The organism is Paraburkholderia sp. SIMBA_053, assembly GCF_046534895.1.
In the GTDB taxonomy this organism is placed as follows: domain Bacteria; phylum Pseudomonadota; class Gammaproteobacteria; order Burkholderiales; family Burkholderiaceae; genus Paraburkholderia; species Paraburkholderia caledonica.
On the sequence record NZ_JAWRXU010000013.1, the window covers coordinates 112,066 to 155,835 of the forward strand.

The window sequence follows — 43,770 nt, forward strand, 5'->3', positions numbered from 1 at the left end:
CACCGCGCACACCAGCACCAGTTTGTCGTAGTAATTCATGAACGGGTAATAGCGCGACAACGCGAATCCGGCGCCCGCGACCATGGCGAGAGCGAATAGCCAGTCGACGATGCCAAGCCGTTTCAGGAACGGCCGCTCGTCATATTGGGCAGCGTTGAACGCTTCGTCCGCAGACGCCTTGGGGGGCCGGGCGGATGAAGGGGAAGATGAGGAAACCTGAGTCAAGTCCATGGTATTACCGGGTCGAATCTTGTGAGCTTGCGGACGGCGTGCCGGCGTTGCCGGACGATGCATCGGTGAGCTTCGCGCCCAACGCGGCGCCAACCGCGTCGCGCGTCTGAACAAATTCTTTCTCGAAGTCGAGCGTTTTGCGCGCGCTCGACATGGCCATCACGACATTGGTACCCTGCTCAGTATCTTTGAGCCAGAACCACAGGCGCCGTTCGCGGACGTAGAACATCGAGAAGATGCCCAACACGAGAAGCAGGCTGCCAAGATACACGACTTTTTTGCCGGGTGCGCGCGTCAGCTGAAATACCGAGGCTTGCACCTGCTTGAACGAGTCGAGCTGCAAGTAGACCGGCGATCCATACAGGAAGCTGTCGGATATCGCATTGATCGAGCTTTGCACGAAGCGGCTCGAATCCGCGTTGGCCTGCGCCTCTGGCTCGCCGACTTGCTGGCGCGACAGTTGCCAAAGGTCCCACATCGAGCCTTCGAGCATGCGCAGCAACAGCCCTGCCGCCTTTTCCTGCTCGCCCTTCGGCACCGAATGGTCGATAAATCCGGCGATCGCCTGGAAGCCGCCGACCGGCTGACCGTTCGGCATTTTGACGGTGTTGTCCGCGCCCGCAAAAAGGGTCAGCACGCGCAGCGCGCTTTCTTCCAGATGCTGCTGCAATTCCGTGTTCGCTTCGGGCACCGAGCGCTGGGCGAAGCGGTGAGCGGCTTGCGCGCGCATTCCAGGGTTCTCGAGCGTTGCGCGCAGGTTCATCCAATCCTTGACGGTTCCGCCGCTGTCGGCGGGAATGCGCAGATAGCGGAACGGGTCGTCGGGATTCAGGCGCATGCCGGCAAGGAAGAATCGTTCCCCGGCAACCGCGACCGGCAGCATGTAGTTGTTGTACTCGCGTGCCTGGCCGTCCTTGTCGCGTACCTTGTACTGCACCGACGGGCCGACGTTATGGAGGTCGAGCGGCTTGGACGTCTTCGCGCCCGAGCCGAGCCGCTCGTCGAATGCTTCCTTCAGCGAGCGGTGGGCGGCGACGCCGCGGGCGTCCGTCTGGCCGCTGCCATTGGAAATGTTCTCTACGTTGATCGCGCGGAAGTCGGTGAACTCGACGGTCTGTCCGTCGGCAAGCGACGTGGCCGAACTCAACGGCGCATTGCCTCCGATCGTGCCGCCGAAAGGCGCGGTTTTGGCGCTTGGGCCTGTCATCGGATAGGCCGTCATCTGCATTTGCGAGCCGCCGTCCTGGAAGCTCGATTGATAGATCGACACGCCGTCGTATTCGAACGGCTTATTCACCTCGATACGAGCCGGCACGCGCGCGCCGGTCTTGTGATCTACCACGACGATGTCGCTAGCGAACAGCTTCGGCATGCCCGTCGAATAATAATCGACGATGAATTTCTGTAACTCGATCGAAAACGGCAGGTCCTGGATCAGCGAGCCGTCCGGCTGGTTGAGGATCGCGGTGGACACGTGCTGCCCTTCCGGCACCCATGCGTATCCGCGGAACGTCGGATTTGATTGCGACAGGCGATGCTCCGGCGGGATGTCGTTGATTACGGTGTTCGCGCGAATCGGCGATTTGTCGAACAGCCACATTTGCAGTTTGATCGGCAGATTGCTGTCCAGCAGCCCGCCAAGGCAGATCACCACGATCGCAATGTGCGCGGAAATGTAGCCGAGCTTGGTCAAGGCGCCGCGCTTGGCCGCGATCAGCGTGGCGCCGTCCGACTCGCGCGTGACGAACTTGTAGCCGAGCTTGGCGGACAGTCTGGCGAGCACTGCCGACGTCTGGGCACGCGTGCCGTGCACCGCGAATTCGCCCTTGTGATGGAACGCGCGGAGGCTGGCTTCGCGGACCTTGTCTTTCCAGCTCTTCGTGTCGGCAATCATTTTCGGCGCGTTGCGGATCACGCACAGCGACACCGACACCATCAGAAAGCCGAGAATCAGCATGAACCACCACGAGCTATAAACCGTGTAAAGGCTTAGCGCGCGGAAGATATCCGCCCAGAACGGGCCGAACTGGTTGACGTAATTGGGATAGGGATCGTCCTGCGTAAGGACGGTGCCGATAATGCTGGCGATCGACAGGATCACGAGCAGCGCAATGGCAAAACGCATCGAACTCAATACTTCGACAACGTTGCGCACGATGCGATTGCTCGACTTCGACTGCAAACCCGACGTGGTGACGCTCATTCATACTCCGACTGAACAGCAAAAAAGGGTGAAGGGCGACCGTTGACACGACGCCCCCACCCTTTTCTTGTTTTTTACCGGCCTCGGCGGGCCGGTTGCAATTGCGCGCGGGCCTCTTAGTGCAAGCCCGCGATGTAATCGGCCACAGCTTTGATCTCGCTGTCCGACAGACGCGATGCGACAGCATGCATCGCCTCGTTGTTATTGCGCGCTCCGGGGCCCTGCGTGAACGCGTTCAACTGCGCCACCGTGTATTCAGCCCATTGGCCGGACAAGCGCGGATATTGCGACGGAATACCCTGACCCGTGGGCCCGTGACAACTGGCACAGGCCGGCACGCCCTTGTCCGCGATGCCGCCTCGATAAATCTTCTGCCCGAGCGGCACCGTGTCCTTGTTGTGCGCATAACCGGGCTTTGGAGCCTGCGCCGCGAAGTAGGCTGCGACGTTGACCATATCCTGGTCGGACAGCGCGGCCGCCATAGCCGTCATGATCGCATTGTTACGCGCGGGCTGCTTGGCGCCGGGCTGCGGCTTGAAATCCTTGAGTTGCTTGACGAGATAGTCGGGATGCTGGCCCGCCAGTTTCGGGTATGCGCCGCCGGCACTGTTGCCGTCTGCGCCGTGACATGACGCGCAAACCTGCACTGCGATTGCCTGCCCCCGATTGACGTCCGGCTTTGCCGGATCTGCTGCTCGTGCCTGAATTGCCAAACTTGAAAGACCTGCTGCTACATGAAAAACCATCAGAGCCTTGCACAGTCGATTCATTCGCACACCCTGTCTCGTCTTGTGGATTTTAGAGGTTTTGCACAATACGACGGCGACCCGAGTGACCGCCAGGAGCCGCCGAGGCACGCGGGCTGGCCCCCTCAGGTTTTCAGTAAACCATCGTATTGTACAATAACTCGCTAATCGCTAAGACGCCAGTCGGGCTTGACCCGTCCCCACTCCGGGTTCCCCGGCGTCTCGAAATCTGGCCTGATCATGTCCTTCCTGCTCCACCAATCCCGCTTTTTCACGACCGTCAATCACCTTCGTGATCTGCCGGCCACCGCTCAGCCCGAGATTGCTTTTGCCGGGCGCTCGAATGCAGGCAAGTCGACGGCCATCAATATCCTGTGCAACCAGAAGCGGCTCGCATTCGCAAGTAAGACACCGGGACGCACCCAGCACATCAATTACTTCTCCGTCGGCAAGGCGGACGAACCCACGGCCCATCTTGTCGATCTGCCCGGCTACGGCTATGCGGAAGTGCCCGGCGCAGCCAAGGCTCATTGGGAGGCGCTGCTTTCCACGTACCTGCAATCGCGGTCGCAATTGCGCGGCATGATCCTCATGATGGACTCGCGTCGGCCGCTGACCGATCTCGATCGGCGAATGATCGAATGGTTCGCTCCGACCGGAAAGCCAATCCACGCGCTGCTCACCAAATGCGACAAATTGACGCGTCAGGAAAGCGTGAATGCGTTGCGCGCGACACAGAAGGGTTTTGACGAATATCGTGCCGCAGGCTATCAAGGCGAGCTGACGGCGCAACTCTTTTCCGCGCTCAAGCGGGTCGGCATCGACGAAGCTCACGAACTGATTGAAAGCTGGCTGATCCCCGAAACGAAGGGCGCAACCGACGCCGCACAGTAACCTCGCGGCGTGTTTGCTGAAAGCCTGAACGCGCTCTTTCCGCCGCCCATAAAAAAACCCGCCGCTTTAACGGCGGGTCAAACAGCCTAATCGAAAAACGACAGGCACCCGCTCAGGGAGGAGAAGCGGGGAGGTCAGCGCCAAGCGCCTTGCTCGATCGGTATGATATACCATTGTCTTGAAAAGTTTCCGTGAGCGGCCGCCGGCTCCCGAGCACCTCTCTGGGCACTGTCCTACGTCAAGACATCCACGATCTTCAATTCCATGAGCTTCTACCCGCACTATCGTCCTCGCCGCATGCGCCGCGACGACTTCTCGCGCCGCCTGATGCGCGAGAACATCCTCACCACCAACGATCTGATTTACCCCGTTTTTGTAGTCGAAGGCACTAACGTGCGGCAAGCCGTGCCGTCGATGCCTGGCGTCGAGCGGGTTTCGGTCGACTTGCTGATGAAAGTCGCCGAGCAATGCGTCGAGCTCGGCGTACCGGTGCTGTCGCTGTTTCCGGCGATCGAACCGTCGCTCAAGACACCCGATGGCCGCGAAGCGACCAACGCCGCTGGTCTGATCCCGCGGGCGGTTCGCGAGCTGAAGAAGCACTTCCCGGATCTGGGCGTTCTCACCGACGTCGCGCTGGATCCGTACACGAGCCACGGCCAGGACGGCGTGCTCGACGAAAACGGCTACGTGATTAACGATGAGACCGTCGACATCCTGATCGAACAGGCACGCGCGCAAGCTGAAGCCGGCGTAGATATCGTCGCGCCTTCGGACATGATGGACGGCCGAATCGGCGCCATCCGCGAAATGCTGGAAAGCGAGGACCATGTCCACACGCGGATCATGGCTTATGCGGCCAAATTCGCGTCCGCGTTCTACGGCCCGTTCCGCGACGCCGTGGGCTCCGCGACGAACCTCGGCAAAAGCAACAAGATGACGTACCAGATGGACCCCGCCAACTCCAACGAGGCGTTGCGCGAGGTGCAAGCGGACATCAACGAAGGCGCCGACATGGTCATGGTCAAGCCGGGCATGCCATACCTGGATATCGTGCGCCGGGTGAAGGACGAGTTCCAGTTCCCGACCTACGTCTATCAGGTCAGCGGCGAATACGCGATGCTGAAGGCAGCGGCTCAGAACGGCTGGCTGGACCACGACAAGGCGATGATGGAATCACTGCTCGCCTTCAAGCGCGCGGGCGCGGACGGCATTCTCACGTATTTCGCGCTGGATGCAGCGCGGATTCTTCGCTCGCAGAAGTAGTTGCGCCGCGCCTGGCGGCAGCTATCTCGTCTGGCTGGGACTGAGTCGATTCATGTGCGAGTTCAGCAGGGGCCAGAACGCAAAACGGAGGCGGACTTTTGGTCACGCCTCCGTTTTTTTATCCACTCGCGGTTGCCGCTCGTTCATGCGGTCAATGCGATCACGCCTGAGGTCGGCTCGCCCGTTCGAGCGTGCGCAGGAATTTGTCGGCCGACTCGTAACCGACGACGCGCAGCACCTCCTTGCCGCCGCGGTCGAAGAAGATAATTCCCGGCGGCCCGAAAAGGCCAAAGCGCTTGAGCAGTGCCTGATCGTCGGTATTGTTGGCAGTGACGTCGGCGCGCAACAGGTTCATTTCCTTCAATTTCGCCTGGACGCGCGGGTCGCTGAAAGTGAATTTCTCCATCTCCTTGCAACTGACGCACCAGTCGGCGTAGAAATCGAGCATTGCTGGCTGCGCGGCTGCTTTGACGGCCTCGTCCAGTCCGACCGATGATCGCACCGGTTGAAACGCCAGATCGGCCTGCGACGCATTCTGGGGCGAGCCAGCCACACGATCCGGCACCGGCGCGCCGCCGCGCGTCGCCAGCACGGCCAACGGACGCAGCGGATCTGACGAGCCAGCCGCCAGTCCAACGAGCAGCACCGCCGCCCAAACGGCAAAGGCAGCGCCGATACCTCGGCCAAGCCGGCGCCAGATCGACGCTTGCGCCAAAGGTGCCGAAAAGAGACCCAGTGACGCCGCGGCGATCAAGAGCCAGAGCGCACTCAGGAGCATGGCAGCCGTTACTCCGAGCACCGGCCAGACGATCCAGAGCGCCGCGGCGAGCAGCACGACACCGAACAGCACTTTGACGCTGTCCATCCACGCGCCGGCGCGCGGCAGCAAGGTTCCGGCGCCAAATCCGATGATGAGCAGCGGCACGCCAAGCCCGAGTCCCATGGAGAACAGCGCGGTGCCACCGAGCACCGCATTCCCCGTGTGCGCAATGAAGGCGAGCACCGCGAAAAGCGGCGCAGTCATGCAGGCACCCACGACCAACGCGGACAGCGCGCCCATTCCGGCAACGGCTGCAAACTTGCCGCCAGAGCGCCGCGCCGACACGTGCGAAACGCCTTCCTGCCAACGCTGCGGCAGTGCGATATCGAAACCCGCAATCAACGTGAGCGCAAAAACGGTCAGTAGTACGCCGAACGCGCCCAACACCCACGGATTTTGCAGCCACGCGCCCAGACTTTGCCCAACGAGCGCGGCGGCAATTCCGAGGGCGGTGTAGACGAGCGCCATTCCGACTACATAGGCGAGCGATAGCGCCAAGCCCCGAGCGCGCGTGACCCGTGCGCCCTCGCCGATGATGATTGCCGAGAGAATGGGAATCATCGGGTATGAGCACGGCAGCAGGCTCAGCACCATGCCCGCGACGAAGTAAAGTCCGATGATCGTGAGGAAACCGCCGCCCTGCAGCAGCGATTGCGCGTAATCGGCGTTGGTGGCCCGCTCGTACCACGGGGTATCGCTTGACTCAGATTGCAGCGCGCCCGCGCTGCCCGCCGGTTGCAGAGCAGCACCGCTTACATGGTAGACGCGCTCCATCGGCGGATAGCAGATACCGGCGTCCGCACACCCTTGGGATGTCACGGCCACATCGAACCCTCCGGCGGCCTGCTTGACCGGGATGCGGATCGTCAGTTCGTTGCGATACGTCTCGACGTTCTTGTTAAATGTCTGATCGAACTTGATATGGCCCGCCGGCAACTGCGGCTCACCGATTGTCGCGTTTCCACTGCGAGTCGCGAATGCGAAACGCTCCCGATACATGTAGTAGCCGTCAGCAATTTTGTACGTAACGTCGACTTCGCCCGGCTTTTCAGCCGCACTGAACTTAAACGCTACCGCGGGATCGAGGAAGTCGTCTGCCGCACGGGCGAGCGTGCAGAACTGCGCCAGGATCAGGCCGGCAAAGAGGAGGAATGCGGCACGAAGCGCATGGCGCGCGCGCCCGTCGAGACAGTTAAACATGTAGGGGGCGTTGGGTTTCTGCAAGGATCCACTGACCGTAAGTGGCCGAGGCCATGGCTTGCCACGACAGAATTTCCGGCGTGTCGTATGGATGGTGCGTCTGTATGTATTGCTCAAGCTCAAGAGCACGTACGGCGCTCGTCTTGAACAACAACTGTATTTCTTGTGCCGTTTCGACCTGCCCTTGCCAGTGGTAGCGCGATTGCACGGCGCCGAGTTGCGTTACGCAGGCGCATAGCCGGGCAGCGAGCGCGTCTGCGGCGAGCTTGTCAGCAACGGTCGCGTCGGGCACCGTCGTCAGGATCAAGGTAACACTCACGCTCACTGAAAGCTCCGGCAACGCACGATTCGGGTGGCAATATCGTATCACCTGGCAGTCAAGTGCCGCAGGCAGCGCGGGCTCGCGTGTGCGGCATTTGGCCACTGCGGATTGACTGGCTGCGCGCTCGAACTTGGATTCCGAAAGCGCTGCAGCCGTGGTGAGTGGCTTTCAGGCATGCATGCTGCAGCGATGCGACCGGTTGGTCATGCGCGCGTTGACCTCCTGTCGTGGCGCTTTTCGATCGGCTTTCCTACCCAACCCTGCGACTTACGGAGACATTTGCCTTGCCCGAAAAACAAAACCCCACGCTCCGAGAAGCGTGGGGTTCGTCTGCATTCTGTAGCCAAGCGTGACGCCTAGCTCTTTAGTGCCTTGAAGCTTACTCGGCTTCTTGCACTTCAACTTCTTCAACTTCCGGACGATCGAGCAATTCGACCAGAGCCATCGGTGCATTGTCGCCAACGCGGAAGCCGAACTTCAGCACGCGCAGGTAGCCGCCCGGACGGGTAGCGTAGCGCGGGCCGAGGACTTCAAACAGCTTCGTGACCGAGTCACGGTCGCGCAGGCGGTTGAATGCCAGACGGCGATTTGCCAGCGACGGCTTCTTGCCCAGCGTGATCAGCGGCTCGACAACTTTACGGAGTTCTTTCGCCTTCGGCAGCGTGGTCTTGATGACTTCGTGCTCGATCAGCGAGTTGGACATATTACGGAGCATTGCCAGACGGTGGCTGCTCGTGCGGTTCAGTTTCCGCAGACCATGACGGTGACGCATGTTGATTCCTTCGATTCAGAGTTTTGGTCCAGCTCTTCTATCGCGCTCGATCTACTGCAAATTCGAGTGCACGGGCCGGTAGTTGAAAAAGGCAAGACGCGGATTTTAAAGGAAAATCCGCGTCTTCGCCAGTGCAGCGACGGGTTCTGCCCCGAGACGAAGCGCCGACTTATTTGTCCAGCCCAGCGGGCGGCCAATTTTCGAGCTTCATGCCGAGCGTCAAACCACGCGACGCCAGTACTTCCTTGATTTCGTTCAACGACTTGCGGCCCAGATTCGGCGTTTTGAGCAACTCGTTTTCCGTGCGCTGGATCAGATCGCCGATGTAGTAGATGTTCTCGGCCTTCAGACAGTTCGCTGACCGAACCGTCAATTCGAGATCATCGACCGGACGCAGCAGGATCGGATCGATCTGCGGCGCGCGCGACGGCGCTTCAGCCGTTGCTTCGGTGCCTTCCAGAGCAGCGAACACAGACAGTTGATCAACCAGAATGCGAGCCGATTGACGAATCGCTTCTTCCGGCGAGATCACACCGTTCGTTTCGATGTTCATCACGAGCTTGTCGAGGTCGGTACGCTGTTCGACGCGAGCGCTTTCAACGGCGTAGCTCACGCGGCGAACCGGCGAGAACGACGCGTCCAGCACGATACGGCCGATGATCTTGGCCGACTCTTCGCCGTAACGACGCACATTGCCCGGCACGTAACCGCGGCCCTTCTCCACCTTGATCTGGACGTCGAGCTTGCCGCCCTTCGACAGATGCGCAATCACGTGATCAGGGTTGATGACTTCGCAATCATGCGCGAGTTCGATGTCGCCAGCAGTGACAACGCCTTCGCCTTCCTTGCGCAGCGTAACCGTCACTTCGTCACGGTTATGCAACTTGAACACTACGCCCTTCAGGTTCAACAACAGGTTGACCACGTCCTCTTGCACACCGTCGAGCGTCGAATACTCATGTACGACGCCTGCGATCGTCACTTCGGTCGGCGCGTAGCCAATCATCGACGACAACAGCACGCGCCGGAGCGCGTTACCCAAGGTGTGGCCGTAACCGCGTTCAAACGGTTCCATGACCACTTTCGCGTGGCTTTCGCCCAGCGATTCAACTGCGATGATCTTGGGCTTCAACAAACTGGTTTGCATAGGTTTTCCTTTTCAATACCCTCGGCTCGTTACACCGATAAGGCTGACCGGTAACAACCTGAAAATAAACAGCCGAGACTCCCCCTTGCGCAACGCAATCGGGGTGCCCCGGCCATTAATCCGATTACCGCGAATACAATTCGACGATCAGGCTTTCGTTGATATCGCCAGCGATGTCGCTGCGTTCCGGCTTGGACTTGAACGTGCCTTCGAACTTCTTCGAATCGACAGCGACCCAGCTGGGCATGCCGCCTTGTTCAGCCAGCGACAGCGCTTCGAGGATACGCGCTTGCTTCTTCGATTGTTCGCGCACTGCGACGACGTCGCCTGCCTTCACTTGCATCGACGGGATGTTCGACACAACGCCGTTCACCGTGATCGCCTTGTGGCTCACGAGCTGACGCGCTTCAGCACGCGTCGAGCCGAAGCCCATGCGATACACGACGTTATCCAGACGCGACTCGAGCAATTGCAGCAGGTTCTCACCCGTGTTGCCCTTCAGACGGTCGGCTTCAGCGAAGTAACGGCGGAATTGGCGCTCGAGGACACCGTAGATGCGCTTCACTTTTTGCTTTTCGCGCAACTGCGTGCCGTAGTCGGACGTACGTGCACCCGACGTGCGGCCATGCTGGCCAGGCTTGCTGTCAAGCTTGCACTTGTCAGCGAGCGAACGACGGGCGCTCTTCAGGAACAGGTCAGTGCCTTCACGGCGGGACAGCTTGGCCTTAGGGCCGATATAACGTGCCACGTTGATTCCTTCGTTGATTGATCACGCGAATGCAGACACTCGCGCTAGTCCGAACCCTTTGGGTCGAACAGTGGGCTTAGTCAATTCAATAGCGCAAGCAGCCTGTTTCGCCGGTTACTAAATCCGGCGGCAACAGGCGCTAGCGAAAACAGCGTCTTAGATACGACGACGCTTCGGCGGACGGCAGCCGTTGTGCGGGACCGGAGTGACGTCGGAGATCGCCGTGATCTTGATGCCAAGACCATGCAACGCGCGCACAGCCGACTCACGGCCAGGACCGGGGCCCTTGATCCGCACTTCGAGGTTCTTCACGCCGTATTCCATCGCCACGCGGCCAGCCGATTCGGCTGCCACCTGGGCTGCAAACGGGGTCGATTTACGCGAGCCCTTGAAGCCCTGACCACCCGACGTTGCCCAAGCAAGTGCATTGCCTTGACGATCGGTGATCGTGATGATGGTGTTGTTGAACGACGCGTGAACGTGAACCACGCCCTCGGCGACGTTCTTCTTGACCTTCTTGCGAACGCGTTGCGCCGCGGAGTTGTTCGAAGCCTTAGCCATTACGTTTTCCTGTAACTGTCAGTTCCGCTTACTTCTTCAGCGATTGCGCTGCACGACGCGGACCCTTGCGCGTACGGGCATTCGTACGCGTACGCTGGCCGCGCAGGGGCAAGCCCTTACGATGCCGAACGCCACGGTAGCAGCCGAGATCCATCAGGCGCTTAATGTTCATCGTCGTTTCACGGCGCAGATCGCCTTCAACGATGAACTTGCCGACTTCTTCACGCAGCTTTTCGAGGTCTGCGTCGTTCAGGTCTTTGACCTTCTTCGAAAATGCCACACCAGCAGCGACGCAAATGTCGCGCGAGCGCGTGCGGCCGATACCGTAAATAGCCGTCAGGCCGATTTCAGTATGCTGGTGATTCGGGATGTTAACCCCTGCGATACGAGCCATTGTTTTTCCTCAAACAAAAAGCGCAAGCAAAAGCGCGGCGTTCAGCCTTGACGCTGTTTGTGGCGCGGATCAGAGCTGCAAATCACGCGCACAACGCCTTTGCGCTTGATGATCTTGCAATTGCGGCAAATGCGCTTAACCGATGCCATCACTTTCATGATATTACCCTTTTTTCAAATCACTTCGCCCGGAACACGATCCGCGCACGCGACAGATCGTAAGGCGTCAATTCAACCGTCACCTTGTCGCCCGGCAAGATTCGGATGTAGTGCATCCGCATCTTCCCGGATATATGTCCCAATACGACATGGCCGTTTTCCAGCTTCACCCTGAAGGTAGCGTTAGGCAGGTTTTCGATGACTTCACCCTGCATCTGGATAACATCGTCTTTGGCCATAAGTCCTTTCAACGCATCGGGACGCCGCCGCCTTTGAAATTAGCTTTCTTCAGCAGCGATTCATACTGTTGCGACATAACGTACGACTGCACCTGCGCCATGAAATCCATTGTGACGACGACAATGATCAGCAGCGACGTTCCACCAAAATAAAACGGCACGTTCCAGCGCAGCACCAAGAACTCGGGCAGCAGACAAACAAACACGATGTAGATCGCACCGGCCAGCGTCAGACGCGTCAGGATGCGGTCGATATATCGCGCCGTTTGATCGCCCGGGCGGATGCCAGGAACGAATGCGCCACTCTTCTTCAGGTTGTCGGCCGTCTCCCTGCTGTTGAACACCAGAGCGGTGTAGAAAAAGCAGAAGAATACGATCGCCAACGCGTACAGCAACACGTACACGGGTTGGCCGGGCTTGAGGGCTTCGGCCACATTATGCAGCGTGTCTGCGAACCAGCCGGTACGCGACCCCGAACTAAACCAGTTCAGGATGGTTGCCGGGAAGAGAATGATCGACGATGCAAAGATCGGCGGAATCACGCCCGACATGTTCAACTTCAGCGGCAAATGCGAGGATTGACCGCCGTAAATCTTGTTACCGACTTGCCGCTTCGCGTAGTTCACAAGGATCTTGCGCTGGCCGCGTTCGATGAACACCACCAGATACGTCACAGCAGCAATCAACGCAACGACAATAATCGCCGAGATGATACTCATCGAGCCGGTTCGGACCAGTTCAAAGAGACCACCGATTGCATTCGGGAAACCCGCTGCAATACCGCCGAAAATAATGATCGAGATACCGTTGCCGAGTCCGCGCTCCGTAATCTGCTCACCGAGCCACATCAGGAACATCGTGCCCGTTACCAGCGTCACGACCGTCGTCAGCCGAAACACCATTCCCGGATCGATCACGAGAGCCGGCTGATTTTCCAATGCCACGGCGATGCCGAATGCCTGGAACGTCGCCAGCAAGACCGTGAAGATCCGCGTGTACTGCGTGATCTTCCGCTGCCCCGCCTGCCCTTCCTTTTTCAGCGCTTCCAGCTGCGGCGAGACAATCGCCAGCAACTGCATGATGATCGACGCCGAGATGTACGGCATGATCCCAAGCGCGAAAATCGTGAACCGCGAAAGTGCGCCACCCGAAAACATGTTGAACATGCCAAGGATGCCGCCCGACTGGCTCTGGAACAACTTTGCCAGCTGGTCCGGGTCGATACCCGGCACCGGAATGTGCGCGCCGATACGGTAGACGATCAGCGCCAGCAGCAGAAACACTGCCCGCCGACGCAGATCGCCAAACTTCGCCGCGCTGCGACCGGGTTTTGCGAGACTCGGGCTGTTAGCCAAGTACCTTCTCCGATGCAAATGCTAGTGACGGCAAATAACTTGCGCGTTACTCGGCAAAGGAGCCGCCGGCTGCTTCAATAGCAGCGCGCGCACCCTTCGTCGCACCCAGACCCTTCACAACGATCTTGCGCTTGAGCTCGCCCGTCGCGATGATCTTGGCGCTCTTGATCAGCTCGCCAACCAAACCGGCTTGCTTCAGAGCCAACAGGTCGATTTCGTCGACCGGCAGCTTTTCCAGATCGGAGAGACGCACTTCACCAACGAATTCCTTCGTCAGCGAGGTGAAGCCACGCTTCGGCAGGCGACGTTGCAGCGGCATTTGACCGCCTTCGAAGCCAACCTTGTGAAAGCCGCCCGAACGCGACTTCTGACCTTTGTGACCACGGCCGGCGGTCTTGCCCAGGCCAGAGCCGATGCCGCGACCAACGCGACGCTTTGCGTGCTTCGCGCCTTCAGCCGGCTTCAGGTTATTCAATTCCATTATCAACTCCTTGAGTCCCGGTCAGCCGCTTAGCTGATGACCTTAACGAGGTACGAAACCTTGTTGATCATGCCGCGCACGGCCGGCGTGTCCTGCAATTCGCTAACCGAGTTGAGTCGGCGCAGACCGAGGCCACGCACCGTTGCACGGTGCGTTTCGCGGGTGCCGATCAGGCTCTTGACGAGCTGGACCTTGACAGTTTTATCAGACATGGTGTCCACCTTAGCCCAGAATATCTTCGACGGACTTGCCGCGCTTCGCCGCGATGTCGCCCGGCGTGGACTGCTTGCGCAGACCGTCGAGCGTTGCACGAACGAGGTTATACGGGTTCGTCGAACCGTGGCTCTTGGCCACAACGTTCTGCACGCCCATCACGTCGAACACTGCGCGCATCGGACCGCCAGCGATCACACCGGTACCGTCCTTCGCCGGAGCGAGGAGGACCATCGATGCGCCGTGCTTGCCGTGCACTTCGTGTTGCAGGGTACCGTTCTTCAGCGGCACCTTGAACATGTTGCGGCGGGCTTGTTCCATCGCCTTCTGGACAGCGACAGGCACTTCCTTCGCCTTGCCCTTGCCCATACCGACGCGGCCATCACCGTCGCCGACCACAGTCAGTGCGGCGAAACCGAGAATACGGCCACCCTTCACGACCTTGGTCACGCGGTTGACCGAAATCATCTTTTCACGCAGGCCGTCGTCGCGTTCGTCAGCCTGAACTTTCGCTTGCATCTTTGCCATGACGAATTCTTCCCTTAGAACTTGAGTCCGGCTTCGCGCGCCGCATCAGCCAGCGCTTTCACGCGGCCGTGGTAACGGAAACCCGAACGGTCGAAGGCGACGGATTCGATGCCGGCAGCCTTAGCCTTTTCTGCGATGCGCTTGCCGATCAGCGTGGCAGCAGCGACGTTGCCGCCCTTGCCCGTTTGATCAGCCAGTTGCGCACGCACTTCGGCCTCGAGCGTCGACGCGCTGGCGAGCACCTTGGTGCCGCACGGCGAGAACACTTGCGCATAGATGTGCGTATTCGTGCGATGCACGGCGAGACGCGCGACCTGCAGCTCAGCGATCTTGATACGCGTCTGACGAGCGCGGCGCAGGCGAGATTGAGTCTTATCCATGATTGCGCACCCTTACTTCTTCTTCGTTTCTTTGAGGATCACGACCTCGTTGGCGTAGCGCACACCCTTGCCCTTATAGGGCTCCGGCGGACGATAGCCGCGCACTTCTGCCGCGACTTGGCCAACTTTCTGCTTGTCGATCCCCTTGATCACGATTTCGGTTTGCGACGGGGTTTCAGCCTTGACGCCTTCCGGCATCTGGTGCACCACGGGGTGCGAGAAACCCAGCGACAGGTTCAGCTTGTCGCCTTGCGCTTGTGCGCGGTAACCGACGCCAACCAGCGTCAGCTTGCGCTCGAAACCCTTCGTCACGCCGTTCACCATGTTCGCCACCAGTGCGCGCATCGTGCCCGACATCGCATTCGCTTCGCGGCTTTCGTCCACCGGCTCGATCTTCAGAATGCCGTTGTCGTTCACCACTTTCACGAGGCGGTTAGCCGCCTGCGTAATCGTACCCAGCGGGCCCTTGACGGTAATGCGATCGTCGCTCAGGGCCACTTCTGCGCCTTGTAGCGCGATCGGGCTTTTACCTACTCGAGACATGTTTCTCTCCTTTCGGCCTTAAGCGACGTAGCAGATGACTTCGCCGCCAACGCCCGTTGCGCGCGCCTTGCGGTCCGTCATCACGCCCTTCGGCGTCGACACGATTGCCACGCCGAGGCCATTCATGACCACGGGGATGTCGTTACGGCCGCGGTACACACGCAGACCAGGCTTCGAGACGCGCTCAATGCGCTCGATCACCGGACGGCCAGCGTAGTACTTCAACACGATGTTCAATTCAGACTTCGCACCTTCGGACTTCACTGCGAAATCATCGATATAGCCTTCGTCCTTCAGGACCTGCGCAATCGCAACCTTGACTTTCGACGAGGGCATAGTCACCGAGACTTTCTCAACCATCTGCGCGTTGCGGATGCGAGTCAGCATATCGGCGATAGGATCACTCATGCTCATTTACGTTTCTCCTATTACCAGCTCGCCTTGGTCAGGCCAGGGATCTCGCCGCGGAACGCGATTTCGCGAATCTTGTTACGCGCCAGCCCGAATTTACGGAACGTACCGCGCGGACGACCGGTAATTGCGCAACGATTGCGCTTACGGGTCGGGTTAGAGTTGCGCGGCAGTTGTTGCAGTTCCAGACGTGCTGCGTAATGCTCTTCGTCCGACTTGCTCATATCGCCAATGATCGCCTTCAACTCTGCACGCTTGGGCGCGTACTTAGCGGCGAGGCGAGCACGCTTCTTTTCACGTTCGATCAGTGCCAGTTTAGCCACGGTAACCTCAGTTTCTGAACGGGAACTTGAAGCTGGCGAGCAGAGCCTTTGCTTCGTCGTCGGTCTTCGCAGTCGTCGTGATGCTGATGTTCAGCCCACGCAGTGCGTCGATCTTGTCGTAGTCGATTTCGGGGAAAATGATCTGCTCTTTCACACCGATGTTGTAGTTGCCGCGACCGTCGAACGCACGACCGGACACGCCACGGAAGTCACGCACACGGGGGAGCGCAACCGTCACGAAACGGTCCAGAAATTCGTACATTGCCTGACCACGCAACGTGACCATTGCACCGATCGGGTATCCCTGACGGATCTTGAAGCCAGCGATTGCCTTGCGCGCCTTCGTGATCACCGGCTTTTGGCCTGCGATCTTCGTCAGGTCGCCAACGGCGTTTTCGATGATCTTCTTGTCAGCAACCGCTTCGCCAAGGCCCATGTTCAGGGTGATCTTGGTGATGCGCGGCACTTCCATCACGGACTTGTAACCGAACTTCTCGATGAGGCCGGGTACAACCTTTTCTTTGTAAAACTCTTGCAAACGAGCCATTTTTTTACTCCGCAGCGTCAGGCGCTCAGCTCGGCACCAGTCGTCTTAAGGAAACGGACCTTCTTGTCTCCTTCGACCTTGATGCCTACACGCGACGCCTTGCCATTCGCGTCGACCAATGCGACGTTCGAAATTTGCAGCGGCATCGTCTTGGCTTCCACACCACCCGTCGTACCCTTCATCGGGTTCGGCTTGACGTGTTTCTTGACGAGGTTGATACCCTCGACAGTCACCTTGCCTTCGCCAACGGACAGCACGACGCCGCGCTTGCCTTTATCTTTGCCGGTGATGACGATAACTTCGTCACCTTTGCGAATCTTGTTCATCGCGACTCCTTACAGCACTTCAGGTGCCAACGAAACGATCTTCATGAATCGTTCGCTGCGCAACTCGCGCGTGACAGGCCCGAAAATACGGGTGCCAATAGGTTCGAGCTTGGCATTCAACAACACTGCGGCGTTGCCATCGAACTTGATCAGCGAGCCGTCTTGACGGCGCACGCCCTTGGCGGTGCGAACCACCACGGCGTTATAAATTTCGCCTTTCTTCACGCGCCCGCGCGGCGTTGCTTCTTTGACGGTCACCTTGATGATGTCGCCAATGCTGGCATAACGACGCTTCGAGCCGCCGAGCACCTTGATGCACATGACTTCACGCGCACCCGTGTTGTCGGCCACTTCAAGCCGAGTTTCGGTCTGGATCATGGTTTATCTTTCCCAACTTAATCCGGTCACACCACCATGGCGTACCCGGTCAGTCTTGGTCCCGTCAGCCAATCGGCTGCTTGGGTTAGAACAGCAGCGACGGCAAACGAAACCCGCCATCGCAATCCGGTGAATCCTTCGGGACAGACTGGCGCCTGAACCGCTTCCCCCACCAACTTCGCCCGCGACGGGGCTCCCATAAAGAGGGAAGACCGAGATTATAACAAATAATCTCGGTCTTGCAAGCGAAATCTACTGCGATTTCAACAACTTCTACTACTCAGCGGCGTCAGATGACGCGAGCAGCCTCGACCAGGCGAGCCACAACCCAAGCCTTCGTCTTCGAAATCGGACGAGTTTCCTGGATTTCAACGAGGTCACCCTCGTTGTACGTGTTCGCGTCGTCGTGCGCGTGGTACTTCTTCGAGCGCACAACATACTTGCCGTAGATCGGGTGCTTCACGCGGTGCTCAACCAGCACGGTGACCGTCTTGTCCATCTTGTTGCTGACGACCTTGCCGACCAGCGTCCGCTTGAGCGAGGTTTTTACGCTATCGTTCATTTCTGGTTCGCCTTCTCAGTCAGGACGGTCCGCACACGTGCGATGTCGCGACGAACCTTCTTCAGCTGGCTCGTGTTCGTGAGCTGCTGGGTCGCGAGTTGCATGCGCAGGCCGAATTGCGCCTTCAGCAGGTCCGACAGCTCCTTGTTGAGCGCGGCCTGATCTTTCTGGTGAAGTTCGGAAGCCTTCATCATTTGCTCCTTAGGCGCCGAGCTGACGCACGATGAAGGTCGTCTTCAGCGGCAGCTTAGCTGCAGCCAGACGGAACGCTTCGCGTGCCAGCTCTTCGGTTACGCCGTCCATTTCGTACAGCATCTTGCCCGGTTGAATCTCTGCGACGTAGTACTCAGGGTTACCTTTACCGTTACCCATACGTACTTCAGCCGGCTTGTGCGAGATCGGCTTGTCCGGGAAGATGCGGATCCAGATGCGGCCACCACGCTTGATGTGACGCGTCATTGCACGACGTGCCGCTTCAATCTGGCGCGCGGTCAAACGACCACGACCGATAGCCTTTAGGCCGAATTCACCGAACGACACCGCGTTACCGCGGGTAGCGACACCGGTGTTACGACCTTTCTGCTCTTTGCGATACTTTCTGCGTTTCGGTTGCAGCATCGTTATTCTCCAGTCTTCCCGTCGCCGCCGGCACCGCCAGCACGACGAGGAGCGCCACGGCGTGCACCTGCCGGGCCACCACCTTCACCATCGCGACGCGGACGGCGATCGCCACCCGGACGTGCGTTGCGACGCGGACGCTTTTCTTCGGCGACTTCTTCAACCACCGGTGCGTCGTTGCGGCCGAGCGTATCGCCCTTGTAGACCCACACCTTCACGCCGATGATGCCGTACGTCGTCTTCGCTTCCGAAGTCGCATAGTCGATATCTGCGCGCAGCGTATGAAGCGGAACGCGGCCTTCGCGATACCATTCCGTACGAGCGATTTCGATACCGTTCAGACGACCAGCGCTCATGATCTTGATGCCTTGAGCACCCAGACGCATCGCGTTCTGCATCGCACGCTTCATCGCGCGGCGGAACATGATCCGGCGCTCGAGCTGTTGCGTGATCGAGTCGGCGATCAGTTGCGCATCGGTTTCCGGCTTGCGGATTTCCTCGATGTTGACGTGGACCGGAACGCCCATGCGGCGTTGCAGTTCCGACTTCAGCAGCTCGATATCCTCGCCCTTCTTACCGATGACCACACCCGGACGCGAGCTATAAATCGTGATGCGCGCGTTTTTCGCCGGGCGCTCGATAACGACGCGACCAACCGAAGCGTTCTTCAGCTTCTTCTTCAGGTATTCACGAACACCGATGTCTTCCTGCAACATCGCCGCGAAATTGTTGTTGTTCGCGTACCAACGCGACGCCCAATTGCGGCTGACGGCCAAACGGAAGCCAGTCGGATGAATTTTCTGTCCCATCGTATGACCCCTTAATTCCCGACCGTCACAGTGATGTGACAGGATTGCTTCTCGATGCGGTTACCGCGGCCTTTAGCGCGCGCGGTAAAACGCTTGAGCGACGCAGCCTTGTCGATGTAAATGCTCGTGATCTTGAGCTCATCGATATCGGCGCCTTCGTTATGCTCCGCATTCGCGATCGCCGACAGCACGACCTTTTTCACGATTCCCGCAGCCTTCTTCGGCGAGAACGTCAGAACGTTCAGCGCCTTGTCGACCGGCAAACCGCGGATCTGGTCAGCCACAAGGCGCGTTTTCTGCGCCGAGATGCGGGCACCGCGATGAATTGCTTTCACTTCCATCTTGAGCCCCTTATTTCTTAGCCTTCTTGTCGGCTGCGTGACCCTTGAACGTACGGGTCAGTGCGAACTCGCCAAGCTTGTGGCCGACCATGTTTTCCGAGATGTACACCGGAACGTGTTGACGGCCGTTATGAACGGCGATCGTCAGACCGATGAAATCCGGGAGGATCGTCGAGCGACGCGACCAGGTTTTGATCGGCTTCTTATCCCGCGAAGCTGCTGCCGCCTCAACTTTCTTCAGCAAATGGGCGTCGCAGAACGGACCTTTTTTTACAGAACGTGCCATTGCCTACTCCTTAACGCTTGTGACGGCGCTGGACGATCATGCTCGTCGTGCGCTTGTTGCTGCGGGTGCGATAACCCTTAGCAGGCGTGCCCCACGGGCTCACCGGATCGCGACCTGCAGCCGTCTTGCCTTCACCACCACCGTGCGGGTGATCGACCGGGTTCATTGCAACGCCACGCACCGTCGGGCGGATACCGCGCCAGCGGTTTGCGCCAGCCTTACCGATTTGACGGAGGCTATGCTCTTCGTTGCCAACTTCACCAATCGTCGCGCGGCACTCAACGTGGACGCGGCGGATTTCACCCGAGCGCAGGCGGACCTGTGCGTAGATGCCTTCACGAGCCAGCAACATCGCCGACGTGCCAGCCGAACGCGCCATTTGCGCGCCCTTGCCCGGCAGCATTTCGATGCAGTGAATCGTCGTACCGACCGGAATGTTGCGGATCGGCAGCGTGTTGCCTGCGCGAATCGGCGCTTCCGAACCGGACATCAGCTGCTGACCGACGGTGATACCCTTCGGAGCGATGATGTAACGACGCTCGCCGTCCGCATACAGAACCAGCGCGATGTTCGCGCTACGGTTCGGATCGTATTCGAGACGTTCGACCTTCGCTGCGATGCCGTCCTTGTTGCGACGGAAATCGACGACACGGTAATGATGCTTGTGACCACCACCCTTGTGACGCGTAGTGATGTGGCCATTGTTGTTACGGCCGGCGGTCGAGGATTGCGAGTCGAGCAGCGGTGCAAACGGCTTGCCCTTGTACAGATCCTTGTTGACCACCTTGACCATCGCGCGGCGACCCGGCGAAGTCGGCTTAACTTTAACGATTGCCATGATTACTTGGCCTCCGCTTCAAAGTTGATTTCCTGGCCGGGCTTCAGGCAGACGTATGCCTTCTTCACGTCTTTGCGCTTGCCCATGAAGCGGCCAAAGCGCTTGGCTTTACCCTTCGAGACCAGCACGTTGACGGAATTGACTTCCACCTTGAACAGCAGCTCGACTGCAGCTTTCACTTCCTGCTTCGTGGCATCGGGCGCGACTTCGAACACGACTTGCTCGTTCTTGTCGGCCACCAGCGTCGCCTTTTCGGAGATCACCGGCGCGAGCAGGACCTGCATCAAACGATGATCGTTTTTGCGAATCTCGCTCATGACAGCAACTCCTCGATCTGGGCGACCGCAGCCTTCGTGATCAGGATCTTCTTGAAGTAGATCAGCGACAGCGGGTCGGCGTAACGCGGCTCGACAACCGCCACATGGGCGAGGTTGCGCGACGCGAGGTACAGGTTTTCGTCAACCGTGTCGGTAATCACCAGCACGGAGTCGAGACCCATCGCCTTGAATTTTTCGGCCAGCAGCTTGGTCTTCGGAGCTTCGAGCGTCAGCTCGTCGACAACCGAGATACGGCCTTCGCGGGCCAGCTGCGAGAAGATCGAGCAGAGACCTGCGCGATGCATCTTCTTGTTAACCTTGTGCGAAAAGTTTTCTTCCGGCGAATTCGGGAAGATCCGGCCACCGCCGCGCCACAACGGGCTCGACGACATACCGGCACGGGCGCGGCCCGTACCCTTCTGACGCCACGGCTTCTTGGTCGTGTGCTTAACTTGCTCACGATCCTTCTGCGCGCGGTTGCCGCTGCGGGCATTCGCTTGATACGCAACCACCACCTGGTGAATCAGGGCTTCGTTGTAATCGCGGCCGAACACGACGTCCGACGCGCTAACGCCTGCACCTTCCTGACCATTGGCATTCAGGAGCTTAAGTTCCATTATTTCGCTCCTTTCACGGCACGCGTCTTCACGGCCGGCGTAACGAATACCTTGCCACCCTTCGCACCCGGAACGGCGCCCTTGACCAGCAACAGCTTGCGGTCAGCGTCGATACGAGCGATTTCGAGGTTTTGCACCGTTACCGTGTCGTCACCCATGTGACCGGTCATGCGCTTACCCGGGAAAACACGACCCGGATCCTGCGCCATACCGATCGAACCCGGCACGTTGTGCGAGCGCGAGTTACCGTGCGATGCACGGCCGGACGCGAAGTTGTAACGCTTGATGGTACCGGCGTAGCCCTTACCAATCGACACGCCTTGCACGTCGACCTTCTGGCCTACTTCGAACAGGTCAGGACCAACTACGGTGCCGTTCGACAACTCGGCAGCCTTAGCGGCGTCGATCTGGAATTCTTTGAGGATTTCACCGGCTTGAACACCGGCTTTGGCGAGATGACCGGCCAACGGCTTCGTCACACGCGATGCACGGCGCGTACCGAATGCAACCTGCACGGCCGTGTAGCCGTCGGTTTCAACAGTCTTGATCTGCGTCACGCGGTTGTCGGACACGTCCAGCACGGTAACGGGAATCGAATCCCCTTCTGCCGTGAAGATACGGGTCATGCCAACCTTGCGACCTACGAGTCCAAGGCTCATCGTTTTCTCCATTCCCGACTGCGATTGGTCGGGGCTAATTTACAAAATGCCGGTGCCGTTTCGGGCATGAATTCATGCTGCAGCACACCGACTTTTTTGCGCAAATGCGCGAAAAGCCTTGCATTATAGCGAGGCTTTTCGTTTTCTGCAAGCAATCAAAGACTTAGCGTTGTCAGCGACGCTGAGCAACGCTCGAAGCCCTTATTGCAGCTTGATTTCGACGTCCACGCCAGCCGGCAAGTCCAGCTTCATCAGTGCGTCGACGGTCTTGTCCGTCGGATCGACGATGTCCATCAGGCGCTGGTGCGTGCGGATTTCGAGCTGATCGCGCGACGTCTTGTTGACGTGCGGCGAACGCAGGATGTCGAAGCGTTGAATGCGGGTCGGCAGGGGCACCGGACCACGAACGATTGCGCCAGTCCGCTTTGCCGTGTCGACGATTTCAGCAGCCGATTGGTCGATCAGGCGATAGTCGAAAGCCTTCAGGCGAATGCGGATTTTCTGGTTCTGCATGACAATTCCTTGGAAAAGAGCGAGGCGGTATTGCGCCGCCAGACAGTAAAAGAACGTAGAGCCGGGCGCCCGCTGAGGGCCGGCGCCCGGCTCCGGGCACCACTTACAGCAAATACGTCAATCCGCGATTTTACTCGAGAATCTTGGCAACGACACCGGCGCCGACGGTACGGCCGCCTTCGCGGATAGCGAAGCGCAGACCTTCTTCCATCGCGATCGGGTTGATCAGCTTCACCGTGATCGACACGTTGTCGCCCGGCATGACCATTTCCTTGTCCTTCGGCAACTCGATCGAGCCCGTCACGTCCGTCGTACGGAAGTAGAACTGCGGACGATAGTTGTTGAAGAACGGCGTGTGACGGCCGCCTTCGTCCTTGCTCAGCACGTACACCTCAGCCGTGAAGTGCGTGTGCGGGTTGATCGAACCCGGCTTGGCCAGCACCTGGCCACGCTCCACGTCTTCGCGCTTCGTGCCGCGCAGCAGGATACCGACGTTGTCGCCCGCCTGACCCTGGTCGAGCAGCTTGCGGAACATTTCCACGCCCGTGCAGGTCGTCTTCACCGTCGGCTTGATACCGACGATTTCGATTTCCTCGCCGACCTTCACGACGCCACGCTCCACGCGACCCGTCACCACCGTGCCGCGACCCGAGATCGAGAACACGTCTTCCACCGGCATCAGGAATGCGCCGTCCACTGCGCGCTCCGGCGTCGGGATGTACGTGTCCAGCGCGTCGGCCAGATTCATGATCGCCACTTCGCCCAGCTCGCCCTTGTCGCCTTCCAGCGCCAGCTTGGCCGAACCCTTGATGATCGGCGTGTCGTCGCCCGGGAAGTCGTACTTCGACAGAAGCTCGCGCACTTCCATCTCGACCAGCTCCAGCAGCTCAGCGTCGTCCACCATGTCGCACTTGTTCAGGAACACGATGATGTACGGAACGCCAACCTGACGCGCCAGCAGGATGTGCTCACGCGTTTGCGGCATCGGGCCGTCAGCGGCCGAGCACACCAGGATCGCGCCGTCCATCTGCGCGGCGCCCGTGATCATGTTCTTCACATAGTCAGCGTGGCCCGGGCAGTCAACGTGTGCGTAGTGGCGGTTAGCCGTTTCGTACTCGACGTGCGCCGTGTTGATCGTGATACCACGTGCCTTTTCTTCCGGCGCCGCATCGATCTGGTCGTATGCCTTCGCTTCGCCGCCGAACTTCTGCGTCAGAACCGTCGTGATCGCTGCCGTCAGCGTGGTCTTGCCGTGGTCAACGTGACCGATCGTGCCGACGTTCACGTGCGGCTTGGTCCGTTCGAATTTACCTTTAGCCATGTTTCTCTTCTTTCAAAAAGTTAATCGTTGAATGACTTGCCGCGCAATTACTTCGACTTCGCGTTGATGATCGCTTCCGACACGTTACGCGGTGCTTCGGAGTAGTGCTTGAACTCCATCGTATACGTTGCGCGACCCTGGGTCAGCGAACGCAGCGACGTCGAGTAGCCGAACATTTCGGACAGCGGCACTTCGGCACGAACAATCTTGCCACCGCCAACCATATCGTCCATACCCTGAACGATACCGCGACGGCCGGACAGGTCGCCCATCACGTTGCCCATGTAGTCTTCCGGCGTTTCGACTTCCACAGCCATCATCGGTTCGAGGATGACCGGTTGAGCCTTGCGCATTGCTTCCTTGAACGCCATCGAGCCGGCCATGCGGAACGCATTTTCGTTCGAGTCAACGTCGTGGTACGAACCGAACGTCAGGTGAACCTTGACGTCGACAACCGGGAAGCCCGCCAGCACGCCTGCCTTCAGCGTTTCCTGGATACCCTTGTCCACCGCCGGGATGTATTCGCGCGGAATCACACCGCCCTTGATCTCGTCGAGGAACTCGTAACCCTTGCCTTGCTCGTTCGGCTCGAGCGTGATGACCGCGTGACCGTACTGGCCGCGACCACCCGACTGCTTGACGAACTTGCCGTCAACGTCTTCTGCCTTGCCACGAATCGTTTCACGGTAAGCAACCTGCGGCTTGCCGACGGTCGCTTCCACGCCGAATTCGCGCTTCATACGATCGACGAGAATTTCGAGGTGAAGCTCGCCCATGCCCGAAATAATCGTTTGGCCCGATTCTTCGTCCGTTTGAACGCGGAACGACGGATCTTCCTGTGCCAGACGGTTCAGCGCCAGACCCATTTTTTCCTGGTCGGGCTTCGTCTTCGGCTCAACAGCCTGCGAAATCACCGGCTCCGGGAAAATCATGCGCTCGAGCACGATCGGGCTTTGCGGATCGCACAGCGTGTCGCCGGTCGTCGCGTCTTTCAGGCCAACCGCAGCTGCGATGTCACCCGCGCGAACTTCCTTGATTTCCTCGCGCTGGTTCGCGTGCATCTGCAGAATACGACCCAGACGTTCCTTCTTGTCTTTCGTCGCGTTCAGCACGGTGTCGCCCGAATTGACGACGCCCGAGTACACGCGGAAGAAGATCAACTGGCCGACGAACGGGTCGGTCATGATCTTGAATGCCAGAGCCGAGAACTTTTCGTCGTCGGCAGCGCGGCGCTCGCCTTGCTCACCGTTTTCCAGCTCGCCGGTGACCGGCGGGATGTCGATCGGCGACGGCAGGAAATCGAGCACGGCGTCCAGCATGCGTTGCACGCCCTTGTTCTTGAACGCGGTGCCGCACAGCATCGGCTGGATTTCGCAAGCGATCGTACGGTCGCGCAGACCCTTGATGATTTCCTCTTCCGTCAGCTCGCCCGACTCGAGGTACTTGTTCATCAGATCTTCGCTCGATTCAGCCGCTGCTTCGACCATCTTTTCACGCCATTCATTGCACGTGTCGGCGAGCTCGGCCGGAATTTCTTCGTACGAGAACTTGGTGCCTTGGGACGCGTCGTCCCAAATGATCGCTTTCATCTTCATCAGGTCGACGACACCCGTGAAGTTTTCTTCCGCGCCGATAGGCACCACGACCGGAACCGGGTTTGCCTTCAGACGCAGCTTCAGCTGGTCGTAAACCTTGAAGAAGTTCGCGCCGGTACGGTCCATCTTGTTGATGAACGCGAGACGCGGAACCTTGTACTTGTTAGCCTGACGCCACACGGTTTCCGACTGGGGCTGCACGCCGCCCACAGCGCAGTACACCATGCACGCGCCGTCGAGCACGCGCATGGAGCGCTCAACTTCAATCGTGAAGTCGACGTGGCCCGGGGTGTCGATGATGTTGATGCGGTGCTCAGCGCGGTCGCCGGCCATGCCTTTCCAGAACGCCGTCGTAGCAGCCGACGTAATCGTGATGCCGCGTTCCTGCTCCTGCTCCATCCAGTCCATGGTGGCAGCGCCGTCGTGAACTTCACCAATCTTGTGGTTCACGCCGGTATAGAACAGGATGCGCTCGGTCGTCGTCGTTTTGCCGGCGTCGATGTGAGCGCTAATACCGATGTTACGGTAGCGCTCGATAGGTGTCTTGCGAGCCACTTTGATCCTCTATGGGGATGACGCGATGCGAGAAAATACCCATCGCGCTGTAACACAAACGGGCGAGGCGCTTTGTAAGCGCACCCGCCCGGAATTTCTTTCCGTTTTTGTCTGCTAACCCGGATTCGGGAAGCTTAGAAACGGAAATGCGAGAACGCCTTGTTGGCTTCTGCCATCCGGTGAACTTCGTCGCGCTTCTTCATTGCGCCGCCACGGCCTTCGGCCGCTTCGGAAAGTTCACCTGCCAGACGCAGAGCCATCGACTTCTCGCTGCGCTTCTTTGCGGCTTCACGCAGCCAACGCATCGCCAATGCCATACGACGCGACGGGCGCACTTCGACCGGAACCTGATAGTTCGCACCACCAACGCGGCGGCTCTTGACTTCGACCACCGGCTTGACGTTGTTGAGCGCTACCGTGAACACTTCCAGCGGGTCCTTGCCACCCTTGGTCTGGATCTGTTCGAAAGCGCCGTACACAATGCGCTCAGCAACCGACTTCTTGCCGGAGAGCATCAGCACGTTCATGAACTTAGCTACATCAACGTTACCGAATTTCGGATCCGGCAACACTTCCCGCTTGGGGACTTCGCGACGACGCGGCATGTTTCTTCCTTTAACTTTTCAGTTGGAGCTGTTTTAGCCCCGCGGCCACCAACTAACCCGATTCATCTCTAACGACTTACCAGCCTGGTCGGGTGACCACTTACTCGACAGCGCCGGCGATTCCGGCACCACCGCTATTACCGCCTTTGCAGGCGACCTGAACTACGGACCGGCTGATGATTACTTGCCGGCCTTGGCACGCTTCGCACCGTACTTCGAGCGAGCCTGCTTACGATCCTTGACGCCCTGGGTATCCAGCGAGCCGCGAACCATGTGGTAACGCACACCCGGCAAGTCCTTCACACGGCCGCCGCGAATCAGCACGACCGAGTGTTCCTGCAGGTTGTGGCCTTCACCACCGATGTACGAAATGACTTCGAAACCGTTCGTGAGGCGCACCTTAGCAACTTTACGCAGTGCCGAGTTCGGCTTCTTCGGCGTCGTGGTGTACACACGGGTGCACACGCCGCGACGCTGGGGGCAGTCCTGCAAGGCCGGGCTCTTGCTCTTCGTCGTTTCCGACGCGCGGCCTTTGCGAACCAGTTGATTGATGGTTGGCATTGTCTATTCCTGAAATTGAACAAAATCGACGCATCTGTTTCCGGGCAAAGCAGAAACGATTGCGCATCGAACTTCCGGCTTCGACTGCAAGTACGTGGACGGAGTCCGCGCGCGAGCATCCCAAAGACCGGAACCTAGCATAATATTCCGAAAAGGCTAAGCGAGTCAACAGGTTGCAATGTTTCGCAGACCTGCGCACGTTGGCCGACGACGGCGCTCCGGTTAATCAGCGGCAACGACTTCAAGCAGTTCGTCCCCGAAACGATCGAGCTTGCGCGCGCCCATGCCCGGAATGCCGCGCAGATCCTCAATGGAATCGGGACCGTTTCGAGCGATCTCCGCAAGCGTTGCGTCGTGGAAAATCACGTAGGCGGGTACGCCGTCGCTCTTCGCGGTTTCCGTGCGCCATGCGCGCAGCCGATCCCAGCGCGCGCGCTCCCGCGGTCCCATGCCGATCGTCGGATCCGCTCGTTCGCTGGTTCGGCCAGACGACTGGCGAGTACGCGTGGGCTTCACATAACGGCGCATCGTGACATTTTGCTCGCCCTTTAAAACGGGCTTGCTGGCCTCGGTGAGAACGAGCGAGCCGAATCCTTCGTGATCGACAGTCAGATAACCGAACGCCACCAACTGGCGAAACACCGCGCGCCACTCCGGTTCGCCGAGTGCCGCGCCAATGCCGAATGTGGTCAGTTTCTCGTGCCCGCGCTGCAGGATCTTCTCGCTGCGATTGCCCCGCAGAATGTCGATGAGATGGCCCGCGCCGAAGTGAAAACCGCTCGCCCGCTGCGCGCGAAACACGCACGACAGCGCCATCTGCGACTCGCGCGTCGCGTCCCACGTAGCAGGCGGCTCAAGGCAGTTGTCGCAATTACCGCAAGGTTTGCTGGATTCGCCGAAATACGCGAGAAGGCGCACCCGCCGGCACGTCGCCGCTTCGCACAAACCAAGAAGCGCATCCAGCTTGCCTGTCTGGACGCGCTTGTGTGCGTCGTCCGCATCAGACTCGTCGATCATCTTGCGCTGCTGGACGACGTCGCCTAGACCGTAGGCCATCCATGCATTGGCCGGCATGCCATCGCGGCCCGCGCGGCCGGTTTCCTGGTAATACCCTTCGACACTCTTCGGCAAATCCAAGTGCGCGACGAACCGCACGTCCGGCTTGTCGATGCCCATGCCGAACGCGATCGTCGCGCACATCACAATGCCTTCCTCGCGCTGAAACATCTCCTGGTGCTTTTGGCGCGTCTCGAATTCCATGCCCGCGTGATACGGCAACGCGCGCATACCCTTTTCTTTGAGCCACTCGGCCGTCTCTTCGACTTTGCGCCTCGACAGGCAATAGACCACCCCTGCGTCGGTCGTACCGTCCGCCCGCGTGTGTTCGGCGCGAATAAAGTCGAGCAACTGCGTTCGCGCGTTGTCCTTTTCGACAATCCGATAACGGATATTGGGCCGGTCGAAACTCGAGACGAAAATGCGCGCGTCGTCGAGCGCGAGACGGTGAATGATTTCGTCTCGCGTGATGGCGTCCGCGGTCGCGGTCAGCGCAATGCGCGGCACATTCGGGAAGCGCTCGTGCAGCACCGAGAGCTGGATATATTCAGGCCGGAAATCGTGCCCCCATTGCGAGACGCAATGCGCTTCGTCGATGGCGAAAAGTCCAATGCGGGTGCGCTCCAGCAACTCCTGGAATCGCGGCGTCATCAAACGTTCGGGCGCGACGTAGAGCAGATCGATGTCGCCGTCACGCAGCGCACGCTCGGTGGCCATTGCCTCGGCGCTCGAAAGCGTGGAGTTCAGGTAAGCGGCGCGCACGCCGACTTCCGTGAGCGCGGCCACCTGATCCTGCATCAGCGCAATCAACGGCGAGACCACGATACCCGTGCCGAAGCCGCCTTCGCGGCGCACCAGCGACGGGATCTGATAACACAGCGATTTCCCGCCGCCCGTTGGCATCAGCACGAGACAATCGCCGCCGCCGGCGACGTGTTCGACAATTTCGCCTTGCTGTCCTCTGAACGCGGGGTAACCAAAAACTTCGTTGAGGATTTCGAGCGGACGGGACATGAATTTGAGAGAAGCAGCGTAAAGCGGGTGACACGAATTTTACCAACGCATTCGCGCTGCGCCCGCGCTTTGCAACAACGTTAGCCATCTGGCCTGCGAATGGACAAGAACGCGTAAAAAAGCGGCGCAAAAAAAAGCCGCTCAGTCGAAACTGAGCGGCTTCGCTGGCTAGAGCCCCAAGCGGCATACGCCGCCGGGACTTATTCGCCTGAGTGCTGCTGTTCGGCGGCCGGGGTTTCCGGCGTACCGAATTCGAACGACTCTTCCGCTGCGATCTGATCGAAACGCTCGCGGTCGGACAGTTCCTTGCTCTTGCGTGCCTTGTGGAACGCGAGACCCGTACCGGCCGGAATCAGACGGCCGACGATCACGTTTTCCTTCAGGCCACGCAGATCGTCGCGCTTGCCCATAATCGCCGCTTCGGTCAGCACGCGGGTCGTTTCCTGGAACGATGCCGCAGAGATGAACGAATCGGTCGACAGCGACGCCTTCGTGATACCGAGCAACACGTTTTCGTACGTTGCCGGACGCTTGTCTTCCGCGATCATACGGTCGTTCTCGTCGAGCATATCCGACCGCTCGACCTGTTCGCCCGGGATGAAACGCGTATCGCCGTTGTCCGTAATCTGCACGCGGCGCAGCATCTGACGAACAATCACTTCAATGTGCTTGTCGTTGATCTTCACGCCTTGCAGACGGTACACGTCCTGCACTTCGTCCACGATGTAGCGCGACAGCGCTTCGACGCCCTGCAAACGCAGGATGTCGTGCGGATCCGCCGGTCCGTCCACGATCATTTCGCCCTTGTTGACGACCTGACCATCGTGAACCAGAACCTGCTTTTCCTTCGCGATCAGGAACTCGTGCTGGTTGCCCTCGAGGTCCGTGATAACGAGACGCTGCTTGCCCTTCGTGTCCTTACCGAACGACGTCGTACCCGTGACTTCCGCCAGGATACCTGCGTCCTTCGGCGAACGTGCTTCGAACAGTTCCGCCACACGCGGCAGACCGCCGGTAATGTCACGCGTCTTCTGCGATTCAGTCGGGATACGTGCGAGCACTTCACCGACCTGCACTTGCTGACCGTCCTTCACGGTGATCAGAGCGCCGACCTGGAAGCCGATCTGCACCGAGTGCTCGGTGTTGGGGATCTTCACTTCCTCGCCGTTCGCGTCGAGCAGCTTGACTTGCGGACGCACCGTCTTCGAAGCTTGCGAACCGCGGCGCTTCACGTCGATCACGACGAGAGTCGAAAGACCCGTCACGTCGTCGATCTGCTTCGCAACGGTCACGCCTTCTTCGACGTTCTCGAACTTCACCGTACCACCGTACTCGGTGATGATCGGACGCGTCATCGGGTCCCACGTCGCCAGTTGCGTGCCGGCCTTGATCTGCGCGCCGTCCAGCTGCAACAGCGTCGCGCCGTACGGCACCTTGTGACGTTCGCGCTCGCGACCGTGGTCGTCGGTGATCATCGCTTCGCCCGAACGCGAAATGACGATCTGCTCGCCCTTCGCGTTAGTGACGTAACGCATCGTCGACGTGAAGCGCACCGTACCGTTCGACTTGGCTTCAACCGACGAAGCCACTGCCGCACGCGACGCCGCACCACCGATGTGGAACGTACGCATGGTCAGCTGCGTGCCCGGCTCACCGATCGACTGAGCGGCGATCACACCGACTGCCTCACCGACATTCACGAGCGAGCCGCGGCCCAGGTCGCGGCCGTAGCAAGCTGCGCACAGACCGTAACGTGTTTCGCACGTCAGCGGCGTACGCACGCGCACTTCGTCGATGCCGAGGCGCTCGATTTCTTCGACCGCATCTTCGTCGAGCAGGCTGCCCGCTTCGTACAGCGTTTCCTGCGATTCCGGATTGACGACGTCAGCCACCGCCACGCGACCGAGAATACGGTCACGCAGTGCTTCGACGACTTCACCGCCTTCGACCAACGCCTTCATCGCCACGCCGTTGGACGTACCGCAATCGTCCTCGACCACCACCAGATCCTGCGTCACGTCGACGAGACGTCGCGTCAGGTAACCGGAGTTTGCCGTCTTCAGTGCCGTATCAGCCAGACCCTTACGTGCGCCGTGGGTCGAGATGAAGTACTGCAACACGTTCAAACCTTCGCGGAAGTTCGCCGTAATCGGCGTCTCGATGATCGAGCCGTCCGGCTTCGCCATCAGGCCACGCATACCGGCCAGCTGACGAATCTGAACTGCGGAACCACGAGCGCCCGAGTCCGCCATCATGTAGATGGAGTTGAACGATTCCTGACGCGTTTCGTTGCCGTCGCGATCCACCACCGGTTCCGTCGACAGCTGTTCCATCATCGCCTTGCCGACCGCTTCCGACGTTGCCGACCAGATGTCGACGACGTTGTTGTAGCGCTCTTGCGACGTGACGAGACCCGACATGTACTGACGGTCGTATTCCTTTACCTTCTTCGCGGCGTCGCCGACGATGGTTTCCTTCTGCGGCGGCACGAGCATGTCGTCGACGCAGATCGAGATACCAGCGCGCGTGGCCAGACGGAAACCAGACTGCATCAACTGGTCGGCGAAAATCACCGTTTCACGCAGACCGCACTTGCGGAATGCGGTGTTGATCAGACGCGAGATTTCCTTCTTCTTCAGCGGCTTGTTCAGCACCGAGAACGGCAGGCCCGGCGGCAGAATTTCCGACAGGATTGCACGGCCGACGGTCGTCGCGTACAGCGAGATCTTCGGCACGAACGCCGGGGCACCTTCCGACTTGTCTTCGTTGTGGACCATTTCGGTGATCCGCACGTTGACGCGCGAGGCGAGCTCGACTTCCTTGTTCTCGTATGCACGCAGCGCTTCCGAAACGCCGGTGAACGTCAGGCCTTCGCCCTTCGCGTTCACAGCTTCACGGGTCGCGTAGTACAGACCGAGCACGATATCCTGCGACGGCACGATCGACGGATCGCCGTTAGCCGGGAACAGCACGTTGTTCGACGCCAGCATCAGCGTGCGCGCTTCCATCTGCGCTTCGAGCGACAGCGGAACGTGAACAGCCATCTGGTCACCGTCGAAGTCGGCGTTGAACGCCGCGCAAACGAGCGGGTGCAGCTGGATTGCCTTACCTTCGATCAGCACCGGCTCGAAAGCCTGAATGCCAAGACGGTGCAGCGTAGGCGCGCGGTTCAGCATGACCGGATGTTCGCGAATGACTTCTTCGAGAATGTCCCACACCACCGGCGTCTGGTTCTCGACTTCCTTCTTCGCAGCCTTGATGGTGGTCGCAACACCCATCACTTCCAGCTTGTTGAAGATGAACGGCTTGAACAGTTCGAGCGCCATCAGCTTCGGCAGACCGCACTGATGCAGCTTGAGCGTCGGGCCGACCACGATCACCGAACGGCCCGAGTAGTCGACGCGCTTACCGAGCAAGTTCTGACGGAAACGACCGCCTTTACCCTTGATCATGTCAGCGAGCGACTTCAGCGGACGCTTGTTCGCGCCGGTCATTGCCTTACCGCGACGACCGTTGTCGAGCAGCGAATCGACGGCTTCCTGCAGCATCCGCTTTTCGTTGCGGACGATGATTTCAGGCGCCTTCAGTTCGAGCAGACGCTTCAACCGGTTGTTACGGTTGATCACGCGGCGATACAGGTCGTTCAGGTCCGACGTCGCGAAACGGCCGCCATCCAGCGGCACCAGCGGACGCAGTTCCGGCGGCAGCACCGGCAGCACTTCGAGCACCATCCAGTCAGGCTTGATGCCCGACCGCTGGAAAGCCTCGAGCACCTTCAGGCGCTTCGCGTACTTCTTGATCTTCGCTTCCGAACCCGTGTTCTTGAGTTCGGTACGGAGCATTTCAACCTGTTCGTCGATGTTGATCGCGCGCAGCAGCTCGCGAACGCCTTCCGCGCCCATTTCGGCACGGAATTCGTCACCGTATTCTTCGACCTTGTTGTAGTAATCCTCTTCGGTCATGATCTGCCGCGCTTTCAGCGGCGTCATGCCCGGATCGATCACCACATATGCTTCGAAGTACAGCACGCGTTCGATGTCGCGCAGCGTCATGTCGAGCACCATGCCCAGACGCGACGGCAGCGACTTCAGGAACCAGATGTGCGCAACCGGCGAGGCCAGTTCAATGTGGCCCATCCGTTCGCGACGCACCTTCGCCAGCGTCACTTCGACGCCGCACTTCTCGCAGATCACGCCACGGTGCTTCAGGCGCTTGTACTTGCCGCAAAGGCATTCGTAGTCTTTGATCGGCCCGAAAATTTTCGCGCAGAACAAACCATCGCGTTCCGGCTTGAACGTCCGGTAGTTGATGGTTTCCGGCTTTTTCACTTCACCGAACGACCACGAACGGATCTTGTCTGGCGAGGCCAGACCGATCTTGATCGCGTCAAAAACTTCAGGTTGTTGGACTTGCTTGAATAGATCGAGCAAAGCTTTCATCGCTTCTCTCCAGTAGTCCGATTAGTTGCGGTCGAGGTCGATGTCGATACCGAGCGAGCGGATTTCCTTCACCAACACGTTGAAGGATTCCGGCATGCCTGCATCGATCACGTGATCGCCCTTGACCAGGTTCTCGTACACCTTGGTCCGGCCTGTCACGTCGTCCGACTTCACCGTCAGCATTTCCTGCAGCACGTACGATGCGCCGTACGCTTCGAGCGCCCACACTTCCATTTCACCGAAACGCTGGCCACCGAACTGCGCCTTACCGCCCAACGGCTGCTGCGTCACGAGCGAGTACGGGCCCGTGGAACGCGCGTGCATCTTGTCGTCGACCAGGTGGTGCAGCTTCAGGTAGTGCATGTAGCCGACCGTCACCGTACGTTCGAACATTTCGCCCGTGCGGCCGTCGTACAGACGCACCTGATTCTTCGACGGCGTCATGCCGAGGTTCTTCGCGATGTCGTCCGGGAATGCCAGATCCAGCGCGCGCGACATTTCTTCTTCCGTCGCACCGTCGAACACCGGCGTTGCGAACGGCACGCCTTCGCGCAGGTTCTTCGCCAGTTCGACGATCTCGTCGTCGGTGAAGCTGTCCAGCTCTTCGGCGCGGCCCGACTCGTTGTAGATCTTGGTCAGGAATTCGCGCAGTTCAGCGATCTTCGCCTGACGCTGCAGCATTTCGCCGATACGCCAGCCGAGACCCTTCGCGGCCCAACCCAGATGCACTTCGAGAACCTGACCGACGTTCATCCGCGACGGCACGCCGAGCGGATTCAGAACGACGTCAGCCGGACGGCCGTCGGCCATGTACGGCATGTCTTCGATCGGCACGATCTTCGACACGACACCCTTGTTACCGTGACGGCCGGCCATCTTGTCGCCAGGCTGCAGGCGGCGCTTCACTGCCAGGTACACCTTGACCATCTTCAACACGCCCGGCGGCAGTTCGTCGCCTTGCGTGAGCTTCTTGCGCTTCTCTTCGAACGCCAGATCGAACTGGTGACGCTTCTGTTCGATCGAGTCCTTGATGGCTTCGAGCTGTGCCGCTGCTTCTTCGTCCGCGAGGCGGATGTCGAACCAGTGGTAATGATCCAGATCTTGCAGGTAAGCCTGTTCGATCTTCGTGCCCTTTGCCAGCTTCTTCGGACCGCCGTTCGCGACCTTGCCGTCGAGCATACGTGCGAGACGCTGGAACGCATCGCCTTCCACGATGCGCAGCTGGTCGTTCAAGTCGAGGCGATAGCGCTTCAGTTCATCGTCGATGATCTGTTGCGCACGCTTGTCGCGCTGAATGCCTTCACGCGTGAACACCTGGACGTCGATCACCGTACCGCTCATGCCCGACGGCACGCGCAGCGACGTGTCCTTCACGTCCGAAGCCTTTTCACCGAAGATGGCGCGCAGCAGCTTTTCTTCCGGCGTCAGCTGGGTTTCGCCCTTCGGCGTGACCTTGCCGACCAGCACGTCGCCTGCTTCGACTTCCGCGCCGATGTAGACGATGCCCGACTCGTCGAGACGGCCGAGTTGCACTTCAGCCAGGTTCGAGATGTCGCGCGTGATTTCTTCCGGTCCGAGCTTCGTGTCGCGAGCCACGACATTCAGTTCTTCGATGTGGATCGACGTGTAACGGTCGTCTGCAACCACCTTCTCCGAGATCAAAATCGAGTCTTCGAAGTTGTAGCCGTTCCACGGCATGAACGCGACCAGCATGTTCTGGCCAAGAGCCAGTTCACCCAGATCGGTCGATGCGCCGTCAGCCAGCACGTCGCCACGCGACACGATGTCGCCGACCTTCACGATCGGGCGCTGGTTGATGTTCGTGTTCTGGTTCGAACGCGTGTACTTGATCAGGTTGTAGATGTCCACGCCGACGTCGCCAGCAACGGCTTCATCGTCGTTCACGCGGATCACCATACGGCCGGCGTCGACATAATCGACCACACCGCCGCGGAATGCCTGAACCGTCGTACCCGAGTCGACCGCCACCGTACGCTCGATACCCGTACCCACCACGGCCTTTTCAGGACGCAGACACGGCACAGCCTGACGCTGCATGTTCGAGCCCATCAACGCGCGGTTCGCGTCGTCGTGCTCGAGAAACGGAATCAGCGATGCTGCCACCGACACGATCTGCGACGGCGCCACGTCCATGTACTGGATGCGGTCCGGGGTGACCATCAGCGTTTCGCCCGCTTCACGCGACGACACGAGTTCGTCGGTCAGCGTACCGTCTTCAGCCACTGCCGCGTTCGCCTGAGCGATCACGTAACGACCTTCTTCGATCGCCGACAGGTAATCGATCTGGTCGGTCACCTTGCCGTCCACGACCTTGCGATACGGCGTTTCGAGGAAGCCGTATTCGTTCAGGTGCGCGTACAGAGCGAGCGAGTTGATCAGGCCGATGTTCGGACCTTCAGGCGTTTCGATCGGGCAGACACGACCATAGTGCGTCGGGTGGACGTCGCGGACTTCAAAGCCTGCGCGCTCACGCGTCAAACCGCCCGGGCCAAGTGCCGAGACACGGCGCTTGTGGGTGATTTCCGACAGCGGATTCGTCTGGTCCATGAACTGCGACAGCTGCGACGAACCGAAGAACTCGCGAATTGCCGACGAAATCGGCTTCGAGTTGATCAGGTCGTGCGGCATCAGGTTTTCGCTTTCGGCCTGGCCGAGGCGTTCCTTCACAGCGCGTTCGACACGCACCAGACCGGCGCGGAACTGGTTTTCCGCCAGTTCGCCGACGCAACGCACACGGCGATTGCCCAAGTGGTCGATGTCGTCGACTTCACCCTTACCGTTACGCAGTTCGACCAAGATCTTGATCGTGGCGAGGATGTCGTCGTCTTGCAGCGTCATCGGGCCAACGATTTCATCGCGGCCGACACGGCGATTGAACTTCATACGGCCCACCTTCGAGAGGTCGTATGCGTCTTCGCTGTAGAACAGACGGTTGAACAGCGCCTCGACCGCTTCTTCGGTCGGCGGTTCGCCCGGACGCATCATGCGGTAGATCGCGATGCGAGCGGCCATCTTGTCCGCGGTTTCGTCGATACGCAGCGTCGACGAGATGTACGGACCCTGGTCCAGATCGTTCGTGTAGAGCGTCTGGATGTCTTTGATCTTCGATTCGCGCAGCTTCTCGAGGACAGTCTCGGTGATTTCGTCATTCGCGTTGGCGATGACTTCACCGGTGTCGCCGTCGACGACGTTTTTCGCCAGCACGCGGCCGAGCAGATAGTCTTCCGGGACCGAGATGAACTTGGTCTTCGCGTTGTCCAGATCGCGAATGTGCTTCGCGTTGATCCGCTTGTCCTTCTGGACGATCACGTTGCCATCACGGTCCGTGATGTCGAAACGCGCGACTTCGCCACGCAGACGCTCCGGCACGAACTCCATCTGCGCGCCTTCCGGCATCAGCGTGAAGTTATCGAACACGAAGAAGTTTGCGAGGATCTGTTCCGGCGTGAGGCCGATTGCCTTCAGCAGGATCGTGACCGGCATCTTGCGGCGACGGTCGACGCGGAAGTACAGCACATCCTTCGGGTCGAACTCGAAATCGAGCCACGAACCGCGGTAAGGAATGATACGTGCCGAAAACAGGAGCTTGCCCGAGCTGTGCGTCTTGCCCTTGTCGTGTTCGAAGAACACGCCAGGCGAACGGTGCAGCTGCGAAACGATCACACGCTCCGTGCCGTTGATGACGAACGAACCCGTCGGCGTCATGAGCGGAATTTCGCCCATGTACACTTCCTGTTCCTTCACTTCCTTGACGACCGGCTTGCTCGGCGACTCCTTGTCGAGCAGCACCAGGCGCACTTTGGCGCGCAGGGCGGAGCAGTACGTCAAACCGCGCTGCTGACATTCCTTGATGTTGAATGCCGGCGGCGACAGCATGTAGCTGACGAACTCGAGACGTGCGAACCCATTGTGCGAAACAATCGGGAAAACGGATGTGAACGCGGCTTGCAGGCCTTCCGGCTTGCGTTGCGTGGAGGACGTGTCTGCTTGCAGAAACGTGCTGAATGATTCAAGCTGGGTAGCCAGCAGGAAAGGTACTTGGTGAACGATGGGGCGCTTCGCAAAACTCTTGCGAATACGCTTCTTCTCGGTGAAGGAATATTGCATACGATCTCCGAATCACGGCGGGCATTGTTGTCGAGGCAGGATACCTTGATGAGACAACCCGAGTGTTCACCGACTGAGACCCGATGGCCGTCCGATGGCTTGAACGAGCCTAGAAGCTTGGTGGTTGGCCTCTACCAACCGCTGGCTGACGGCAGCGGATGCCTGTCGCATGGAACCTTAACCGCTACCCGACCAAACTTGCCTTCTGCAGTCGCTTCAGAAGACAAAGAGAAGCGCCGGTCAATGTTGCCGATAGGCGGTTTTCTTTGGCTTCTGGGAGTCGCATTGTTGCTAAACAACGATGCAAAAACGCGCCCCCCACAAAGCACAAAAAGGCCGGCGGTGGAAAACCGCCAGCCTTCGCACAGCGCGCTGAAACTTACTTGATTTCAGCCTTCGCGCCGGCTTCTTCCAGCTTCTTCTTCGCTTCTTCAGCAGCAGCCTTCGGTACCGATTCCTTCACAGGCTTCGGTGCACCGTCGACCAGGTCCTTCGCTTCCTTCAGGCCGAGACCCGTCAGTTCACGAACTGCTTTAATGACGGAAACCTTGTTTGCGCCAACTTCAACCAGGTTCACCGTGAATTCGGTTTGCTCTTCAGCTGCAGCAGCGCCGCCGCCTGCACCTGCGGGGCCTGCCACTGCAACAGCAGCTGCCGACACGCCAAACTTTTCTTCGAACGCCTTAACCAGCTCGTTCAGTTCCAGAACCGACATCGAGCCTACGGCTTCGAGGATGTCTTCTTTTGCGATTGCCATTTGAAATACTCCTAAATTGAATTCGGATACAGCTAGCGATCAATTACGCTCGGCTGGAGTGCATTACGCAGCGGATTCTTCGCCTTGTTTCTTTTCTGCCAGCGCGGCCAAAGCGCGCGCGAAGCCAGAAACAGGTGCTTGCATAACGAACAACAGCTTGGAGAGCAGCTCCTCGCGGCTCGGGATGTTGGCCAGCGCTTGCACGCCCGCCTTGTCCATCACGTTGCCTTCGTAGGCGCCAGCCTTGATGACCAACTTATCATTGCTCTTGCTGAAGTCATTGACGACCTTAGCAGCAGCAATTGCATCTTCAGAGATGCCGTAGATCAGGGGGCCAGTCATCTGCTCTGCCAGCGGAGCGAACGGGGTACCTTCGACAGCGCGACGCGCCAGCGTGTTTTTCAACACGCGAAGGTACACCTGTTGCTCACGCGCTTTCGCGCGCAGCTTGGTCAGATCGCCAACCGTGATCCCACGATACTCAGCCAGAACCACGGTCTGGGCTTTCGCGACTTGCGCGGCAACCTCAGCGACGACGGCCTGCTTGCTTTCTTTGTTGAGTGGCACGGTTAACCTCCAGATTCGATACACGCAGCGTGCGCCTTGTGTACCGCGTTCAATAACGGCGTCCGACCAGTCAGGAGTATTTCGACCGCGCGACACCCGCACTGCTGCAAGCGTCTAACGGCTTCATCACTACAAAACCTTTTCGGGTTCGCCATCTGCGTTGGCTTTACATTAAGAGTCCGCCTACCTGCTGCGTGCCCGCCAACGGTCTTTGACAACCGGTTGCGCGATGCCAACTACTGACATCTCACAACCGCCCAAAGCCCATAAACGCCCCGACTTTCGTCGAGGCGATGAATTACTTTATTGTGCAGCGAGCGACGTCTGATCGACGCGAACGCCGACGCCCATCGTGCTCGACAGTGCAACCTTACGCAGGTAAACACCCTTGCTCGTTGCCGGCTTGGCCTTCTGCAACGCGTCGATGAGAGCGCTCAGATTGCTACGCAGAGCCGTCGGTTCGAACGAAGCACGACCGATGGTGGCGTGGATAATACCGGCCTTGTCGACACGGAATTGCACCTGGCCAGCCTTGGCATTCTTCACGGCCGTTGCGACGTCCGGCGTGACGGTGCCGACCTTCGGGTTCGGCATCAGGCCGCGCGGGCCGAGGATCTGACCGAGCGTACCGACCACGCGCATCGTGTCCGGCGAAGCGATCACGATGTCGAAGTCCAGATTGCCAGCCTTCACCTGTTCAGCCAGGTCTTCCATACCGACAACTTCAGCGCCGGCTGCGCGAGCCTGCTCAGCTTTTTCGCCCTGTGCGAACACGGCGACGCGAACCGACTTGCCTGTACCTGCCGGCAGAACGACCGAACCGCGGACCACTTGATCCGACTTCTTCGCGTCGATGCCGAGTTGCACTGCCACGTCGATCGACTCGTCGAACTTCGCGCTTGCGCACTCCTTAACCAGCGACAGCGCGTCGTCGATCGGGTACAGCTTCTGACGGTCAACCTTTGCTGCAAAAGCCTGCAGACGCTTAGAAAGCTTAGCCATTTACACGCCCTCCACGGTGATGCCCATCGAGCGGGCGCTACCAGCGATCGTACGAACCGCTGCGTCCAGATCAGCCGCGGTCAGATCGGGCATCTTGGTCTTGGCGATGTCTTCAGCCTGAGCGCGGGTGATCTTGCCGACCTTGTCGGTGTGCGGCTTGCTCGAACCCTTGTCGATCTTCGCTGCCTTCTTGATCAGAACCGTTGCCGGCGGCGTCTTCAGGACGAACGTGAAGCTCTTGTCAGCAAACGCGGTGATCACGACCGGAATCGGCAGACCCGGCTCCAGTGCTTGAGTCTGCGCGTTAAACGCCTTGCAGAACTCCATGATGTTCAGGCCGCGCTGGCCCAGTGCCGGACCGACCGGCGGCGACGGGTTGGCTTTACCTGCAGGAATCTGCAGCTTGATAAAGCCGATGATTTTCTTTGCCATGTTGAAAACCTCTTTGGAACGTCACTTTTCAAGCGAACGTTCAGTGAGTAGTAGCGCGCGTTCGCCGGACCCCGGGTACTTGCGCTCCTCAACGGCCATTACGCGGACCGTAAGCGCGAAATACGAAACGCGCCGACTGGCGCGCTGCGTAGAATCTGGATTACAACTTCTCGACTTGGCCGAATTCCAGCTCGACCGGCGTAGCGCGGCCGAAGATTGTAACGGAAACACGGACGCGCGACTTTTCGTAATTCACTTCTTCGACGCTGCCGTTGAAATCGGTGAAAGGACCGTCCTTCACCCGAACCATCTCGCCTACTTCAAACAGGGTCTTCGGACGCGGCTTCTCCACACCTTCCTGCATCTGCGACATGATCTTCTCGACTTCGCGCGGAGAGATCGGACTCGGCCGATTACGCGCACCGCCTACGAAGCCCGTGACCTTCGCCGTATTCTTCACGAGGTGCCACGTCTCATCCGTCATTTCCATCTCGACCAGTACGTAACCGGGGAAGAAACGACGCTCGGTCACCGATTTGTGACCGCCCTTCACCTCGACCACCTCTTCGGTCGGCACGAGGATTTGACCAAACTGGTCTTGCATGCCGGCGCGCTCAATGCGCTCCTGAAGCGCACGCTGCACGCTCTTCTCCATGCCGGAGTAGGCGTGCACGACGTACCAACGTTTGCCGCTCGGAGATGCCGGAGTATCGCTCATATCATTTCCAACCCAGAATCACCGAGAAAATCGCCCATTCGATGGATTTATCACTAACCCACAGAAAGATCGCCATCACGAACACGAAGCCGAAAACCACCAACGTCGTCTGAGTAGCCTCTTTGCGAGTCGGCCAGACGACCTTGCGGACTTCCTTGTACGAGTCTTTGGCGAAAGCGATGAAACCCTTGCCAGGCGCGGAGAGAAGACCGACTGCAACACCCGCGATTGCACCAACAGCCAAGGCGGCTCCGCGGACGTACCATTCCTGACCATTGAGCCAGAAGAACCCCACGAACCCGGCCAAGACCAGCAATACGCCCGCGACGAGCATCAGCTTGTCGCCCGATGTATTTACAGTTTCGACGGAAGGATTCGCCATAACACCTTAACGAAGCGCCACAGTTGACGCGAGAGTTGGCAGGGGCAGAGGGAATCGAACCCCCAACCTTCGGTTTTGGAGACCGACGCTCTGCCAGTTGAGCTATACCCCTAAACCATTTGGGGCTGACGACACCGTCAACCCCGAAGCTACAGATTAACGAGAACTATCTGGCGTTACTCGAGAATCTTGGCAACGACACCGGCGCCGACGGTACGGCCGCCTTCGCGGATAGCGAAGCGCAGACCTTCTTCCATCGCGATCGGGTTGATCAGCTTCACCGTGATCGACACGTTGTCGCCCGGCATGACCATTTCCTTGTCCTTCGGCAACTCGATCGAGCCCGTCACGTCCGTCGTACGGAAGTAGAACTGCGGACGATAGTTGTTGAAGAACGGCGTGTGACGGCCGCCTTCGTCCTTGCTCAGCACGTACACCTCAGCCGTGAAGTGCGTGTGCGGGTTGATCGAACCCGGCTTGGCCAGCACCTGGCCACGCTCCACGTCTTCGCGCTTCGTGCCGCGCAGCAGGATACCAACGTTGTCGCCCGCCTGACCCTGGTCGAGCAGCTTGCGGAACATTTCCACGCCCGTGCAGGTCGTCTTCACCGTCGGCTTGATACCGACGATTTCGATTTCCTCGCCGACCTTCACAACGCCACGCTCCACGCGACCCGTCACCACCGTGCCGCGACCCGAGATCGAGAACACGTCTTCCACCGGCATCAGGAATGCGCCGTCCACTGCGCGCTCCGGCGTCGGGATGTACGTGTCCAGCGCGTCGGCCAGATTCATGATCGCCACTTCGCCCAGCTCGCCCTTGTCGCCTTCCAGCGCCAGCTTGGCCGAACCCTTGATGATCGGCGTGTCGTCGCCCGGGAAGTCGTACTTCGACAGAAGCTCGCGCACTTCCATCTCGACCAGCTCCAGCAGCTCGGCGTCGTCCACCATGTCGCACTTGTTCAGGAACACGATGATGTACGGAACGCCAACCTGACGCGCCAGCAGGATGTGCTCACGCGTTTGCGGCATCGGGCCGTCAGCGGCCGAGCACACCAGGATCGCGCCGTCCATCTGCGCGGCGCCCGTGATCATGTTCTTCACATAGTCAGCGTGGCCCGGGCAGTCAACGTGTGCGTAGTGGCGGTTAGCCGTTTCGTACTCGACGTGCGCCGTGTTGATCGTGATACCACGTGCCTTTTCTTCCGGCGCCGCGTCGATCTGGTCGTATGCCTTCGCTTCGCCGCCGAACTTCTGCGTCAGAACCGTCGTGATCGCTGCCGTCAGCGTGGTCTTGCCGTGGTCAACGTGACCGATCGTGCCGACGTTCACGTGCGGCTTGGTCCGCTCAAACTTACCCTTGGCCATTTTCGACTCCTAAGAGGATTTTTCCGTACGTTGCGCCGGGCGCAAACAATCACCGAGTACTTCTGGTGCCCATGGGCAGGATCGAACTGCCGACCTCTCCCTTACCAAGGGAGTGCTCTACCACTGAGCCACATGGGCGCTACTTTTGTGTAGCTGGAGCGGGTGAAGGGAATCGAACCCTCGTCGTAAGCTTGGAAGGCTTCTGCTCTACCATTGAGCTACACCCGCAAGATCATGGATTCCCAACAACTGCTTCAACTTGCATTCTGGTGGAGGAGGTTGGATTCGAACCAACGTAGGCGTAAGCCAACAGATTTACAGTCTGCCCCCTTTAGCCACTCGGGCACCCCTCCGCAGAGAACTGATGATTATGGGGGAACAACCGCTTGATGTCAAGACTTGCCTGACTGTTCCAACCCAAACGCTCTCACTTATATGCAGTGATCGCGGTGCCGCGTAAACGCAGAAACCCCACCTTTTGTGGGGTGGGGTTTCTGATGCTGCTGGGGAGCCTGACGATTACCTACT

Annotated in this window: 50 protein-coding genes and 4 tRNA genes (1 of these 54 only partly in view); 2 read left to right on the top strand and 52 right to left on the bottom strand. The window is 59.2% G+C overall.

All coding sequences use genetic code 11. The features are described 5' to 3' along the window. From ccsB to SB753_RS28305, 3 genes are all read right to left on the bottom strand, one after another. Positions 1 to 231 carry the start of a c-type cytochrome biogenesis protein CcsB gene (gene ccsB / locus SB753_RS28295; protein WP_027805035.1) on the bottom strand. The gene continues 981 nt to the left of window position 1, outside the view, so the window shows 231 of its 1,212 coding nt (coding positions 1–231); its start codon is at positions 229 to 231; the stop codon falls past the left edge of the window. Between the two features lie 4 nt (positions 232 to 235). Beyond that, on the bottom strand, positions 236 to 2,434 hold the full coding sequence (locus SB753_RS28300) for a cytochrome c biogenesis protein ResB (protein WP_020070593.1): 2,199 nt from the start codon (positions 2,432 to 2,434) through the stop codon (positions 236 to 238). Positions 2,435 to 2,550: 116 nt separating this feature from the next. Beyond that, a complete protein-coding gene (locus SB753_RS28305) occupies positions 2,551 to 3,204 on the bottom strand; it encodes a c-type cytochrome (RefSeq protein WP_088176469.1) in 654 nt (217 codons plus the stop codon). Positions 3,205 to 3,420: 216 nt separating this feature from the next. On the opposite strand from SB753_RS28305, the gene yihA reads away from it, so the two are divergent. Together yihA and hemB are read left to right on the top strand one after the other, a co-directional pair. Then, a complete protein-coding gene (gene yihA / locus SB753_RS28310) occupies positions 3,421 to 4,074 on the top strand; it encodes a ribosome biogenesis GTP-binding protein YihA/YsxC (protein ID WP_020070591.1) in 654 nt (217 codons plus the stop codon). Positions 4,075 to 4,338: 264 nt separating this feature from the next. Continuing rightward, positions 4,339 to 5,337: a porphobilinogen synthase gene (gene hemB, locus SB753_RS28315; protein ID WP_027805034.1), complete on the top strand. Its 999-nt coding sequence runs from the start codon at positions 4,339 to 4,341 to the stop codon at positions 5,335 to 5,337. A gap of 160 nt (positions 5,338 to 5,497) precedes the next feature. Here hemB and dsbD read toward each other — a convergent pair whose 3' ends face one another. From dsbD to SB753_RS28560, 49 genes are all read right to left on the bottom strand, one after another. Next, positions 5,498 to 7,357 (bottom strand): protein-disulfide reductase DsbD, encoded by a 1,860-nt coding sequence (gene dsbD / locus SB753_RS28320; RefSeq protein ID WP_410803004.1) that lies wholly within the window; start codon positions 7,355 to 7,357, stop codon positions 5,498 to 5,500. Then, positions 7,350 to 7,682, bottom strand: a complete 333-nt coding sequence (gene cutA / locus SB753_RS28325; protein ID WP_410803006.1) for a divalent-cation tolerance protein CutA — start codon at positions 7,680 to 7,682, stop codon at positions 7,350 to 7,352. The genes dsbD and cutA overlap by 8 nt, the downstream gene beginning before the upstream one ends. Before the next feature lie 376 nt (positions 7,683 to 8,058). Beyond that, the gene (gene rplQ / locus SB753_RS28330; protein ID WP_006052227.1) at positions 8,059 to 8,451 is read right to left on the bottom strand and encodes a 50S ribosomal protein L17; all 393 of its coding nucleotides are present in this window, start codon (positions 8,449 to 8,451) and stop codon (positions 8,059 to 8,061) included. A 169-nt stretch (positions 8,452 to 8,620) separates the two neighbouring features. Beyond that, positions 8,621 to 9,598, bottom strand: a complete 978-nt coding sequence (locus SB753_RS28335) for a DNA-directed RNA polymerase subunit alpha (RefSeq protein WP_006052226.1) — start codon at positions 9,596 to 9,598, stop codon at positions 8,621 to 8,623. 124 nt (positions 9,599 to 9,722) lie between these two features. Further along, positions 9,723 to 10,346, bottom strand: coding sequence for a 30S ribosomal protein S4 (gene rpsD / locus SB753_RS28340; protein ID WP_020070587.1), 624 nt, complete (start codon positions 10,344 to 10,346; stop codon positions 9,723 to 9,725). A 156-nt stretch (positions 10,347 to 10,502) separates the two neighbouring features. After that, positions 10,503 to 10,907: a 30S ribosomal protein S11 gene (gene rpsK, locus SB753_RS28345; RefSeq protein ID WP_006052224.1), complete on the bottom strand. Its 405-nt coding sequence runs from the start codon at positions 10,905 to 10,907 to the stop codon at positions 10,503 to 10,505. Between the two features lie 28 nt (positions 10,908 to 10,935). Beyond that, positions 10,936 to 11,301, bottom strand: a complete 366-nt coding sequence (gene rpsM / locus SB753_RS28350; RefSeq protein ID WP_006052223.1) for a 30S ribosomal protein S13 — start codon at positions 11,299 to 11,301, stop codon at positions 10,936 to 10,938. Between the two features lie 41 nt (positions 11,302 to 11,342). Further along, positions 11,343 to 11,459 carry a 50S ribosomal protein L36 gene (rpmJ, locus tag SB753_RS28355; RefSeq protein ID WP_004199844.1) on the bottom strand — a complete coding sequence of 39 codons (117 nt, stop codon included), beginning with the start codon at positions 11,457 to 11,459 and terminating at the stop codon, positions 11,343 to 11,345. Between the two features lie 20 nt (positions 11,460 to 11,479). After that, positions 11,480 to 11,698: a translation initiation factor IF-1 gene (gene infA, locus SB753_RS28360; RefSeq protein ID WP_004521905.1), complete on the bottom strand. Its 219-nt coding sequence runs from the start codon at positions 11,696 to 11,698 to the stop codon at positions 11,480 to 11,482. Between the two features lie 8 nt (positions 11,699 to 11,706). Then, positions 11,707 to 13,053, bottom strand: a complete 1,347-nt coding sequence (gene secY, locus SB753_RS28365; RefSeq protein ID WP_025601778.1) for a preprotein translocase subunit SecY — start codon at positions 13,051 to 13,053, stop codon at positions 11,707 to 11,709. Positions 13,054 to 13,099: 46 nt separating this feature from the next. Then, positions 13,100 to 13,534 (bottom strand): 50S ribosomal protein L15, encoded by a 435-nt coding sequence (gene rplO / locus SB753_RS28370; protein ID WP_020070585.1) that lies wholly within the window; start codon positions 13,532 to 13,534, stop codon positions 13,100 to 13,102. Between the two features lie 29 nt (positions 13,535 to 13,563). Beyond that, a complete protein-coding gene (gene rpmD / locus SB753_RS28375) occupies positions 13,564 to 13,746 on the bottom strand; it encodes a 50S ribosomal protein L30 (RefSeq protein WP_007180126.1) in 183 nt (60 codons plus the stop codon). A gap of 10 nt (positions 13,747 to 13,756) precedes the next feature. Continuing rightward, positions 13,757 to 14,275, bottom strand: a complete 519-nt coding sequence (gene rpsE / locus SB753_RS28380) for a 30S ribosomal protein S5 (protein ID WP_006052219.1) — start codon at positions 14,273 to 14,275, stop codon at positions 13,757 to 13,759. 14 nt (positions 14,276 to 14,289) lie between these two features. After that, entirely contained in the window at positions 14,290 to 14,655 is a 366-nt protein-coding gene (gene rplR / locus SB753_RS28385) for a 50S ribosomal protein L18 (RefSeq protein WP_006052218.1), read from the bottom strand. Between the two features lie 12 nt (positions 14,656 to 14,667). Next, entirely contained in the window at positions 14,668 to 15,198 is a 531-nt protein-coding gene (gene rplF, locus SB753_RS28390) for a 50S ribosomal protein L6 (RefSeq protein ID WP_006052217.1), read from the bottom strand. A gap of 18 nt (positions 15,199 to 15,216) precedes the next feature. After that, positions 15,217 to 15,612 (bottom strand): 30S ribosomal protein S8, encoded by a 396-nt coding sequence (gene rpsH / locus SB753_RS28395; RefSeq protein WP_006052216.1) that lies wholly within the window; start codon positions 15,610 to 15,612, stop codon positions 15,217 to 15,219. A gap of 14 nt (positions 15,613 to 15,626) precedes the next feature. Beyond that, positions 15,627 to 15,932, bottom strand: coding sequence for a 30S ribosomal protein S14 (gene rpsN, locus SB753_RS28400; RefSeq protein ID WP_006052215.1), 306 nt, complete (start codon positions 15,930 to 15,932; stop codon positions 15,627 to 15,629). A gap of 7 nt (positions 15,933 to 15,939) precedes the next feature. Further along, on the bottom strand, positions 15,940 to 16,479 hold the full coding sequence (gene rplE / locus SB753_RS28405; protein ID WP_006052214.1) for a 50S ribosomal protein L5: 540 nt from the start codon (positions 16,477 to 16,479) through the stop codon (positions 15,940 to 15,942). Between the two features lie 17 nt (positions 16,480 to 16,496). Further along, entirely contained in the window at positions 16,497 to 16,805 is a 309-nt protein-coding gene (rplX, locus tag SB753_RS28410) for a 50S ribosomal protein L24 (RefSeq protein WP_020070584.1), read from the bottom strand. A gap of 9 nt (positions 16,806 to 16,814) precedes the next feature. After that, positions 16,815 to 17,183, bottom strand: coding sequence for a 50S ribosomal protein L14 (gene rplN / locus SB753_RS28415; protein WP_006052212.1), 369 nt, complete (start codon positions 17,181 to 17,183; stop codon positions 16,815 to 16,817). A 289-nt stretch (positions 17,184 to 17,472) separates the two neighbouring features. After that, positions 17,473 to 17,745: a 30S ribosomal protein S17 gene (gene rpsQ / locus SB753_RS28420; protein ID WP_007180129.1), complete on the bottom strand. Its 273-nt coding sequence runs from the start codon at positions 17,743 to 17,745 to the stop codon at positions 17,473 to 17,475. After that, positions 17,742 to 17,936, bottom strand: a complete 195-nt coding sequence (gene rpmC / locus SB753_RS28425) for a 50S ribosomal protein L29 (protein WP_007180130.1) — start codon at positions 17,934 to 17,936, stop codon at positions 17,742 to 17,744. Before rpmC ends, rpsQ begins: the two co-directional genes overlap by 4 nt. A gap of 10 nt (positions 17,937 to 17,946) precedes the next feature. Beyond that, on the bottom strand, positions 17,947 to 18,363 hold the full coding sequence (gene rplP, locus SB753_RS28430) for a 50S ribosomal protein L16 (RefSeq protein ID WP_013340739.1): 417 nt from the start codon (positions 18,361 to 18,363) through the stop codon (positions 17,947 to 17,949). A 2-nt stretch (positions 18,364 to 18,365) separates the two neighbouring features. Continuing rightward, positions 18,366 to 19,172, bottom strand: coding sequence for a 30S ribosomal protein S3 (rpsC, locus tag SB753_RS28435; protein ID WP_020070582.1), 807 nt, complete (start codon positions 19,170 to 19,172; stop codon positions 18,366 to 18,368). Positions 19,173 to 19,183: 11 nt separating this feature from the next. Further along, a complete protein-coding gene (gene rplV, locus SB753_RS28440) occupies positions 19,184 to 19,513 on the bottom strand; it encodes a 50S ribosomal protein L22 (RefSeq protein ID WP_011490054.1) in 330 nt (109 codons plus the stop codon). Between the two features lie 10 nt (positions 19,514 to 19,523). Next, on the bottom strand, positions 19,524 to 19,799 hold the full coding sequence (gene rpsS / locus SB753_RS28445) for a 30S ribosomal protein S19 (protein ID WP_004199273.1): 276 nt from the start codon (positions 19,797 to 19,799) through the stop codon (positions 19,524 to 19,526). A gap of 10 nt (positions 19,800 to 19,809) precedes the next feature. Beyond that, complete coding sequence (gene rplB, locus SB753_RS28450; protein ID WP_020070581.1) at positions 19,810 to 20,637, bottom strand: 50S ribosomal protein L2; 828 nt, start codon at positions 20,635 to 20,637, stop codon at positions 19,810 to 19,812. Positions 20,638 to 20,639: 2 nt separating this feature from the next. Then, positions 20,640 to 20,954, bottom strand: a complete 315-nt coding sequence (rplW, locus tag SB753_RS28455; protein ID WP_007180135.1) for a 50S ribosomal protein L23 — start codon at positions 20,952 to 20,954, stop codon at positions 20,640 to 20,642. Beyond that, entirely contained in the window at positions 20,951 to 21,571 is a 621-nt protein-coding gene (gene rplD / locus SB753_RS28460) for a 50S ribosomal protein L4 (RefSeq protein ID WP_007180136.1), read from the bottom strand. Before rplD ends, rplW begins: the two co-directional genes overlap by 4 nt. Next, positions 21,571 to 22,230, bottom strand: a complete 660-nt coding sequence (rplC, locus tag SB753_RS28465; RefSeq protein WP_007180137.1) for a 50S ribosomal protein L3 — start codon at positions 22,228 to 22,230, stop codon at positions 21,571 to 21,573. The genes rplD and rplC overlap by 1 nt, the downstream gene beginning before the upstream one ends. A gap of 201 nt (positions 22,231 to 22,431) precedes the next feature. Continuing rightward, on the bottom strand, positions 22,432 to 22,743 hold the full coding sequence (gene rpsJ, locus SB753_RS28470; protein WP_006998489.1) for a 30S ribosomal protein S10: 312 nt from the start codon (positions 22,741 to 22,743) through the stop codon (positions 22,432 to 22,434). A gap of 130 nt (positions 22,744 to 22,873) precedes the next feature. Continuing rightward, the gene (gene tuf, locus SB753_RS28475; protein ID WP_012434572.1) at positions 22,874 to 24,064 is read right to left on the bottom strand and encodes an elongation factor Tu; all 1,191 of its coding nucleotides are present in this window, start codon (positions 24,062 to 24,064) and stop codon (positions 22,874 to 22,876) included. A gap of 47 nt (positions 24,065 to 24,111) precedes the next feature. Beyond that, positions 24,112 to 26,214, bottom strand: coding sequence for an elongation factor G (fusA, locus tag SB753_RS28480; RefSeq protein WP_020071567.1), 2,103 nt, complete (start codon positions 26,212 to 26,214; stop codon positions 24,112 to 24,114). Between the two features lie 134 nt (positions 26,215 to 26,348). Continuing rightward, entirely contained in the window at positions 26,349 to 26,819 is a 471-nt protein-coding gene (gene rpsG / locus SB753_RS28485; RefSeq protein WP_006053291.1) for a 30S ribosomal protein S7, read from the bottom strand. A gap of 180 nt (positions 26,820 to 26,999) precedes the next feature. Continuing rightward, positions 27,000 to 27,380, bottom strand: a complete 381-nt coding sequence (gene rpsL, locus SB753_RS28490) for a 30S ribosomal protein S12 (protein WP_006998493.1) — start codon at positions 27,378 to 27,380, stop codon at positions 27,000 to 27,002. A 222-nt stretch (positions 27,381 to 27,602) separates the two neighbouring features. Next, the gene (recQ, locus tag SB753_RS28495; RefSeq protein ID WP_410803016.1) at positions 27,603 to 29,450 is read right to left on the bottom strand and encodes a DNA helicase RecQ; all 1,848 of its coding nucleotides are present in this window, start codon (positions 29,448 to 29,450) and stop codon (positions 27,603 to 27,605) included. 200 nt (positions 29,451 to 29,650) lie between these two features. Further along, on the bottom strand, positions 29,651 to 33,889 hold the full coding sequence (gene rpoC / locus SB753_RS28500; protein ID WP_020071565.1) for a DNA-directed RNA polymerase subunit beta': 4,239 nt from the start codon (positions 33,887 to 33,889) through the stop codon (positions 29,651 to 29,653). A gap of 21 nt (positions 33,890 to 33,910) precedes the next feature. Continuing rightward, positions 33,911 to 38,017: a DNA-directed RNA polymerase subunit beta gene (gene rpoB / locus SB753_RS28505; RefSeq protein WP_020071564.1), complete on the bottom strand. Its 4,107-nt coding sequence runs from the start codon at positions 38,015 to 38,017 to the stop codon at positions 33,911 to 33,913. A gap of 379 nt (positions 38,018 to 38,396) precedes the next feature. After that, entirely contained in the window at positions 38,397 to 38,774 is a 378-nt protein-coding gene (gene rplL / locus SB753_RS28510; protein WP_020071563.1) for a 50S ribosomal protein L7/L12, read from the bottom strand. A 63-nt stretch (positions 38,775 to 38,837) separates the two neighbouring features. After that, complete coding sequence (gene rplJ / locus SB753_RS28515; protein ID WP_013340748.1) at positions 38,838 to 39,341, bottom strand: 50S ribosomal protein L10; 504 nt, start codon at positions 39,339 to 39,341, stop codon at positions 38,838 to 38,840. Between the two features lie 303 nt (positions 39,342 to 39,644). Beyond that, positions 39,645 to 40,343: a 50S ribosomal protein L1 gene (gene rplA, locus SB753_RS28520; RefSeq protein ID WP_020071562.1), complete on the bottom strand. Its 699-nt coding sequence runs from the start codon at positions 40,341 to 40,343 to the stop codon at positions 39,645 to 39,647. Beyond that, positions 40,344 to 40,775 carry a 50S ribosomal protein L11 gene (gene rplK, locus SB753_RS28525; protein WP_007180146.1) on the bottom strand — a complete coding sequence of 144 codons (432 nt, stop codon included), beginning with the start codon at positions 40,773 to 40,775 and terminating at the stop codon, positions 40,344 to 40,346. A 160-nt stretch (positions 40,776 to 40,935) separates the two neighbouring features. Next, a complete protein-coding gene (gene nusG, locus SB753_RS28530) occupies positions 40,936 to 41,493 on the bottom strand; it encodes a transcription termination/antitermination protein NusG (protein WP_007180147.1) in 558 nt (185 codons plus the stop codon). Position 41,494: 1 nt separating this feature from the next. After that, the gene (gene secE / locus SB753_RS28535) at positions 41,495 to 41,875 is read right to left on the bottom strand and encodes a preprotein translocase subunit SecE (protein ID WP_015003929.1); all 381 of its coding nucleotides are present in this window, start codon (positions 41,873 to 41,875) and stop codon (positions 41,495 to 41,497) included. A 36-nt stretch (positions 41,876 to 41,911) separates the two neighbouring features. Continuing rightward, positions 41,912 to 41,987, bottom strand: a tRNA-Trp gene (locus SB753_RS28540). Between the two features lie 64 nt (positions 41,988 to 42,051). Next, complete coding sequence (gene tuf, locus SB753_RS28545) at positions 42,052 to 43,242, bottom strand: elongation factor Tu (RefSeq protein WP_012434572.1); 1,191 nt, start codon at positions 43,240 to 43,242, stop codon at positions 42,052 to 42,054. A 63-nt stretch (positions 43,243 to 43,305) separates the two neighbouring features. After that, positions 43,306 to 43,380 (bottom strand) — tRNA-Thr (locus SB753_RS28550). 16 nt (positions 43,381 to 43,396) lie between these two features. Then, positions 43,397 to 43,470 (bottom strand) — tRNA-Gly (locus SB753_RS28555). A 39-nt stretch (positions 43,471 to 43,509) separates the two neighbouring features. Further along, positions 43,510 to 43,595: transfer RNA gene (locus tag SB753_RS28560), tRNA-Tyr, on the bottom strand. Positions 43,596 to 43,770 lie beyond the last annotated feature (175 nt).

Bases quoted from the DNA above. Each gene is read 5' to 3' on its own strand.
- SB753_RS28300 (WP_020070593.1), bottom strand. From the start codon at position 2,434: ATGAGCGTCACCACGTCGGGTTTGCAGTCGAAGTCGAGCAATCGCATC.
- SB753_RS28305 (WP_088176469.1), bottom strand. From the start codon at position 3,204: ATGAATCGACTGTGCAAGGCTCTGATGGTTTTTCATGTAGCAGCAGGT.
- yihA (WP_020070591.1), top strand. From the start codon at position 3,421: ATGTCCTTCCTGCTCCACCAATCCCGCTTTTTCACGACCGTCAATCAC.
- hemB (WP_027805034.1), top strand. From the start codon at position 4,339: ATGAGCTTCTACCCGCACTATCGTCCTCGCCGCATGCGCCGCGACGAC.
- dsbD (WP_410803004.1), bottom strand. From the start codon at position 7,357: ATGTTTAACTGTCTCGACGGGCGCGCGCGCCATGCGCTTCGTGCCGCA.
- rplQ (WP_006052227.1), bottom strand. From the start codon at position 8,451: ATGCGTCACCGTCATGGTCTGCGGAAACTGAACCGCACGAGCAGCCAC.
- SB753_RS28335 (WP_006052226.1), bottom strand. From the start codon at position 9,598: ATGCAAACCAGTTTGTTGAAGCCCAAGATCATCGCAGTTGAATCGCTG.
- rpsK (WP_006052224.1), bottom strand. From the start codon at position 10,907: ATGGCTAAGGCTTCGAACAACTCCGCGGCGCAACGCGTTCGCAAGAAG.
- rpsM (WP_006052223.1), bottom strand. From the start codon at position 11,301: ATGGCTCGTATCGCAGGGGTTAACATCCCGAATCACCAGCATACTGAA.
- rpmJ (WP_004199844.1), bottom strand. From the start codon at position 11,459: ATGAAAGTGATGGCATCGGTTAAGCGCATTTGCCGCAATTGCAAGATC.
- infA (WP_004521905.1), bottom strand. From the start codon at position 11,698: ATGGCCAAAGACGATGTTATCCAGATGCAGGGTGAAGTCATCGAAAAC.
- rplO (WP_020070585.1), bottom strand. From the start codon at position 13,534: ATGGAATTGAATAACCTGAAGCCGGCTGAAGGCGCGAAGCACGCAAAG.
- rpmD (WP_007180126.1), bottom strand. From the start codon at position 13,746: ATGTCTGATAAAACTGTCAAGGTCCAGCTCGTCAAGAGCCTGATCGGC.
- rpsE (WP_006052219.1), bottom strand. From the start codon at position 14,275: ATGGCAAAGATGCAAGCGAAAGTTCAGGCTGACGAACGCGACGACGGC.
- rplR (WP_006052218.1), bottom strand. From the start codon at position 14,655: ATGGATAAGACTCAATCTCGCCTGCGCCGCGCTCGTCAGACGCGTATC.
- rplF (WP_006052217.1), bottom strand. From the start codon at position 15,198: ATGTCTCGAGTAGGTAAAAGCCCGATCGCGCTACAAGGCGCAGAAGTG.
- rpsH (WP_006052216.1), bottom strand. From the start codon at position 15,612: ATGAGCATGAGTGATCCTATCGCCGATATGCTGACTCGCATCCGCAAC.
- rplE (WP_006052214.1), bottom strand. From the start codon at position 16,479: ATGGCTCGTTTGCAAGAGTTTTACAAAGAAAAGGTTGTACCCGGCCTC.
- rplX (WP_020070584.1), bottom strand. From the start codon at position 16,805: ATGAACAAGATTCGCAAAGGTGACGAAGTTATCGTCATCACCGGCAAA.
- rplN (WP_006052212.1), bottom strand. From the start codon at position 17,183: ATGATCCAGACCGAAACTCGGCTTGAAGTGGCCGACAACACGGGTGCG.
- rpsQ (WP_007180129.1), bottom strand. From the start codon at position 17,745: ATGAACGATAGCGTAAAAACCTCGCTCAAGCGGACGCTGGTCGGCAAG.
- rpmC (WP_007180130.1), bottom strand. From the start codon at position 17,936: ATGAAGGCTTCCGAACTTCACCAGAAAGATCAGGCCGCGCTCAACAAG.
- rplP (WP_013340739.1), bottom strand. From the start codon at position 18,363: ATGCTGCAACCGAAACGCAGAAAGTATCGCAAAGAGCAGAAAGGTCGT.
- rpsC (WP_020070582.1), bottom strand. From the start codon at position 19,172: ATGGGACAGAAAATTCATCCGACTGGCTTCCGTTTGGCCGTCAGCCGC.
- rplV (WP_011490054.1), bottom strand. From the start codon at position 19,513: ATGGAAGTGAAAGCAATTCATCGCGGTGCCCGCATCTCGGCGCAGAAA.
- rpsS (WP_004199273.1), bottom strand. From the start codon at position 19,799: ATGGCACGTTCTGTAAAAAAAGGTCCGTTCTGCGACGCCCATTTGCTG.
- rplB (WP_020070581.1), bottom strand. From the start codon at position 20,637: ATGGCAATCGTTAAAGTTAAGCCGACTTCGCCGGGTCGCCGCGCGATG.
- rplW (WP_007180135.1), bottom strand. From the start codon at position 20,954: ATGAGCGAGATTCGCAAAAACGATCATCGTTTGATGCAGGTCCTGCTC.
- rplD (WP_007180136.1), bottom strand. From the start codon at position 21,571: ATGGAACTTAAGCTCCTGAATGCCAATGGTCAGGAAGGTGCAGGCGTT.
- rplC (WP_007180137.1), bottom strand. From the start codon at position 22,230: ATGAGCCTTGGACTCGTAGGTCGCAAGGTTGGCATGACCCGTATCTTC.
- rpsJ (WP_006998489.1), bottom strand. From the start codon at position 22,743: ATGCAGAACCAGAAAATCCGCATTCGCCTGAAGGCTTTCGACTATCGC.
- tuf (WP_012434572.1), bottom strand. From the start codon at position 24,064: ATGGCTAAAGGTAAATTCGAACGGACCAAGCCGCACGTGAACGTCGGC.
- rpsG (WP_006053291.1), bottom strand. From the start codon at position 26,819: ATGCCGCGTCGTCGCGAAGTCCCCAAGCGGGAAGTGTTGCCGGATCCG.
- rpsL (WP_006998493.1), bottom strand. From the start codon at position 27,380: ATGCCAACCATCAATCAACTGGTTCGCAAAGGCCGCGCGTCGGAAACG.
- recQ (WP_410803016.1), bottom strand. From the start codon at position 29,450: ATGTCCCGTCCGCTCGAAATCCTCAACGAAGTTTTTGGTTACCCCGCG.
- rpoC (WP_020071565.1), bottom strand. From the start codon at position 33,889: ATGAAAGCTTTGCTCGATCTATTCAAGCAAGTCCAACAACCTGAAGTT.
- rpoB (WP_020071564.1), bottom strand. From the start codon at position 38,017: ATGCAATATTCCTTCACCGAGAAGAAGCGTATTCGCAAGAGTTTTGCG.
- rplL (WP_020071563.1), bottom strand. From the start codon at position 38,774: ATGGCAATCGCAAAAGAAGACATCCTCGAAGCCGTAGGCTCGATGTCG.
- rplA (WP_020071562.1), bottom strand. From the start codon at position 40,343: ATGGCTAAGCTTTCTAAGCGTCTGCAGGCTTTTGCAGCAAAGGTTGAC.
- rplK (WP_007180146.1), bottom strand. From the start codon at position 40,775: ATGGCAAAGAAAATCATCGGCTTTATCAAGCTGCAGATTCCTGCAGGT.
- nusG (WP_007180147.1), bottom strand. From the start codon at position 41,493: ATGAGCGATACTCCGGCATCTCCGAGCGGCAAACGTTGGTACGTCGTG.
- secE (WP_015003929.1), bottom strand. From the start codon at position 41,875: ATGGCGAATCCTTCCGTCGAAACTGTAAATACATCGGGCGACAAGCTG.
- tuf (WP_012434572.1), bottom strand. From the start codon at position 43,242: ATGGCCAAGGGTAAGTTTGAGCGGACCAAGCCGCACGTGAACGTCGGC.